Genomic DNA, 56,428 nt, shown 5'->3' with positions numbered 1-56,428 from the left:
CTTGTTGGGCTACCATTAAGTTTCCTGCAGTGAATAGGAACAATGCCAATACAATATGTTGTTTCATATCAAATAGTACGTTTAGGTATATAAAAATGATTAGTGCGGAATTTATGATTGATGTTACGTTAAATATAGAATAAAGTTATCAGAAGATCGGGACTCCCAAAGGCTCTTTTAAAAAGAAATTGTGGGATAAGTCGTCAACATTCAGTAAATTAAGGATCCACCCGAAAATTTGGTAAAATGAAAAATCTCACCCTCCCCATCCGGTTTGGCATCGTAACCAGCGCCTGTTTGATGGCGTATTTTCTCATTTTGGCACTCATGGGAAAGCATACCAATGTATTCTTTAGCCTTTTTAATGGGGTTATTACAGGATTCGGCATCTATGAGACCATCAAATACACCAAAATGCGGGAAGGGAAGGCGTTTACCTATGGTAAAGGATTTACGGCGGGCGTTACAACGGGTTTTATCGCCACCTTGCTGTTTACCATTTTCTTTGCTTTTTATTCCACAGAATTGAGCAGTACTTTTCTAAGTGATCTTTCGGAGGTTTGGTCCAAGGATTACAGCAATTTTGAGGGAATAGTGTTCTTCACTGTGGCTATTATGGGCTTTGCAACAACCTTGGTTCTTACCTTATCGTTTATGCAGTTGTTCAAAACCTCCAACAATCTTAAAAAATAAATGGGGAATTGCCCCAAGATTACTTGTAGATTAAGGATTTAGCAGTATATTTGCACCCGCTAATTTTAGCAACGCGAAAGTAAAATAATCTAATTAACGCATTATGTACGCAATTGTAGAGATGGCAGGGCAGCAATTTAAAGTTGCAAAAGACCAGAAAGTGTACGTTCACCGTTTGCAGACCGAGGAAGGTAAAAAAGTGACTTTTGATAAAGTTCTTCTTTTGGATGACGGAGGTAACGTAACTGTTGGCGCCCCAGTCATAGAAGGTGCGGCTGTTGAAGCCAAAGTAGTTAAGCACCTAAAAGGAGACAAGGTAATAGTCTTTAAAAAGAAAAGACGTAAAGGATACCGTGTTAAAAATGGACACAGACAGTCCTTGACCGAAATTGTGGTGGAAGGTATTGTGGCCAAGGGAGCCAAGAAAGCTGCCCCAGCTAAAGCAAAAGCTGAAAAGCCAGCCGCTGAGCCCAAAAAGGCGGCTGCAAAAGCAGAAGCTCCAAAGAAAGCCGCTCCAAAAAAGGAAACTGCCAAAAAACCAGCTGAGGATTTGAGCTCCAAAACGGTGGCAGAGTTGAAAGAAATGGCCAAGGCAAAAGGAATTGCAGGTATTTCTTCCATGAAAAAAGCGGATTTGATAGAAGCGCTTAACAAATAAGATAAAGAACTAAAATTTATATATCATGGCACATAAGAAAGGTGTAGGTAGTTCAAAAAACGGTAGAGAATCAGAATCGAAACGCCTTGGCGTAAAGATTTTTGGTGGACAGGCCGCTGTTGCCGGTAACATCATTGTTAGACAACGTGGTACCAAGCACAATCCTGGTGAAAACGTATACGCCAGTAAAGACCATACCCTACATGCCAAAGTAGATGGTATTGTTAAGTTTCAGAAAAAAGCAGGTGGAAAATCATTTGTTTCCATAGAGCCTTTTGAAGCATAACACTTTAGGTAATAAAATGTACAAACCCTCACTTTTTAGTGGGGGTTTTTTGTTAGCCCAGTGTTAAGCCAATTTAAAATGCTTCCCTACAAGCGCTAAACATTACGTATTCTTAAAAATTAGCTAACTGCCTTTTCCAGCTATATCCAATTTCTTTGTGGTCTGAATCAACCACTTAGAAAATGAAGAAGTATTTACAGATTTTTACCCTGATTTTTATTCCCCTATCCTTTTATGCCCAAACAGGAAATATCCAAGGAAACATTTCCGATGATAATGGGATTTATGTACCTGGAGCCAATGTACTCATTTCAGACTTGGGCAAGGGAGCCATTACAGATTTTGATGGCAAATTTACCTTGGTAAATGTGCCCGAGGGAACCCACAACTTGCAAATTTCGTATTTGGGTTATGCCCCTATTCAACAAGAAGTGAACGTGGTAGCTGGTGAAACTACCGTAGTAAGCCTGATCATGAACCCGAGCAATGTTGAATTGCAGGAAGTACAAGTGACCGCCTACGGATTAAGCGGCCAAGCCAAGGCATTAAATACCCAAAAAACCAACTTGAACATCACCAATGTGGTCTCCACAGATCAAATTGGAAAGTTCCCGGATGCCAACATTGGAGATGCAGTCAAACGAATTCCTGGAATCACCATGCAGGTGGACCAAGGAGAGGCCAGAAACGTCATCGTCCGCGGATTGGCTCCCCAGTTAAATTCCGTAACATTAAACGGTAGCCGAATTCCATCTGCCGAAGGTGACAACCGAAATGTACAGATGGATCTGATTCCTTCGGATATGATCCAAACCATTGAGGTGAATAAAGCCGTGACTCCTGATATGGATGGTGATGCCCTTGGAGGATCGGTCAATTTGATTACCCGTTCGTCCCCGCAGAGTTTCAGATTGTCTGCAACCTTAGGGTCAGGGGTTAGCCTGATCAATGATGAACCTATATATAATGGTAGTTTTTTGTTGGGTGACCGTTCCAAAAACAAAAAATTTGGTTGGATGGTCGCTGCCTCCTATAACAATGTTGATTTTGGTTCCGACAATGTGGAGGCGGAATGGGTCAATGAGGCCGAAAGCCCCCTGACAGAGGAAGATATTGATGTGAATCCTTTTGTGGAGGAATCGGATATCAGAACCTATTTGGTGCAACGTATCCGCAGAAGTTTTTCCGCCAATGTGGATTATGCATTTGATGCCAACAACACCGTTTTCATCAAAACCATGTACAATTGGAGGGATGATCGCGAAAATAGATTTCGCTTACGTTTTAGAAGCATTGAGCCGGTTTTTGCGGATGGAACCGAAAACATTGTGGGTTATGAAGGTGAAATCCGAAGACAGACCAAAGGGGGAATTCCTGGAGGTAGAATCAAAAACACGCGTTTGGAAGATCAGCGTATGCAGAACTATAGCGTGGGAGGTAACCATTTGTTCGGTAGTCTAAAAATGGATTGGATGGGATCTTTTGCCAAAGCATCCGAAGAACGCCCCAACGAAAGATATGCCGAATATGAAATTGGCGATGCCATTGGAATCAACGCAGATTTGGACAATCCTAGATATCCGTCTTTTAGGCCCTCCAACTCGGCGGACGCTACCTTGGCCAATTTTGAATTGAAAGAATTTACCGAAGAAAACCAGTTTACGGAAGAAGAAGATGTTAACGCATTCTTGAACTTTGAATTGCCCTTGGACATTTTTGGAGCTGGGGATGGAACACTGAAGTTTGGCGGAAGATATAAGTCCAAAAATAAGGTACGGGACAATGATTTTACAGAAGCTGAACCCATCAGTGGGTTTGAAAGCTTGGCCGATGTGGAAACGAGGGACTATTCCAAATCCGATTTCTTGGCAGGAAGCCAATATGCTGCTGGCAATTTCGTTTCCCCGGAATTTTTGGGCGACCTAAATTTTTCGGATAATACACTATTTGACACCACTGCGGTTCAGGACGAGTTTTTGGCCGGAAATTATGATGTGGATGAAAAAGTTTACGCTGGTTATGTGATGACCAACCAAAAATTGTCAGATAAGTTGTCCATGTTAGCAGGTCTTCGTGTGGAAAACACCAAAATCAACAGTTTGGGCAATGAGGTTATTTTTGATGATGAGGGCGATTTTGACAGCTTTAACCAGATTAGGGATGAAAGTTCCTATACCAACTTCTTGCCAGGTGTGCACTTCAAATACAATCCAGGCAACAACACCGTATTGCGTTTTGCGTGGACCAATACCATTGCAAGACCCAACTATGTGGATTTGGTACCCTTCCGTAATGTGATCAACGAGGATGAGGAAGTAGAGACCGGAAATGCCGAGTTGGATCCCACAACCTCCATGAACTTTGATTTGGTGGCTGAACACTACTTTGAGTCAGTGGGGATTATATCTGGAGGGATATTTTACAAAGACATCAAAGATTTTATCTATGTCTCCCTTTCTGAGGATACGGCCACAGGATTTGATCTCTTTCAACCTTTGAATGGGGATAGTGCTTCCATCTTTGGGGCCGAAATCGCTTTCCAGAGACAATTGGATTTCTTGCCAGGTTTTGCCAAAAACTTTAGCATCTATCTTAATTATACCTTGTTGACCTCTTCAACTGATGGTATTCGAAATGGAGATGAGATTCGTGAGGATATTGACCTGCCAGGAACGGCACCCAACATGTTCAACGGATCTTTGGGATATGCCGATAAAAAATTCAGTATTCGTTTGTCCACCAACTTCTCGGATGCTTATATAGATGAACTGGGAGGCAATTCATTTGAGGATAGATACTACGATAAACAGTTCTTTGTGGACTTGAACGCTTCATTTACCATTAACAAAAACCTGCGACTGTATGCAGATTTGAACAATCTTACCAATCAGCCATTGCGATATTATCAAGGTGTTGAAAACCGTACGCAACAGGTGGAGTTTTATGAAAAACGATTGACGTTTGGATTGAAATATGACTTGTTCAAAAAATAACCTACCAAAGTAAATGTCTTTAAGGCCGCCCTTTGGGCGGCTTTTGTCTTAATTTGTTTCTATGAAGTTCAATATTCTTTCAATTCTCTCCATCCTAACTTTTGTGGCCTGTTCCACCAAAAGCACCCTACCACCTCTGAAACCTGATGTGATTACAGAAACCACCATCAATGATACGGATGACCCGGCCATTTGGGTAAATCCCCAAGATGCTTCCAAGAGCATTGTTTTTGGAACAGACAAAGAAACCAATGGAGGTATTTATGCCTTTGATTTGGATGGGAAGATCATCAAGGATAAATCCATTTTGAATATTCAAAGGCCCAATAATGTTGACGTGGAATATGGTTTAAAACTCAACGACTCCACTTTGGTTGACATTTTGGCTTTTACCGAAAGGGAAAAACAGCAGATAAGGGTGTTCTCGGTTCCTGATATGACCCCATTGGATGGAGGAGGTTTTCCCGTTTTCGAGGATGCCAACACTTTTGATGAAAAACTGCCCATGGGCATAAGCCTGTATAAATCTCCAGTGGATTCTACTGTGTATGCCGTGGTGGGAAGAAAAACAGGCCCAAGCGATGGATACCTCTATCAATATGCATTGGAGGCTACCAATGGCAGTGTTAAAGCAAGCTTGGCCCGTAAGTTTGGCAAGTTCAGTGGACAAAAAGAGATTGAGGCCATAGCTGTGGATGATGAGCTTGGATACATTTATTATTCGGACGAAGGGGTTTGTATCAGAAAGTACCATGCGGAACCCAACAAGGGAAATGAGGAATTATCCTGTTTTGGCGGGCAACTTTTCTTGGAGGATATTGAAGGTATTGCGATAGCAAAATATCCGAATGGCCAGGGATACCTGATCGTCTCCAACCAGCAGTTAGGAGAGTTCAATATTTTTTCCAGAAAAGACAATTCGTTTGTAAAGGCAGTCAACTTGACCACCCTGGAAACTGATGGTTGCGATGTGGTTACGGTTCCTTTAAACGAGAACTTTCCCAAAGGATTATTTGTGTCCATGAACGATGAACGCAACTTTTACTATCACGATTTATCCCGATTTTTGGAAATCTCTGAAAAAGATTAAAACTGGAGCTTTCGCTTCCGAGCGCTAATTTCCCAAGAGTCTACTTTTTGTCCACCATCAATAACCGAGACCTCGTCATGAAGGTTGATGGTTGGACAAATGTGGTAGGGCACCCCGTAAAGCACATCCCCTATTTGAAATTGATCCCAATCAGAAACCTTGATCACGCCATGCTCCTCACTTTGTGAAAGCAGTTGATAATCAGACAGATTAAGGAATTTTATACGCTTGTCAATGGGATTTTCAGGAGCTACGGATTTATGTCCCATATCCACCGTGATGATTCCCTCGGTAGGTTTGGAAATAATTCGGGTAACCACAAGAGCAGCATATTTGAACTCCTGTTCTTGAAGTTTTTCAGAATAGCCAAGATCCCACAGTACACAGGTTCCCGGACTGGTAATTCTACTTTTGTCCAGAAGATGGGAGGTGAAGGAGGGAGTGCCTCCGCAAATCATTTTAAGCTTGGGATTTTCTTGCTTCATGGTTTCAAAATAATGGGAAACTTCTTCCAGTCCTGTTTCAATTTTTTGGTTTCGTCGATTAAAATCAACATCTCTTAAATGCCCATCGTACACATGTAAGCCCATAAAATGAAGAGAAGCGCAAGCTGAAATAAACGCAGCCAATTCCAACAAATCTTGACCAGCCTCTATTCCAGAACGATTCATGCCGTTGTTTACATCAATGTATACATGGGCGCTTATCCCTTTTTTGGTGGCTTCCTCGTTCAAGATTTTAGCAGTTTCAATGGAGTCCAGGATAGTGGAGAACCTCGCATTGGGGAAATGGAGACTCAAGTCCAAAAAACGGTTCACTTTGGGTCCCACCAATTGATGTGCGATCAAAACGGACTTCGCCCCGACTTCAGCCGCAATTTCCGCTTCGGAAATGGTGGAGGCCTTAAAATTGGATATGTTGGATGCCAGCAGCATTTTCATCACTTCCGGCATTTTATTCGTTTTGATATGCGGCATAAGCCTGTCCGTTTGGCCATCTACCAAAGAGACCATATGACCAATGTTGAACAGTAAATGTTGTTTGTATAAAGCAATGGAGGGGGAATCCACCGTGTTGACATTTGTTATTTCGAACCAACGTTCATTCATGTGCTTAACTTGTTTTCTTTGAATTTTTAACGATGTCCCTGACAATTTTTAAATGATGTCGGGTATGGATTTTTAGAAACCGAATACTTTGTTTTTTATTGATAACGCTGAAATAGGGATGCTCAAAATGGGCATTTTCATCCAACCCCTGGATGGTTATTAAGCCTGCTTTGGCAGCGTCAATTTGAAGATGGAGATCCTCGGTCAGAATAACATCCGGAGGTCTTACCACCCTAGGGGATTTGGCTACCCCTCTAGGGAAATCGCCCCAAGCGTAGATGACTGTCCTGGTAAAATTAAAATTGGATTTGTATTCCTCGGGCTTTGAAGCCTCCAAAGATTTGCAGATCACAATAACCGTTTTTAGCATATGGTCCAAATGCCAAGCAACATCCACTTTGGATACTTTGGGATTTATGGCATCCCTTTGTGAAATGTAAGATGCTATTTTGGAAAATTCCGGATCTAAAAAAGACAAGTGCGACTTTTTATCTGTAGCCAAAAGGGCAAATTAAACAATGTCATAAAGCTAGGAAATTCCTTCAAGCTAAATGGAAACTGTAATCCTTTTGGAGCAAATCTTTTGTAGATTTAGAAACGTTAACTATAAAATTTTTTATCATGAAGAAAGTCATTAGTTGTTTAATGTTGTCGTGTGCCATTTTGTTTTCTAGTTGTTTGGGCTCTTTCAGGGCCTTCAATAATTTGAAAGATTGGAACCAGGGCCTAACCGATAGCAAGTTTCTGGATAACCTCATTTTCTGGGGGTTGAACATTGTACCTGTGTATGGGTTGTTTTTCTTGGGGGACGCTCTTATTTTCAATGTTATTGAGTTCTGGTCGGGATCCAATCCCATTGCTATGAAAGATGGAGAGTCGGAGACCCAAATGGTGGAACACGATGGAAATACCTTTAAAATGGTAGCCACCAAAAATAGGATTCAGGTTACGGTTGTGGAAGGGCCTAAAAAAGGCAAGAAAATTGATTTGGTGTACAAACCTGATGAAAAATCTTGGAATGCCATTAGACCCAATGGTGAGGTGATTAAATTGTCCTCGTTTGAGGAAGGGTTCTACATTGTGTACATGCCAGATGGCACCCAGGTCAAGATAAATCCGTTGGATTCAAGGGAAGAGGGCTTGGCAATTTTGAAAGAGAACAAGCTCTGTTATTATTCCGAGGGAATGTTGGCAGAAGCCAACTAAGAATGATAAAAGAACCCCATGGTTTACCATGGGGTTTTTCAACACTAAAACTGAAAACGATAACCAAAATCCGGGAAGAAACCTATTTGGTCCTCTCGATCAATATTGTTGGTTAGTCTGTTGTATCTTCTGGAAAAGATGTTGTTTTTGTTGGTGACGTTCTGCATGTCCACATAAAACTGGTGCGACTGCTTTTTACTTTTGCTGTTTATCTTAAGCCCCAGCTTTATATCCCACCTAAAATAGCTGTCGTATTGTTGACTGTAGGCCAAATCATCAAATAATACCTCATAACCCATATTCCTGGAGGCTTCCAGATCTATTGGGGTATAATATCTTCCTCCTGAATAGGTAATTCGGGTATCTGCAAAGAATTTGTTCTTTTTGGATTTACCAACAGCCCATTCCTTACCCCCCAGCAAATTCACAACCTGCCCATTGTTGAAAGGAGAGTTACGTTCTATACCATCACTACCGGTGTATTTACTTTGGTAGAACGAGGAGGTCAGTAGCACATAGTAATCCTGACTAAAGAACTTTTCCAAAGTCAGCTCAACACCCTGGTTGAATGCAGTTCCGTTGTTGACCAGGTCAATTGCATCTGTACTAAATCCAAAATCGGCCCCCTCGGTCAGGGTGGAGTAGCTGGAGGCAAATCGGTCCACAGGAACGTTGTCAATGTCTTGATAATAAGCTTCCAGTTTGGCGCGCCATTTATCCCCTAATTTTACATCATATCCAAAGACGTAATGTGCACTTCTCACAAATTCCAAATCCCTGTTGGATTGTACTGGGGTACCATTGATCTCTTCATTCAAAAACAAAATAGGCGTTGGATTGTTTTGGGAATGCAAGCCATAGCCCAAACTGAATCGGTGCTTGTCATTGGCCTCAAAACTAAGTCCGGCCCTTGGTTCCATTACAAATTGCTTGTTCAGGTCACTGTATAGTCCATGCACGCCAGCATTCAAGGTAAGTTTCTTGGACAGTCGAAATTGACCTTGGGCAAAAGGTTGATATAAGGCCAGGCTTTCATCCATTTCTATCAAGGTTACCAAATCGGAAAAGCCATCTCCATCCAAATCAGCTTGCTCCTCACGATCTTGATTGCTGTAATCCAAAGCAAGGTTTTCGTATTGGAGTCCAGTTCTGAAGGTTATCTTATTATTGATTTTGGAGTTGAAAAGTGTGGAAAATGTAAGCCGATTTTCCTTTTCGTCATCCTTGGTGTACAGTAGAAGGGTTTCTTGTGGGGTGTCCTTCTCAAAATAACGGTCGGCAGTATACTTGCTGGAAGAAGTGGAAAGCCCAGCTACGGTTCTCAAATAGGATTTTTTCCCAAAGGGGATGGTGTGTTTAACTCCGATGACCCCAAAACTTGATTCCACATAGGCATCCTCGTCTTCTGCTGCAAATAGGTCGTCCGCTTCAATATTATCACCCAAAAATTCAATATCCGAAGTTCCTCCAATACCAAACAGGGATAAACTTCCCAATTTGCCTTTTCCAAAGTTCAGATTGAAGGAGAAATCCCCATAATTTGGGTTAGCGGAGGTACCCGCCCCGGCTGATCCGATCAAACCGACAAGCGAATACCTTCCTGCAACCAAAAAAGAACCTTTATCGCCCAAAGGGCCCTCAGCCGTGGCTTCCACCCCGGAAAATGCACCTACCTGGGCCGCAAACTCATAGTCGTCCGTATTCCCGTTTCGCAAGCCAATGTCAAAAACCCCACCTATGGCATTGCCATATTCCGCAGGGAATGCTGAAGTAATAAAATCCGAATTTTTGAGCATATTGGGATTCAAGGCAGATACTGGACCGCCAGTTGTTCCCGCGGAAGAATAGTGATTGGGATTGGGAACTGGAATCCCTTCAATACGCCAAAGGAGTCCAGTTGGGGAATTTCCACGGATAATGATATCGTTTCTACTGTCATCTGGTGCAGAGACCCCGGCAAAATTTGCGGCCAATCTACCAATATCTCCCCGTCCACCAGAAAAACGACCCACCTCCTCAATGCCAAATTGTCTGGCAGATACTGTGGCCATTTTGTTTTTGGGCTTGTCCAAGTTGGAGTTTGAGGTCACCACCACTTCGGTCAGGGTGTTGAAACTCTCAGTTAGGGTAATGTTCAACTGTACATCCTTGCCTGTAGTCACTTCAATATTGGGCACATAGGAATTCTCGTAGCCTAAATAACTTATTCGGATGCTTTGCCTGCCAATGGGAACATCCTTTAGGGTAAATCGACCGTCAAAATCGGTAATTACGCCTGTAGCAACATCCACATTGAGAAGCTCTATGGTGGCCCCTTCCAATGGGTTTTCGGATTGTTTGTCCAAAACAACTCCTTTAATAACTCCTGTTTGGGCAAATGCCAAGGAAGAGATCATCAGCGCTAGGGCCAAAATGGTTTTTTTCATGATGGGTTTATTTTTTTTGTTTCTCCGAAAGTCTTGGAATCCTTTGGATTGTCTGGTGGCAGAATGGGTGAATTGCTTATTTGCTTCCTGAACTGATATTCTGTCCCTTAAGGCTTATTGGAAAGGTTTGGACCCCCATTTGGTCAAATAAGTCTGGTTCCTGACAATTCAATGGGATTATTGACGGTTCAATGGGTTGATTTCGAAGCGAAGCCCCTTGCATGCGTATCTTTACACCAATATGAATTTACATTGAAGAAAAAGGCGATATATAAAATTCTGTTTCGGTTGTTGGTGATCAATGTGGTCTTTTTTCTGGTAAAGACAACCATGGAGCATGATGATGATACAGTTGGGGGATTGTTCAATCCCACGAGTATTTTCTATTATGTAACTGCATTTTTCCTTTTCATGTTTACTTGGGAGACCAATGATTGGCTCCTCAGAAAACAACGCTTGAAAGGCGGGCTTGATTTTAGAAGTAGTTTGATCATCATTGGAAAAAACATGGCATTGTTGGCCCCGGTAACTGCCTTGATTTATTATTTAGGCTTGTTTGTCTTTAGGGAGCGTTGGGGGATTATTTGTGATGACCCTCCGCCAGTAGAGTTTGTTACGGATTTCTTCAGGGCCACTTTACTGGGCTTGACCGTGATTTTCTTTAATATGTTCCATTTTTCCATGACCCAAAGGGAAGAGCTTGCCAAACAGATGGAAGACCTGAAGCGGGAAATGCTGGCCTCAAAATACAGTTCGTTGAAGAACCAGATAAGCCCCCATTTTCTGTTCAACAGCTTAAATACACTTACCTCTTTGATGTATGAAGATCGGGACTTGGCTTCGGACTTTGTAACCCGATTGGCATCTAGCTATCGCTATATTTTGGATAATCGGGAACAAGATCTGGTAAGCTTAAAAAAAGAGTTGGGCTTTTTGGATGCCTTTGTCTTTATGATGAACGTAAGACATCGGGATGCTGTGGTCATTAAATCGGAAATTCAAAAGTCATCTGAGCAATTTCTTATACCCACCTTATCGGTCCAAATGCTGGTGGAAAATGCACTGAAGCATAACTACTATAGTAAGGAGAAACCTTTGGAAATCCAGATTTCAACTATTGGTAATGATGCCTTGACGGTTAGGAATAACCTTAGAAAAAGAAAGCTAAAGGAAGAAACCACCCAATTGGGATTGAAAAACATTAAAAAGCGATATTCTTACTATACCAATAAACAGGTTTTGGTTCGAGAGGAGGTTGATTTCTTTGAAGTGATCATTCCCTTGTTGGATAAGGAAGTTACCGACATGAATTTGATAGCTATATCTTAATATGAAGGCAGTAATCGTAGAAGACGAGGAATTTGCAGCCAAAAGATTGACTAAATTGGTGGGAGAGCTGGCCCCTGAGATTGAAATCTTGGCCAACATCAACTCTGTGGAAACTGGAACCCAATGGTTTAAATCGAACACACTTCCCGACCTGGTCTTTTTGGACATTCAGCTCAACGACGGCTACGGATTTGATATTTTGGATGGTATGGATGACCATCCGCCCGTAATTTTTACTACCGCCTACAATGAGTTTGCCATCCGTGGCTTTAAATACAATGGGGTGGATTATTTGCTTAAGCCCATTGTTAAGTCCGACTTGAAAACGGCCTTGGAGAAGTTCAAAAAAAATGTGACCCAAAATGGTCGAGGCTCCACGGAGAATCTGGAACATCTTAAGCAATTGTTCCACAAGGAGTACAAACATCGGTTTATGGTCAAGGTGGGCAATCAGTTTAGGTCATTCAATGTGGAGGATATTGCCTTTTTCAAATCACATGAAGGGATGATATGTTTGTATACCCACGCAGGACAGAGTTATCCAATTGAATACACCATAGACCAATTGGAAAACATATTGAATCCCATTCATTTTTTTAGGATTAATCGCAAATTTATGGTCTCCGTTAAGGCAGTGGTCGAAATCCATAGTTACTTTAACAGTCGCTTGCTGCTAAAGCTTCTTCCAAAGGAAGAAGAGCAGGTAATTGTATCCAGGGAACGAACCACCAACTTTAAAAAGTGGTTGGATATGTAACGAATCTTGCTTTCTGGTTACCAATCATCATCAGAGCGCTTTTCTAACTATATTCGCTTATCATTAATCTTAAAAACGTAAAAGGATGAAAAGGTTTCTTACACTGATGATTTTGTCAGGACTGGCCATGTCTTGCAAAACTAAGAACATATCAAATGATTTAGCAACCCAAAACCCCATCACGGCCCAATTGGATTTGGTGAACCTAGAGAACGATAAAGTTCAGGTTACCATTGATCCAGGAAGGTTTGTGAGTGATACAGTGGTCTACAGATTGCCAAGAGTGGTTCAAGGAACCTATGCGATCTCCGATTTTGGAAAATATATTGAGGGACTGAAAGGGATGGACTATGATGGCAATGAAGTGGCAGGAACAAAACAAGACACGAATACCTGGGTGTTCCCCAATGCTCAAAATCTTGACAAAATAACTTATTGGGTCAATGACACTTTTGATCAAGAAATTGAAGGAGGCATAGGAGCTGAGGTGCCATTTTCACCTTCTGGAACTAATATTGAGCCGAAACAGGTAATGCTCAACCTTCATGGCTTTGTGGGTTATTTTGATTCCCTTAAAAACAACGCCTACCAAATTGGAATAACCGCTCCCGATACGTTTAACTATACCTCGCCATTACAGGAAATCAGCACCTCCAAAAGTGAGGATGGCAAGACTGCAACCTCTGTTTTTTATGCCAATCGCTATTTTGAGGTGACGGACAATCCCATGATGTATGGTGAAACTGAAGTGGAAGAATTTATGGTGGGAGACATCAAAATTGTACTAAGCGTTTTCTCACCTAATGGAGTGCATACTGCCAAAGAGATAAAGGAAACGGTCCATAAAATGATGTTGGCCCAGAAAGAATATTTGGGAGATTTGGACAGTACCCCCCGTTATGATGTTCTACTGTACCTCTCCGATACTGAAAAAGAAGATTCGCCAAAAGGATTTGGAGCTTTGGAACACCATACCTCAACCGTGGTTGTGCTTCCTGAAAATATGCAACCAGAGGCTTTGGCAGAGTCCATGATAGATGTTGTGGCACACGAGTTTTTCCATATCGTCACTCCTTTGTCTGTACATTCTGAGGATGTGCATTACTTTGATTACAACGAACCTACTTTTAGCAAGCATTTATGGCTTTATGAAGGGGTAACCGAATATTTTGCGCAGCATTTCCAGGTGTATGAAGGTTTAATTGACGAGCCTGAGTACTTTTCCAGAACGACCCAAAAAATAAATGGCTCCCGATCCAATTATGATGATTCCATGAGTTTTACCCAAATGAGTGAGAACATATTGGAAAGCCCGTACAAAGAAAACTATGCCAATGTGTATCTAAAAGGAGCACTTATAGGGATGTGTGTTGATATTTTAATGCGGGAAAACAGCAATGGTCAACGAAGTCTTCGTTCCCTTATGGCAGAACTATCCGCAAAATATGGAAAAAACAGGCCTTTTGTAGACGATAACTTGGTCGCTGAAATTACGGCAATGACATACCCTGCAGTTGGAGAATTCTTGACCACTCATGTGAAGGGGACAACGCCCATTGATTATGATACATTCTTTGAGAAAGTTGGACTACACTTTGGAGAAGCTAAGGTTGAGACCAACTATATTCAAAATGCAGGAAACTTGATTGTTGGTGCCGACCGTGAAAAGGGTGGAATCAAGTTTAATGATTTAGTGACCAACAACAGTTTCTGGACCGAAAATGGGGCACAACCCAATGATTTGTTCAAATCAATCAATGGTACCGAGGTGAATTTGGCCAATGCGAACCAAGTTTTTGGCGAGGTGTTTTCGTGGAAACCCGGTAAAGAAATAGAAGTGGTGCTATTGCGTGAAGGAGAGGAAGTTTTGATCAGTACAACCACCACACCCTCTTATACCAAAGCCAAAACATTGTTGGAAAATCCGGAAGCAACCGCATCCCAAAAAGAATTGAGGAATGCTTGGTTAAAGGGATAGGAACAATTAACAAGATAAAAAAGGCCCCAACATCTGTTGGGGCCTTTTATTTTTTTAACTATAGCTTAAAAAAGGTCTAGTATCTATAATAATCCGGTTTATATGGGCCTTGTACCGTAACACCGATGTACTCAGCTTGATCTTCCCTAAGTTCGGTAAGCTCCGCTCCCAATCTTGAAAGGTGCAGCTTGGCCACTTTTTCATCCAAGTGCTTTGGCAACATATATACCTCATTGCCATATTTGTCACTATGTTTCCACAACTCAATTTGGGCTAGGGTCTGGTTGGTAAACGAATTGCTCATCACAAAACTTGGATGTCCAGTTGCACATCCCAAGTTGACCAATCTTCCCTCTGCCAAAACAATGACATCCTTGCCGTCAATGGTATACTTATCCACTTGGGGCTTGATCTCATCTTTGGTATTGCCGTAGGCACCGTTCAACCAGGCCATATCGATCTCGTTGTCAAAGTGTCCAATGTTGCACACAATGGCCTTATCCTTCAGCGCACGGAAATGCTCTTCACGGATGATGTCCTTGTTTCCTGTGGTGGTAATCACAACATCGGCATTACCTACAACAGTTTCCAATTTCTTCACCTCGTATCCGTCCATACAAGCTTGTAGGGCACAGATGGGGTCAATTTCCGTAACGGTAACAATGGCTCCGGCACCTCTAAAAGAGGCCGCAGTTCCTTTACCTACATCACCATAACCGGCAACAACCACCCGTTTCCCCGCCAACATGGTATCCGTGGCTCTTCGGATAGCATCCACAGCGCTTTCACGGCAACCATATTTATTATCAAATTTTGACTTGGTCACAGAATCGTTCACATTGATAGCTGGCATGGGAAGGGTTCCATTCTTGACCCGGTCGTACAAGCGATGTACTCCAGTTGTAGTTTCTTCAGAAAGACCCTTTACTCCAGCAGCCAATTCCGGATATTGATCCAAAACCATATTGGTCAAATCCCCACCATCATCCAAGATCATGTTCAAGGGTTGTCTGTCCTCACCAAAAAACAAGGTTTGCTCTATACACCAGTCAAACTCTTCTTCGTTCATGCCTTTCCAAGCGTAAACAGGAATTCCGGCAGCTGCAATGGCTGCGGCTGCGTGATCCTGGGTCGAGAAAATATTACAGGAGCTCCAGGTCACATCGGCACCCAATTCAACCAAGGTCTCTATCAAAACAGCAGTTTGGATGGTCATGTGCAGGCATCCTGCTATGCGGGCACCTTTTAATGGTTGCTCATCCTTGTATTCTTCACGCAACGCCATAAGACCGGGCATTTCCGCCTCTGCAAGTTCAATTTCTTTTCGCCCCCAATCCGCAAGCGAAATGTCTTTTACCTTAAAGGGTACATAGGGAATTGTCTTTGTGCTCATCTTTTATTTTAATTAACTTTATGTAGCTTAGCTCTAACAGTCAGCAAAGATACGAATCACCTAACTAATAGTCGTGCCATTATACAAAACCATACCTATTTCGCCAACTACATCTGTATATGTTTGGAAGGTCACCGAACCGGAAGATGAACTTTCCAAAGGCATAGAACTTACCCCACATTGCCAAAAAAGGATAGAAGGGATGAAGTCAGAGCTTCATCGCAAGGCTTTTTGGAGTATCAGGCATTTAATGGCAGAAGCGGGATATGTGGACAACGACATGTTCTACGACGATTTTGGAAAGCCTCACCTACACGATGGAAACCATATTTCCATTACGCATTCCCGTAATTTTACAGGCATTATCCTAAGCAAAACGGATGAGGTGGGTATCGATATTGAAATGCAACGGGAAAAGATTCTTAGGATAGCCCATAAATTTACACCCCTGGAAGAATACCGCACCTTGGCCAATACCGAGGCCATTATTAGAAAACTGACCATTGTTTGGGGTGCCAAGGAATCCCTGTACAAGATTTATGCAGAACAGGGGCTTAGCTTTCTTAGGCATATAGATGTGATGGATTTTGCCTTTGATGACAAACGCACGGTAGCCAAAATTGCTTACAAGGGTAAAAAATCCCACTATGGAATCGAGTTTTTGGAGTTTGAAGGTTTCACTTGTGTATTTGCACACAAAATGATGGGTAACTGATAGGGTCTTTTTACTAGCTTTGCTGCTTAAAATTCTGCATTACCCATGAAGATTTCCGTTGAACTCACCTTGACTCCACTTCAGGACAATTTTGAACCTCCAATCATAGCATTTATCAAAAAGCTAAGGGCATCTGGCCTGCAGGTTCTTGAAAACCCATTGAGCACTCAAGTATATGGGGAATATGACGAAGTGATGGGCTTGCTTCAATCCGAAATAAAGCAAAGTTTTGAGGAATTGGAACATGTGGTACTGACCATGAAGCTTGTAAAATCTGACCGAAGCGGGTATGAGCCACATTTTTGATTGGATTTTTTCGCAATACCAAGGCGTTCCAACGCATATAGTTGTATTGGAACTGATCAGCGTTGTCTTTGCTTTGCTCAGTGTTTGGTATTCCAAACGGGAAAATATCCTGGTCTATCCTACTGGAATTGTTGGAACTGGAATTGCAGCATACATTTTGTTTTTTTATGGTTTGCTGGGTGATATGCTCATTAACACCTACTATTTTATTATGAGTATCGTAGGGTGGTATCTGTGGACTCGAAAAGTAGATGAAACCCATTTTATTCCCGTTTCCAAGACTACAAAAAACGAGAAAAAATGGTCAGTACTGTTGTTTGTGGGAACCTTGATTTTTGTCTCCATTGTTTATACGGCAGCAGACAAGTTCAATGTGTGGACGGCCTATGTTGATACCGTAACAACAGCCATTTTCTTTGTTGGGATGTGGTTAATGGCCAAAAAAAAACTGGAGAACTGGGTATATTGGATTATAGGTGATGTGATTACTGTACCTCTGTATTGGTATAAGGGACTAATTTTTAGTTCCCTGCTTTATTTTTTGCTAACCATAATTGCCATCTATGGCTATAAGGCATGGAAGAAAAACTTGGGCAAGAGCCCTCAGACCTTGTTAAAGTAGTGCTTTTTGGACCCGAGTCCACTGGCAAGACTACACTTTCCCAGCAGCTCGCAAGGCAGTACAATACCGTATGGGTTCCAGAGTATGCCCGCGAATATTTACAGAACAAATGGAACAACGAGCGCAAAACTTGCGAACCAAAAGATTTGTTGCCCATTGCAGAAGGGCAGATAAGACTGGAGAACGAATTGACCAAAAAGGCATCTGATGTCCTTATTTGTGATACGGATTTATTGGAGACCAAGGTGTACTCAGAAGCTTACTATTTGGGCTACTGTGATCCGGTTCTGGAAAAGTATGCCTTGGAAAACACTTATGATCTGTATTTTCTAACCTATATTGACACCCCTTGGGAAGCGGATGATTTGCGGGATAAACCCAATGAGCGGGAGCGAATGTTCGCATATTTCCATGATACCTTGAAAAAATATAATCGGAATTTCGTTATCTTGAAAGGAGATAAGAAAACAAGGCTGAAAGCCGCAGTCCAACACATTGATAAACTTCTCCAAAAAGCATGATCAACCTGAACCAAAAAGACCTGGAACAGCTTCAAAAAAAAGGTGTTTCCCAAGAAAAAGTCAATAACCAAATCGCTACGTTCAAGGCAGGAATCCCATTTGTGAACTTGCTAAAAGCTGCTGTTGTTTCCGATGGGATATTGCAATTTAGCGAAGCGGAGCAAGCTGAGCATATTGCCTATTTTGAAGGCGCAAGGGGAGACCTTGAGCTTTTGAAGTTTGTACCTGCTTCCGGGGCCGCGTCCAGAATGTTCAAGGCCACCTTTAATTTTTTGGATGCCTTTGACCCATCCAAAGAATCCTTAGAGTCCTATCTGGCTAGTACAGGGGATGAGGCCATGAAAAAGTTTGTTGAAGCAATGGAAGCCTTTCCGTTCTATAAGATTATCATGGATAGAATTCAGGGTAAAGCAACATCCAAAGATGAGGAAGCCCATCTGTTTGTCAAGGAAATGTTGATGGCCGATGGCTTAAACTATGGATTTTATCCGAAGGGATTGCTCCCTTTTCACCTATATGGGGGAGTTGGTGCAACTCCTTTTGAAGAACACTTAAAAGAAGCTGCCTTGTATGCCAAAACAGCTGGCAAAGCTAATTTGCACTTTACCATTTCTGAACAACACGATGCGATGTTCAAAGCGGAGCATGCCTCGGCAGGACCAAGGGTGTCCAAAAATACAGATACGGAATTCAATGTTTCGTATTCCAATCAAAAACCTTCTACCGACACCATTGCCGTAGACATGGAGAACATGCCGTTCAAAAACAGCGATGGCTCCATTTTATTTAGGCCTGGGGGTCATGGGGCGTTGATTGAGAATTTAAATGATCAAGATGCCGATATCATCTTTATAAAAAACATTGACAACGTGGTCATAGATCAAAATCTGGAAGCTGTCTCCAATAGCAAAAAGATGCTGGCTGGAGTTTTGAAAAGGGTGCAGGATAAGGCCTTTGGATATGCCAAACAACTTGATGAGGGAAGTGTTTCCGATGCAGAAAAGGAGGAAATAAAGTCCTTTTTGGAGCAAGAGCTCAACGTTCGTTTTGAAGAAAGCTACAATGGCTTGGATTCCCAAGGGCAATTGGAAACGCTTAAAAATAGAATTAACAGACCTATCCGAGTATGTGGAATGGTCAAAAACGAAGGAGAACCCGGTGGGGGTCCGTTTTGGATCAAGGATGACCAGGGCAAAGTATCACTTCAAATCATAGAATCGGCCCAAATAGATATGGCCAATAGTGAACAAGCTTCCATTTTGAAGAATTCAACCCACTTTAACCCCGTTGATTTGGTGTGCGGAGTCCGCAATTATAAGGGAGAAAAGTTCAATCTACTTGAATTTGTGGATGAAAAGCAAGGATTTATTACGGAAAAGACCAAAGAAGGGAAAGACCTAAAAGCCCTGGAACTACCAGGTCTTTGGAATGGCGCCATGGCGTTTTGGAACACGCTTTTCGCTGAGGTGCCCCTAGTGACCTTCAATCCTGTAAAAACGGTGAATGACCTTTTAAAGCCAACGCATCAAGTTTAATACCTTCTGGACTAATAAGATAAAGCCCCTTTTTTGGGGCTTTTTTTGTGACCCGATGTGACCTATCAAAAAAAATAGTGTCTTATAAGTGCAAGGGTATAATGAGAGCATGCTGCTCTCTGGAAAATATAAAGTACCACTAAGCTTGGACGCTTAGTTTTTTGGTTGGTTGATTTGGTTAAAAGGTCGTACTATGTACGACCTTTTTTTGTGACCTATTTGAAAAATAGGTGTCCCATATATCAGAAACACTGAAAATGCTATTTACCATAGTTCTGACATTGAGCATTTTGTCATTTCTCATAGCCCTCATCTTGGTGGTACCTTTTTTGAGAAGGGAATACAGGGCAAAAAAATTAAAAGAAAAAGGATAATGCTATGCAAACACTAACCATGCGTTGTCCATAACGCCAGCGATCATATCTCTTTGTAGTATGGGGCGGTGATACGTTGGCACTTCTAAGGCTGCTTCGGCAGCCTTTTTTTGTGTAAAAAGTAACCAATTTGGGAGTTGGGATATACATAATTACACACTTCTTCTACAAGCTGAAATCCAATAAACAACTGATAATCAGCATTTATGATGAGTAGTGGATTAGAATAAGCGTGATGGCATCAATTTTTCAATGGGTAAAGCACGTATAATTTAAAAAATAGAATACCATGAAAAATTTGATTTTAACCACTGTTTTGTCCTTTGTTGGTCTATCGGCTTTTGCCCAAGATGTAGCTATCAACGAGGTTGAAAGCGTTGCAACGGAGATTGCCCTAACCCAAGACTTTCAAGAAATTGATGTTGCCGACCTCCCGGCCGCGGTTATAACGGCTGTGAAAAAAGATTATCCAACTGCAACCATTAACAAGGCGTATAAAAACGAATCTAATCAGTTCAAATTGGAACTATCCTTAAAGGATGGGGCCTCCGGAACTGTCTATGCAGATGCCGATGGCAATTGGATAGAGCTATAGGCCGGGTTTGATTAACGTGTTAGGTTAGTTTGGTTAGTTAGGGGCCTGCAATTGCAGGTCTCTTTTTTGTGATTTTTTTACCAAAGTTTCAACATCTTAAAGTACTTCGGTATCGTATATCAGATACTGAGATATGCCCAAAATCTTAATCATTGAAGATGACACTGCATTTAGCCAAATGCTACAAAAGTTTTTGGCCAGACATCATTTTGATGTTACCCCAAGCTCCAATTTAAAGAAGGCGAAGACCCTTCTGGATCAAGAAAATTTTGACCTTATCCTTTCCGATGTTAGACTTCCGGAAGGGGACGGGGTTTCCTTTTTGTCCGAAATAAAAGGGAGACATCCACAGACACAGGTAATTTTGATGACCAATTTCGCAGAAGTAAAATCTGCGGTTAAGGCTATTAAAAAAGGGGCGTTCGATTATTTAGCCAAACCATTTACTCCTGATCGGATGTTGGAAGTAGTTCAGAAAGCATTAGCTGCCAATCATGTAAAGGATAAGGCTTCAATTTCATTGAAAAGACATGACGAAGACGTATTGAGGTATGACGCAATGCACCTTATGGGCCAAAGCGAGGCTTCATTGAAATTGCAACAGTACATTTCCTTGGTAGCCCCTACAAATATGTCGGTTTTGCTTATCGGGGAAAGCGGCACGGGCAAGGAAGTAACTGCTAGGACGATTCATAAATCCAGTGCCAGGGAAGGTAAAAATTTTATAGCTGTAGACTGTGGTGCTATACCCAAGGAATTGGCATCCAGTGAGTTTTTCGGACATGTAAAGGGCAGCTTTACAGGGGCCATCGAAGATAAAGTTGGTTTTTTTGAAGCGGCCAATGGAGGAACCCTTTTTTTGGATGAAATTGGCAATTTGTCCTATCAGAGTCAAATTCAATTGCTACGGGCAATTCAGGAGCGCAAAATTAAGCGGGTGGGCAGTACCAAAGAAATTCAAATTGACGTACGGATTCTGGCTGCAACCAACAAGGATTTGACCGAAGCGGTAAGCCAAGGAAGTTTCAGGGAAGATTTGTTGCATAGGTTAAATGAGTTTACGCTGGCCATACCTTCTTTGCATAATCGTGCCGAGGACTTGTTCTTATTTGCCAACTTCTTTTTGAAGCTTGCCAATACGGAACTTGGAAAAAAAATTGAGGGTTTTTCAGAGACGGCGAGGCAAAGGATGATCCAATACCATTGGCCAGGGAATCTTCGGGAACTTAAAAATATGGTCAAGCGTTCGGTGCTGTTCACTCAAGAGGGATTAATCCAGGAAAGTGCTTTGCCACAAACTTTGTTTTCCACTGATTTGCAAAGGAAAGAGGAGAATTTCTCCAAACAAGAATATGAGAAGGATTTGATCCTTCGAGTATTGAAAAAAACCAATTTCAATAAAAGCGAGGCGGCCAAACTTCTTAAAATGACTCGCAAAACATTGTATAATAAAATTAAACGGTATCAGCTGAAAGTGTGACCAAATAGGCTTGCATTTGTTTTTTCACAGGCAAGAAATCCGTTTTCAAAGCGGTTATGACTTCCTGCAATTCCACCACAGAATAACGAGATTCTGCCCGTTCCAGTGCTTCCAATCTTGGAAGCATGGAATAAATTTCCAGTTGATGGAACATGGGAAGCATTTTATGGACAATATTTTCAATGGATTTGAAATCCTTCTTTAAGGAGGCATTATTTAAATGTTCAAGGTTTTTATGGGTCTCTTCCAAAAATGTTGTAAGCACTTCATGCAATGCTTTGGCATCATCAACAAAAGAGTTGATTCCATGTGTACTAAATAGATTCTTAGAGCTGGCCTGGTCTCTTGTAGGTGTACCTAAATCTTGCAAATTGGAGTTGGAAAATTGGAATAGGACTTCCAATAACTGATGATTGGAAAATGGTTTTCGCAATACTTTGTTAAACCCAGCTGTTTTAAATTGTTTGTGGTCCAGATTCCTACGCCCTGTCATGGCGATAATGGGTTGACCGTTATAGCTCTTGATATGGCCATCCATGAGGGCTTTTACTATTGAAAATCCGTCATGCTCGGGCATCTCAATGTCAGTCAAGATATGGGTGTACCCAACTGGAGAAGCCATGCTAAATGCATTAAATGAAGAAAACGTAGTGCATTCAATTTTGTGAATTTTACAGATTTCCGAAATAAGGGACAAAAGCGTTACATCGTCGTCAATTACCACTAATCGAATGGTTTCTTCATTTTGAAGTTTTGGTGCTTTTTTGTTCGGCTTATTTTTTTCATGACTTGGTTTCCAAGGTAGCTTAAGCGTAAAAATGCTGCCTTTGTTTACTTCACTTTTAACTGTTAATGTGCCGCCCATAAGAAGGGCCAATTTCTGGGAGATGGTCAAACCAAGACCATACCCGCCATGATAATGTTCCTGATTGGTATCTGCTTGAACAAATTCCTCAAAAATAGAAATCAGTTGGTCTTTACCAATTCCAATCCCAGTATCGATTACCTGAATTTTCAAATAGCTATTCTCCTTTTCAATGGCTAAAAATGCTTTAACAGACACATGGCCCTCGTGCGTAAATTTAAGGGCATTGGCTATGAGGTTTGTCAGTATTTGACGAATTCGAAAGGAATCCCCAAGCAAGGGTTTTGATGTTGATTCATCCAATTCCAATAACAAAGGCAAATTGTTATAAGTTTCAAGACCTTTAAATCCCTGGATTACTTCCCTCATGAGATCAGCGGGAATAAAAGGTTTGTTTTCAATCTCTACTTTTCCGGCCTCCAGTTTGGAAAAATCCAACAGGTCGTTGGTGAGATGTTCCACATAATCGGAAGCTGATTTTAATTGTTTGATGTAGTCCTGCGGCAATGGGTTTTCCGATTCTTGTTGCAATAGTTCCGTATAGCCTTTAATGGTAGTCAATGGCGATCGTAGATCGTGGCTTACAGTGGAAATAAGTTGTTCCCTGCTCCTTAGCAAGGATTCTGACCATTTTTTTTCTTTTTCCAGTTGTTCACGGTACAATTGGACTTTCCAGTAATCATTGGCAGTCAAGAATGTAAAAAGTAAGATCGTAAACAGACCTAACAGGCCCACAACCCAAGCCCATTGGGTACTTCGTCTTAACATTCGCTGTCTTCCCAGGTTCTCCTTTTGGGCATCCTGGAATATATCCTGTTCAAAGGACGCAATGATCTCTCTAAGTTTTCTAGAAAGTTCTAGATCATTCTTATGGATTTGGAGCTCTTTGTGAAACAATGAACGTTCAATTTTTGAATGTTCCTTCTTGGCGTTGTGCAGTATGGTTTTGGAAAAATCGAGAATGGAATCCACATTGGATTTTTCGGTCGCTTCTAATCTGGTTCGTGGAATGTTTCGGTTGAGAATGGCAACATAGTCCTTAATTGAATTTTGCGTAGCTGAGGGAAGTTGATGAAAATTGGGAACCAACTGTTCTGGGGTAATTCTGCCCAGATCCATTTCCAATCGGCCCAATGCTATAAGCAAGGAGTCAATGGGTGCTTGATCGTTTTCCTGTTGCTTTAGTTTCCGCAGTTCAGCATTGTTGTAGACTTTTTGTTGAAGCAGGTCTTGGACACTGTCCAGTTTTTTAATTTGAAGATCTTTCTGAATCAACCCCTTAAGACCCTCCAAAATCATCAGAATGGAATCTACTTTTTTTGCATAAGTAAGAAATGTGCTCCTTTTCTTGTCCTGGAGAGCCAGTTTGGATAAGTTCTCCGCATCATAAAGAGCGGTTAGCAGTTGATTTGTGTGCAATAATTTATCATCACCGACTTCCTTCGGTTGTGAATCTAAATAGGGTTTAAACTCGGAATAGATAAAAAAGGCACCTAACACGATCAAACTGCCCAGTATAATATAACCAGATAAGAGCTTTAATGTGAATCTATTTTTGGACTTTGGGGACATTCCATGGCATTACCTTATTATATACGGAAAATTGGGTTGCTCCCGTTCTTCAAAAAGTGTTAATTATGTTACTTTTTTGCTATGATAAATTAAATGGGCGCACTACATTTGTGCCATCTCAAAGGGGTGCTTTTTTAAAAGGCTGAGATTATACCCAATGAACCTGGGCGGGTAATGCTGCCAAGGGATTGCGCTAAGCGCATCTTGGAATTTCTATGTTTCCTTAGAAACACAAATCAATTTTTAACCGGAATAATGGCCCCTTTTATTCGTAATATTTTTTACGGATGAAACCATTTTGTTCAAAGCGACAGCCAAAAAAACACATAAGGCGCTACGCTAAAACACTATTTTCAACTTTGGCCCTTTTGGGGCTGGCACTTTCTGTAAGTGCGCAACAAAACCCAACAGATTCCCTGGAAGGGAAAAAAATCGTCCTCGATGAAGTATTGGTACAGGCCGTTAGGGTCACCAAGGAGTTTCCCATTACGTTTTCCAATTTGGATCAGGAGGAGCTTGCTCCGCGAAACTTGGGACAGGACATTCCCATTTTAATGAACTACCTGCCCGCCGTGGTAACCACTTCAGACGCTGGAGCTGGGGTGGGATACACAGGTATTCGTGTGAGGGGAAGTGACGCCACGCGTGTGAACGTAACCATCAACGGAGTGCCCTATAATGATGCCGAATCGCATGGTACCTTTTGGGTGAATATGCCCGATTTCGCCTCTTCTACGGAAAGTTTGCAATTGCAACGCGGAGTGGGAACATCAACCAATGGGTCAGGTGCGTTTGGTGCCAGTTTGAACATTCTTACCGATGCATTTTCGGAAGAAGCTTATGGTAGAATCTCTTCGTCCATTGGAAGTTTCAACACCCTGCGCAACAATGTCAAATTCAGTACGGGACTTATTAATGAGCACATAGAACTTTCCGGGCGATTGTCCAGGATTACTTCAGATGGTTATATAGATAGGGCAAGTTCTGAGCTCGATTCGTACTTTCTTCAAGGAGCATACAAGGATGATAATACCTTGATCAAGGCCTTGCTATTTGGAGGGCACGAGGTCACCTATCAAGCTTGGTTCGGGATAGATGAGGCTACACTTAACTCGAACCGAACTTTCAATCCTGCCGGAATGTATACCGATGAGAATGGGGTGACCCAATTTTATGATCGGGAAGAAGACAATTACAAGCAAGACCATTTTCAACTGCACTGGAACGAAAGATTGAACTCAAGATGGAATGCCAATATTAGTTTACACTATACACGTGGCAGAGGCTACTTTGAACAGTTTAGGGAAGATGACGATTTTGATACCTATGGCTTTGAACCCATTACTGTGGATGGAGAAACGGTAAACACCACCGATTTGATCCGAAGAAGATGGTTGGACAATGATTTTTATGGAACCGTTGTATCGTTGAATCACCAAAACGAAAATCTAAATCTTATCATTGGAGGAGGATACAATGTTTATAAAGGAGACCATTTTGGTGAGGTCATTTGGGCCAGGTTTGTTGGGAATAGCAGCATCAGGGATCGCTATTATGATGACAACTCAACCAAAACGGATGTTAATACCTATGTAAAGGCCAATTATAAGTTGGATTCCCAATGGTCTGTTTTTGGAGATGTCCAATACAGGGGAGTAGGATATGAAGCCAATGGAGAAGATACTGGTTTGGTGGATGATACCTTCAACTTTTTCAACCCAAAAGCTGGGATTACGTTCGATTTAAACCCAAACCACAACTTTTACCTGTCGTATGCCAGGGCAAATCGGGAACCCAACCGGAACGATTATGAAAATGGAAGCCCAAAACCGGAAAAGCTCAACGATTTTGAATTGGGGTGGCGCTATGTTTCGCCCACTTTTCAATTGAACGCCAATGCGTACTATATGCGATACAAAGATCAATTGGTGCTTACGGGCGAATTGAACGATGTGGGAGCACCCTTAAGGGCCAATGTTGGGGACAGCTACCGTTTGGGCTTGGAATTGGATGCCAACATAGCGTTGGGCGATCAATGGGCCCTCAGACCCAACATTGCTTTGAGCGATAACAGAAATGTGGATTTTGTTTTCCAAAGAGATGGGGTGATACAAGATTTGGGGAACACCAAAATAGCCTATTCTCCCAATCTCGTAGCGGGCAACATCCTTGCCTTTATGCCTTCGGAGGAGCTTCAGCTGTCCTTACTGAGCAAATTTGTAGGGAAACAGTATATGGGAAATATCGATTCTGAGACATCGGAGCTGGACAGCTACACCCAAACGGATTTGAATATCCAGTACGTGATCGAGACCAATTCCTTTGTGAAGAGCATAGTGCTTTCTGGATTGGTGAACAATATTTTTGATGCCGATATTGTTTCCAATGGTTTTTTCTTTACCTATGATGACGACTTTTCCAATCCTGGAACCATTACAACTATAGAAGGGGCCGGTTTTTACCCTCAGGCAGGAATCAACTTTTTGTTGGGGGCCACGGTGAATTTCTAAAAAGAACCAAATACAATTGAGAAAGGGATTCTGTACATTTATGATCATGACAGAATCCCTTTCATTTTTCAATAAGACCCCTGTTCGATGGGGTGTGATTGGCTGCGGTGGTGTGGCCGAGAAAAAAAGTGTTCCAGCCTATCAAATGGCCAAAGATTTTGAAGTGGCCATGGTCATGCGTAGGGATGCCGACAAAGTGGAGGACTATGCCCGCAGACATCATGTTCCGCATTATACTACCAATGCCCAAGAGGTGATAGAAAGTTCAGAAGTGGATGCCGTGTATATTGCAACCCCACCAGATTCACATAAGGAATATGCTCTTATGGTCGCCAAGGCGGGGAAACCTTGTTGTATTGAAAAACCTATGGCACCCACCTATGCGGACAGCTTGGCCATTTATAAAGCTTTTGAGGAGAAGAATTTACCTCTTTTTATAGCCTATTACCGCCGATCATTGCCAAGGTTCAATCAGCTAAAGCAATGGTTGGATGAAGAACAGATTGGGGAGGTAAGACATATTCATTGGCAAAAGACCAAACCTCCATCAGAAGTGGATTTAAATGGAACATACAATTGGAGAACAGATAAACTGGTAGCCCCAGGAGGTTATTTTGATGACTTGGCTAGCCATGGGTTGGATTTATTTGTACACCTCTTGGGAAACATTCAAAGTGCACAAGGCTTTACGGCTAATCAACAGAGACTGTATAGCGCTCATGACAGTATAGCAGGCAGTTGGGTTCATGAAAATGGGGTTACAGGTACTGGAGTTTGGAACTTTGCCTCGCATCATAGGGAAGACAGGGTTGAAATTTTTGGTTCCAAAGGAAAAATCACCTTTGCTGTGTTGGATGAGGCCCCATTGGTTCTGGAATGCGGGTCTGAAAAGACAGCTTTGGAAATACCCAACCCAGAGCACGTACAACAATACCACGTCCAAAACATTCAGGATCACCTCATGGGATTGGCTCAGCACCCATCCCAAGGAAATTCTGGCCTTCACACCAGCTGGGTCATGGATAAAATACTGGGGAATTAGTTGGATATGGTCACAACGTTTCCACTTTGCGTGGCCCTATAGAACAAAAGGTCATAATAACGGGTGCCGTCATCAGGTCTATTCAATTGCTGACCTGTGAATAGGCTATAGGTGAAATCTTCGCAGGAGCAGGTCACATTCTGACCATCAATGGTCATGGTGGAGCAACTGTTTGGGGTATGGTTGGGACAACTGGCTTCAAAAGCAAAAAAAGTGTCCAATCCAGTACGCATTACAAAAGCACCCCGTGTTCCTACGCCATTATTTCCTACATAAACAGGGTTGCCAATAGTATTCAGGTTGTTGTATAAGGGTAGATTAAGGTTTAGATCAAACCGAAAATTGACCTCCTGTAAATAAGGATTTCGGTTTGTTGGATCAGATTCACAGGAGATTAGGAAAAATAACAAAAGACAGCCCCAGATGTACTTCATAGCGTGGATTTCATGGTATTACAGCGGCAAAATTGGGCAAAAATTGCCTATATTTGCGTTAAATCCTCGCAAAAACTATGCTTGACATAGTTCCAGTTGAGGATTTTTTGTATTTGTACCGAAAAAGCGCATTGGGAAAATAAACACATTTTCCTCAATGTTCTTTTGCATTAAAAAATGACGATATGAGTAAAATATCTTACTATACAGCTGAGGGATTAAAAAAACTTAGGGAAGAACTAAACCACCTTAAAGATGTGGAGCGCCCCAAGGCATCGCAGGCAATTGCCGAAGCTAGGGATAAAGGAGATTTGTCTGAAAACGCTGAGTATGATGCAGCCAAGGAAGCTCAAGGACTTTTGGAGATGAAAATTTCCAAAATGGAAGAAACCTTGTCCAACGCCCGCTTGATAGATGAATCCCAATTGGATACCTCCAAGGTTTTGGTTTTGTCCACGGTAAAACTCAAGAATCAGACCAACGGAATGGAGATGAAGTATACCTTGGTTGCTGAAAGTGAGGCCGATTTGAAAGCAGGTAAGATTTCGGTAACCTCGCCCATAGGGAAAGGATTGCTGGGGAAATCTGTTGGGGAAGTGGCGGAAATCCAAGTGCCCAACGGAACGTTAAAGTTTGATATTTTGGAAATCACCCGAGAATAAAACACATTTAATTGTATAATTTTAATCCCGTCCTTTGACGGGATTTTTTATTTCAAACCAAACAAAACCAAACCTAATGCCCAGTATTTTCACCAAAATCATCAATGGGGAGATTCCCTGCTATAAAATTGCCGAGGATGCAGACAATTTTGCGTTTTTGGACATTAACCCCAATGCCAAGGGCCATACCTTGTGCGTACCTAAAAAAGAAGTGGATAGATTGTTGGATTTAGATGAGGATGCCTACCTAAAACTCATGGCTTTTTCCAGAAAGGTGGGCCAAGCCATTGAGGCAGTGGTTCCCTGCGAAAGGGTAGGTATGAGTGTTATTGGGTTGGAAGTGCCCCACGTGCACGTACATCTAATTCCATTGCAAAGCATGAAAAATGCAACCTTCCAATATAAGGAATCCTTGACTGCTGAAGAGTTTGAAAAGGTTGCCGAACAAATTAGCGGAGCTCTTAAATAAGTCCTTCCATTCTTAAATAAAATCCACCAGCCACTAAAGCCAAGACTAGAATGAGCAAGATAAAGAACAAGGTGGTGAATCGTACCTGGGGTCTGTCCGGTTGAACCAGTTTGTTGTAATAGTCAAACACCCGCTCAATATCCTCGGTCCAGTTTACGGGATAGATAATGGAGTAACATTTCTTACATTTTATTTCATGGGTAACCACATCCGTGGTCCTATGAAAAAATGGATTGAACGTATGCTTCTGATAGAAGGTAAGCTTAAGCTGCTGGTTAAAACATTCGGGGCAGTTGTTGGTAATTTCAGCTTCCTTTATCGCAATTTGTTTTTCTTTTGCCATGGCATCTAAACATTTGCCTTGAGGGAAATTTGCATTATTGTTCCTTCTTTACTTGACGAAAATACTTTAATTTTTCCTTTGTGGTATTCTTCCACAATTCTTTTTACCAAAGAAAGCCCTAGGCCCCAGCCTCTCTTTTTGGAAGTTACACCCGGATTAAAAATATTCTGGAAATCGCTTTTTGGAATCCCATGTCCGGTATCCGAGACCAAAACGTGTACGTGTTGACCCTTCTGTTCAATTTGAATACTGATGCTCCCTTTACCCTTCATGGCATCTATTCCGTTTTTCACCAAATTTTCAATACTCCAGTTGTATAGTGGAGGATTCAGCATCACGGGAAGCTTCTCAATATCAGAAGTAAAGTCAAAATGAACCAACTTGGAACTTCTTCGTTTAAGATATTGGTAAGCTTTTTCAGTTTCTGATACAATATCGTGTTCTTTTAATTCCGGGGTAGATCCAATTTTGGAAAACCGTTCCGTAATGGTTTGCAAACGGATAATGTCCTTTTCAATTTCCTTGGTAATGTCGGGATTGATATCCTCGGATTTCAATAGTTCATTCCACCCCAAAAGCGAGGTAAGAGGAGTTCCGATCTGATGGGCTGTTTCCTTGGCCATTCCTGCCCACAATTTGTTCTGTTCCGAGGCCTTGTTGGTCTTGAAAAAGAAGAAAATGACCGCTCCAAAAAGGAAAATAATCAGTAATAGGGCCAAGGGATAGTACTTCAGCTTGTTCAACACCTCCGAATTTCCATAGTATAAAGTTTCCAAAAGCTCCCCTTCCTGCACAATGTGGATAGGTTCGTTTTCACTGGCAAACTGCCTGATTTTTCGTTGGATGTAGGCGCTGTCCGAAGCTCGTTCAGGTGCAATGTTATGTGTTTTGATAGACCCTTCCTCATTCACCAAGATCATTGGGGTGGAGGTGTTGTTTCCCATAACCTTTAAGGTAAGATTGCCCAATTCTTGGTCTACGGAAGATTGAATGAGCTCCAATTGGGCAGTGGCCCAAATCTCCATTTTGAGTCGCTCTTCCTCTTTAAATTTTTTGAAAAAACTATTGGTGTTCCACAGGATGAGACTTACAATGACAAAAGCGGAAATCAAGAGGGTGATGTTGGACGCTTTGTTTTTGGGGCTGAAGTTCATGCTTTGGTGGAATTCTGATTAAAGATAGGAGAAAAGTGAGAATTTGTTGATAGTTCGGTATGCTTGGTCGTTTTTATTGGAAGGCATTTTATGTATTTTTGGGGCTTATTGAAAATAGCATATATGGAAGTTCAGGGTAGAATAAAAATGATTGATGAAACCAAAACCTACGGTAATAACGGTTTTAGGAAAAGAGAAATTGTAATAACCACGGAAGAACAATATCCGCAGCATATTTTGGTGGAATTTGTTCAGGATAAATGCGATTTACTGAACAACTATAGTGTTGGACAGCAAGTGAAGATCAGTATCAATCTAAGAGGAAGGGAATGGGTAAATCCCCAGGGAGAGACCAAATATTTCAATTCCATTCAAGGATGGCGTATAGAAAACTTGGAAGCTGCCCAACCTTCTGCCGATATGCCACCTGTACCGCCCATGGAGGCTTTTGAACCCGCTGATGACCTAAACGAGGAAGATCACGACGATTTGCCATTCTAAACCGTTTTGGCACTTACCCAGGTAATAGAACGTATGTTTAGACGGTATTTACCGTCGCCGTTCACCATTGCCATTTTATTGACCATGCTTACCATGGTCTTGGCCTTTTGTTTCACGGAAAACCGCTCTGAGGGGAGCCATATAGCGGCTATTCTATCCTATTGGGAAGACGGTGTTTGGAACAATGGGCTTTTGGTGTTTGCATACCAAATGATGCTCATTTTGGTTTTGGGCCATGTATTGGTGCTGAGCAAACCTATGGAGCGACTCATCCTTCGGATTACAAAACTTGTAACTTCTACTTCCAATGCCGCAGTTCTGGTAGCCCTTCCTACTATGTTGGTTGCTTTTTTTAACTGGGGGCTTGGGCTCATTTTTGGGGCCATTTTGGCAAGAAAAGTGGGTGAGTGCGCCCAGGCCAACAATATTCCTATCAATTATCCTTTGGTTGGGGCTGCAGGCTATGGTGGATTAATGATTTGGCATGGGGGCATTAGCGGATCTGCCCCTATAAAAGTATCTGAAGCTGGCCATCTGAGGGAACTGATGCAAAATGTTTCGGACAATGCGCTTTTTGACCAGTTGCCAGAACTGATTTCAACCTCAAGTACCGTTTTTAATCCTTGGAACTTAGCCCTGTTCGTCTTGGTAGTGACTGCCATAACCTTGACTGTTCATTATCTTGGGAAAAAAGCCAAACCTACCGTAATGAACCTGAAGGAGTATAAGTTTCAGTCCATTCAAAAGGAGAATTTGGAAGGGGCAGAAAAGTTGGACTATTCCAAAATAGCAGCTTCTGTTTTTGGGGTTTTGATTTTACTTACCTTTTTGATTCAATACTTTCCGGCCCTGAGAAAATTGAACATTACCCCTAATATGCTCAACTTTTTCATGCTGGGCTTGGCCATAATTTTGCATGGAAGCTTCAAGAGCTTTTTAAATGCGATTGAAGAAGCCATCGGAGATACTGCTGGAATTCTGATACAGTTTCCCTTGTATTTTGGAATTATGGGTATTATGGCCAATAGTGGAATGATCAATGGGATTTCCGACTTTTTTGTATCCATTAGTACAGAAACAACACTCCCCATATTTACCTTTCTAAGTGCTGGCCTTGTCAATATTTTTGTGCCAAGTGGAGGGGGTCAATGGGCCGTGCAGGGGCCATTGGTTTTGGAGTCTGCACTGCAATTGGGTGTGCCCTTGCCCAAAGCCATAATGGCTCTGGCCTATGGAGATCAGGTGACCAATATGCTGCAACCCTTTTGGGCGTTACCCCTGTTGGGAATTACCAAGTTGAAGGCCAAGGAGATTCTTCCCTATACCCTAATTTTCATGTTGGTAGGGTCCCTTATCTACATTACAGGGCTTTTGATCTGGTAAACTTTTCATTAAATTTATAGAAAACTGCTTTGGAAAATGGAAAAGGATGGAATCAACATCCCATTACACTTTTTGGGTGATCAATTGGAATTTCCGCCTGTGGAGATGGCCAGTTCTGATGGTCTTTTGGCCGTAGGGGGAGACTTGTCCCCGGAACGTCTTTTATTAGCCTATAAAAATGGCATCTTTCCTTGGTTCAATGAGGATGCGCTGATTCTCTGGTGGAGCCCTGACCCAAGAATGGTACTCTTCCCCCAAAAGGTAAAAGTGTCCAAGAGTATGCGGAAGGTCATGCGAAGCCAGCAATTTTCCTTAACACAAAACCAATGTTTTGAACAGGTCTTGGATTATTGCGCACAAGTGGAACGAAAAGATCAGGAGGGAACCTGGATTACCCCAAATATGAAGTCGGCATACATGGAACTATTTCAAAGGGGGATTGCCCGTTCTTTGGAAGTCTGGCAGGAAAATACCCTTGTAGGCGGACTATACGGCGTGGATTTGGGTCATGTGTTTTGTGGCGAAAGCATGTTCAGCCTAACCTCCAACGCTTCCAAATTTGCCTTTGTAAAATTGGCAGAGGAATGTCTGGTAAAAAACTACAAACTTATAGATTGCCAAGTGCATACACCCCATTTGGAAAGCCTTGGAGCAGAACTCATTTCCAGATCGGATTTTATGACCCACCTAAAGGGATAATTGAACACCGGTGAGCAGGAATAAGATATGATCCGGTTGTGTGGCCGTATAGTTTTCAGCTCGATATTGTGTGCCCACAAGAAGTTTAATGCCTTTATCAAACTTCCAGCCCAATTGACTTGTGACACGGGCATCATATTCCGGGGAAGAACTTTTGGCAAAACTGGCCAGACCTTCTAAACTGACAACTAGAAAAGGCTCTCCTAGATTCAATTTTTCTCCCTTTAAAGGAAAGTCAACAGCAAATCGATAACGGAAACGATGAATGGTCATTAATTTGGTGATTCGCTGTTCTGATCGGAAACGATGTCCAAAACGAACCACTAAAGGCTTTTGGGTAAAATTATATTGTTGGACTAGTCTAAGTTCGTTGGGATTTTGTTCGAATAGGTCTCGGTAACGATACTGAGTACCAAGGGCAATACTCTGATTATCACTGAGCTCCAATTTGGAAAAATGTACCAAATCCAAATGTCGGCCCCTAAACCCAGATTCGCCTTCGTCCACAAAATAAATACGGTGTGCCAAGGAGAGATTATGGGAATAAGTTCCTGAAACCTTATAATTGACAGCCATTTGGGGTTGCCAGAATCCAGTGAACTCCCCTTGCCCCCAAGATAGCAAGGGCAACAGACAAAACACCAATCCAATAGGCCATTTAATAGAGGATATGGTCATAGTTGGATGTGAATGATTGACGTAACTTTAGCAGTGTTCCTTCTGAATTGAACAAAGCTTCATAAGTCTTGAATTGTTGTTTGTCCTTGGCTGCAAAAACCAACTCGTAGTTGATGTAGGATAAAATCAAATTCTGAAATGCCTGTTGCATTACTTCTTTGGAATCCCGATCCTTGCAAGGATACTGTTGCTGTATTTTTTTGATTCTGAATTTTTTGAACTTGGAAGTCAACTTATTGGTCATATTGTTCCAACTGTCCTCCGGGATATCCCCTTTTTGGATGATAAACTCAACATCTTCCAGAAGTCCTTGTTCATTGAATTCTATGCTGTAGTGGAGTTTTCGGTTTTTAAATTTTACCTCATAACTTCTTTTGGTGCTATCCTGCTCGTGATAAAACCGTACTCTTTTTGCATCTTCTAGATAAGGGGAAACCAATTCAAGTGCATTGGACGGAAATTGTGCTTTCGGAATCCTGGTTTCTTGCTCATATTTACCCTGGGCCGACAGCTTTAAGGTCGCGACCAAGAAAATAGCGAGCAAAACAAATCTAGACTTCCTCATATCTAAAACAACCCATCTCGTGATCGTTGACCATTCCAGTGGCCTGCATAAAAGCATAAATTACCGTGCTTCCCACAAACTTGAATCCCCGCTTTTTCAAATCCTTGCTTATGGCGTCGGAAAGTGAGGTTGTAGCAGGGCAATCTTTGTAGTTGTTCCATTTGTTTTTGATGGCTTTCCCATCAACAAATCCCCAAATGTAGGCGCTAAAGCTTCCAAATTCCTTCTGAACGTCCATAAAGGCTTTTGCGTTGGACACCGTTGCGTGGACTTTCAACTTGTTTCTGATGATTCCGGAATCGGCCAAGAGTTCATCAATTTTATCTTGGTTGTACTGGACAATTTGTTCGTAATCAAATTGGTCAAAAGCTTTTCTGAAGTTTTCCCGTTTTCGTAAAACGGTAATCCAGCTAAGCCCTGCCTGAAAGGTCTCCAATACCAAAAACTCAAAAAGTGTAGGATCATCCCATACAGGGACTCCCCATTCTTCATCGTGGTAGGCTTCGTACAGCGGATCCCCTTCGCACCAACCACATCGATGTTTAGCCATAAATAGGTTTTTGTTTAAAGATAGGGGAAATTGAATTTTTTATGGAAAGTAAAGCTGGGGTAAAACAAGATTTATTTCGCCAGTGGATTTTAAAACAATTGGATAACGAAAAGATACAGGGGCATGCCTAATGTGATATTCATTGGCCAAGAAACCAATGGCCAAACTGTCCGTCAATCAGCAGATGGGACGTATTTGCCTTGTCCTCAATCCCCTCTGAACTGGATTTGGACCACAATTTCTGCCACTTTTTCATCATAGGATAACCCTTTATCGTACAATAGCCGCTTTGCCCTTTTCAGGAATCATCTTTAATTCTCCTGAAGCTACAGCCTTGTCAAAGTCAGCAGTCATAGTTTTGTAAACTCTAAAAAACTTCTTGCCGTCTTTGCGCTTGAAAGTGACTTTGGGCTCCTTGCCATTAAAAATTTCGGTAATGGTAACGGTGGTTTTGTTTAAGGTTGACAAATCTGCAATACCCCCTCTTTTGATGATAAAATTCTTACGGGGAACATCCACAAATTTGTAGTGGCTGCCCGAAGGATTTCCCAAAATTATCTCATCGCCAATTTCAATTTGATCCACATACCGTTCTTGAGCTTGCATGCCCACACAAATAAATGTGAAGGCCAAAGTGTAAATAAATTGTTTCATATCAGTCAGATTTACAATTAGTTCTTAGCCGTGCTATCGTACCAAAATGGCTTTGATGGTAGGTTTAAAACCATAAAAATTTCTACCGTCTTCCCGCCGCAAAACCACTTGAACACTCCCGTCAGCCATGGTTTCCATTTGATCCACAGTTACTCGATGTCCGTGGAAATTGAGCTGTAGGCCAAATCCCGACGAAGAATTCAAGGAATTCTCCACAAGCACCATTTTGGAGTATGGGATTTCCAACAGCTTCCCATGTTCAAAGTCTCCACGACTTTCAGTAAAGTGCATTACCTGCATACTAAATTGGTTTTGCTGTGCACTGCCAGCATAACCAAAAAGAAGCAGGCTTATTAAAGGTAATAATCTTTTCATAGCAATTTATTTCCCATTTTTTTCAAGTTAAAGATAGAATTAATCGCCATAAAAACATAAACACTATTGTTAAAGAGTGTTAAACTATTATAATTTAATAGTATTACTTTTATTTTTGAAATCAATATCAAATAATGCAAAGCTTATGGAGCGGTTAATGCAATCAATCAAAATTGGAATAAATGAGAAAATCTATCTAAAAGACCCTGAATCTTCAGATTTGGGAAAAAGAATCGTGGAGCAGAGTATTTTAATGATTCATGAAATGGGATTTGAAAGTTTCACCTTTCGAAAACTTGGGGAGCAAATTCAATCCAATGAAAGCTCGGTATATCGGTATTTTGAGAACAAACACAAATTACTGCTCTATTTGGCTTCTTGGTATTGGGGTTGGTTGGAATATAAAATGGTCTTTGCCACCAATGGCATTCCAAATCCTACAGAGAAATTAAGAAGGGCTATTGAAATCCTTACCCAAACCGTAAAAGAGGACGTCACCTTTTCACATGTCAATGAGGTACTGCTCAATAAGATTGTTATCAATGAGTACTCCAAATCCTATTTGACCAAGGAGGTGGACCAGGAAAACAAGGAGGGCTACTTTGTTATTTATAAAAGATTGGTGCAACGTTTACATGAAATGATTAGCACAGTGGACAAGGATTATCCCTACCCTTCAAGTTTGGCCAGTACCATTTTAGAAGGGTCATTGCACCAGTATTTCTTAAAGGAGCATTTTCCCAATCTTACAGATTGTGATGACAATGTTACCCCTACCCAATATTTTACCGATCTAGTTTTTCGCACTTTAACGCCTAAAGCATGACAGAAAAAGTTCTAACGGCTTGGCAACGCCTAATGGGGTTGCTGGCATTGGATAAAAAGGACATACTCCAAGTTTTTTATTACGCCATTTTTGCCGGGGTGGTCAACCTATCACTTCCGTTGGGGATTCAGGCCATAATCAATTTGATCCAGGGAGCTCAGGTGAGCACCTCGTGGATTGTCCTGGTGATCTTGGTTACCTTGGGAGTGGCCTTTGCAGGTACTTTACAGCTAATGCAGATGCGCATCATAGAGAACGTACAACAAAAGATTTTTACCCGTTCCTCTTTTGAATTTGCCTACAGATTCCCCAAAATTAAAATGAACGAACTCAGGAATTACTATCCGCCGGAGTTGGCCAACCGTTTTTTTGACACTCTAACCGTTCAAAAGGGATTGTCCAAAATACTTATTGATTTTCCAGCGGCCTTACTGCAGATTGTATTTGGTTTGTTGCTGCTTTCGTTCTACCACCCTTTTTTCATTCTCTATGGTCTGCTTTTGGTATTGCTGATCTATGTGGTCTTCAAATTTACGGCACAACGGGGCTTGGATACCAGTTTGGACGAATCAAAAAACAAGTACAAAGTAGCCCACTGGATTCAGGAAATTGCGCGATCCTTGGTCAGTTTTAAACTTTCAGGGAAAACCAGCCATGCCGTTGACAAGAACGACACTTTGGTGGCTGATTACTTGGATGCCAGGGAAGGACATTTTAGAGTATTGGTCCTACAGTTTATCCAAATGATAGGATTTAAGGTGCTGGTAACCGCAGGATTACTGTTGATAGGAGGATTACTGGTACTGAACCAAGAAATGAATATAGGTCAATTTGTTGCCGCGGAGATCATCATCATTTTGGTGATCAGTTCTGTGGAAAAAATGATCTTGGGTCTTGAGACCTTTTACGATTTACTGACCTCCTTGGAAAAATTGGGGCAAGTTGTGGACAAAGAACTTGAGCCACAAACCGGGGAGAAACCTTTTGGCGAAGATGAGGGCTTTGTTTTGGAATTGGATGAAGTGTCCTATAATGTTCCAGAAAGGGACAAAAAAATTGTGGACAATGTTTCCATGACCATAACCCCGTCCTGCACCATTTTACTTCAGGGATCCAGTGGGTCTGGAAAGTCAACATTGCTCCGCCTGATTGCCGGTATTTTGGAACCTGATGAGGGAAAGGTTTTTGTGAACAATGTGGCCTTGCAGGGAATGAACCTCAATTACTATCGATCAAATTTGGGGCAATCCCTCAGTGAAGAGAGCCCATTTGAGGGCACTTTATTGAACAACATCACTTTTGGGAATTCATCCATCAGTAGGGATGATGTGTATTGGGCCCTTGAAAATACAGGTTTGACCGAGTTTGTCAAGGAACAGCCCCAAGGATTGAATACCATCATTTACCCGGAAGGGCGACAGATTCCCTATGCCGTTTCCAAAAAGATAGTCTTGGCCCGAAGCATAGTTAGAAAACCAAAATTATTGGTTCTCAAAGACCCTCTGGACCAATTTGGGGAAGCGGAGGCAGAAAAAATCATGGATTTCTTAACGGATCCAGCCAATGGATGGGCCTTGGTCATCGTAAGTGAAAATCCAAAATGGACACAGCGATGTGGCAGAATCATCACCATGGAAAAAGGAAAATTGATCAACGAAAGATAGAAGCATGCTAAATATATCACCCAACAAGTTGAACGAAAAGGTAGATTTGAGTGGTTACAAGGCTGCCCAAAAAGTCTTTGGAAGAAAGCACAACAAGCATTTCAACCGCTTGCTCGCCGTATTCTCCATTATAACCTTGATCGTAATGTTCCTGCCCTGGACACAGACCATATCAGGGAAGGGGTATTTGACTACTTTAAAGCCAGATCAACGTCCCCAAACCATTCAATCGCCCATACCAGGTCGTATTGAGAAGTGGTATGTACAGGAAGGGGACTTTGTGAAAAAGGGAGACACAATTCTTCATATTTCCGAAGTCAAGAGCGAGTATTTTGATCCCAATTTGGTCGCCAGAACAGGTAAGCAGATCAAGGCAAAATCCATGGCCGTGACTTCCTATCAGGAAAAAGTAAAGGCCCTTAACCAACAAATTGCTGCCCTAAGCACGGAGCGTCAACTAAAATTGAAACAGGCTCAAAATAAATTGGTGCAATCCCGACTAAAGGTTCAGAGCGATAGCATAGATCTTGAGGCGGCCAAAACCAATATTGCCATAGCCGAACGCCAGTACAACCGAATAGCCGAGCTGGAAAAGGAGGGCCTAAAAGCCCTGACCGATGTGGAGGAAAAAAGATTGAAGTTACAGGAGACCCAGGCGAAGCTGATCTCTCAAGAAAACAAGCTTTTGACCAGTAAGAACGAGGTCATCAACACCCAAGTTGAAATCAACAGGGTGCAAGCGGAATACACGGATAAAATCTCCAAGGCAAGAAGCGATATGCTCACAGCCCAATCCAATCAGTTTGATTCCGAAGCGCAGGTGACCAAGCTCGAGAACCAGTATACCAATTATGAAATCCGTAATAGCATGATGTATATCAGGGCGCCGCAAAGCGGATTCATCAATAAGGCTTTGCAATCAGGAATTGGAGAGACCTTTAAGGAAGGGGACCGACTGGTGGGCATTATGCCCGCACAATATGACATGGCCGTGGAGACCTTTGTGGAACCCATAGATCTTCCTTTGATCCATATTGGGGAAAAGGTAAGAATACAGTTCGATGGCTGGCCTGCCATTGTGTTCAACGGTTGGCCCAATGTTTCTTTCGGGACCTTTGGAGGTAAGGTGGTGGCCATTGAAACTTTTATCAGTGACAATGGCAAATACAGGGTACTTCTGGCACCGGACAATGAGGACGGGGAATGGCCAGAGGCTTTACGCGTAGGCTCTGGGGCCAACACCATTGCCCTTTTGAACGATGTGCCCATCTGGTTCGAATTGTGGAGGCAGCTCAACGGATTCCCACCCAATTATTATCAACCGCAAAACAAAGTGGCCGATGCTGGTAAAAAATAGTCCTAAATTTTATTTGTGGATGTGCCTGTTTTTCACTCTTGGGGTCCAAGCCCAAGATTATAATCCCGTGCTCGATTTTGGGGAGTATCTGGGGTATGTGAAAAAGTACCATCCCATAGCCAAGCAGGCGCAGTTGAATATTGCCATAGGTGAGGCCAATTTAATGCGTGCAAGAGGTGGTTTTGATCCTAAAATTGAAGTGGATTACGATAAAAAGGAATTCAAGGGCACGGAATATTGGGATCGTTTAAATACCACCTTCAAGATTCCAACCTGGTTTGGAATTGAGCTTAAAGGAAATTTCGAGCAAAACGAAGGTATCTTTATAAATCGCGATGAAAGCGTTCCCATGGACGGACTGTACAGTGCTGGGGTATCCATGTCTTTGGGTCAGGGATTTTGGATCAATGATCGTATGGCCACCCTACGCAAGGCCAAGTTCTTCAGGGAGCAATCCAAGGCTGACCAAGATCTTCAGGTGAATGGGATTTTATACAAGGCTTCCTTGGCATATTTCGATTGGTTAAGGGCTTATTTGGACTATAATGTCTATGATGATTTTGTAAGAAATGCCGATGTGAGGTTAGATGGTATTAAACGTCGGGCTATGGCCGGAGATATGGCCATAATTGACACCGTTGAAGCCAAAATTGGGCTTCAAAATCGGGTTTTGGGTCGGGAGCAGGCCAAGGTGAAGCTGATGAAAGCTTCCCTGGCATTATCCAATTTTCTGTGGATCAATGATGTTCCTGTTGAACTGCAACCCGAAGTTATTCCTGACGTTCAGGTAGCCTCAAAAATTGATGCCACTTTACAAATTGCCGGTCAGGGATTGGATAGTTTGATCTTGGAAAACCATCCCAAGCTACGTTCACTTGAATTCAAGATTGATGGAATGGAAGTGGATAAGCGTTTGAAGGCTAACAAATTGTTGCCTAAATTGGATGTGGAATACAATTTTTTGACCGAATCACCGGAACAGATCAATTCGTTTATCACGGATGATTTTAAAGGAGGTGTAACCTTTAGATTCCCACTCTTTCTAAGAAAGGAAAGAGGAGAATTGAAGCTTGCAAAATTCAAGCTGAGGGACGTACAATTTGAGCGGGACAATGCCCAAGTGGAGCTATTGAACAAGATTACCGCATTATATCAGGAGTTGGACTCTTACGTTTTGCAGAATCAACTTATAGTGGACATAGTTACCAACTATGTGAGTCTGCTGAATGCCGAGGAAAGAAAGTTCTCGGTTGGGGAAAGTTCCGTATTCTTGATCAATTCAAGGGAAAGCAAACTGATTGACGCACAACTAAAGCAAAATGAACTACAGAATAAGTTCTTTTATGTTAAAGCAAAGCTCTTTAAAAGTTTGGCTATCAACCCCATTGAATTATAAATTTTAGTCATGGCACCTAAAAAAAGCATATTGGCCGCACAGGGAGGCAAAGGAGACTCCAAAAGACTATTGAAGGATGCATTTTTCATTTTGATAGGGATTTTTGCCGCAGCTTTTGGCTTGGAAAGTTTCCTTTTGCCCAATGTTTTTATAGATGGGGGAGTAACAGGGATTTCTCTATTGGTTTCTGAAGTGACGGCTGCACCCTTGTGGATACTGATTGTCCTTATTAACCTGCCTTTTATTTTTATGGGGTACAAGGTCATTGGCAAACAATTTGCCTTGAAGACGGCGGTGGCCATTTTGGGGTTGGCACTTACCTTGGTCTTAATCCAATTTCCAGAGGTTACACAGGATAAATTATTGGTGGCTGTTTTCGGTGGATTCTTCCTTGGGGCAGGAATTGGACTGTCTATCAGAGGGGGGAGTGTTTTGGATGGCACAGAGGTCCTGGCCATTTTTTTGAGTAGAAAATGGGGTGTCAAAATTGGGGATATCATCATTCTGGTCAACGTCATCATCTTTCTTGCTGCTGCGTATTTACTTTCCATTGAATCTGCACTTTATTCCATGCTCACCTACTTGGCTGCCTCCAAAACCTTGGATTTTGTAGTGGAAGGAATTGAAGAGTATACTGGGGTAACCATTATTTCAAAAAGAAGTGAGGAGATTCGTAAAATGATTGTGGAGAAAATGGGTCGTGGTCTTACCATTTATGAAGCTAAGGGTGGATATGGAAGCCAGGGCGAGCAGAATGAGTACAACGTAATTTATACAGTGATCACCCGTTTGGAGATTCGAAAATTACACAGCGAGATAGATAAAATTGACAATTCGGCCTTTGTGGTGATGAGTAGCATCAACGATACCCGTGGTGGTATGGTGAAAAAGAGATTCCTCGATTCTTAGTAACACCAAAATTGTTGCCTTTCTTTCGGATTGAAACAAGCTTGTAAGTTTTTGGTCCATTTTCCAACCAATGACAAATATCAGATTTTTAGTCTCTTATGGGGACTATTTTTGAAGTATAAAAAAAGAGAATGGAAGTAGCGGAAGCAAAAATACAGAGGAACCCGTGGGAACTTATCCAAGAAGGGATTTCAAAGGGCATGGAATATGGGGAGTACCGTAGTATGGTGGAGCAATTGGCCAAAAATGGACAGACCACAGGCCCGGAGCAGTTGGAATCCCTGATCAATTATACGGAACTCAACGACCGCCGAATGAAACGGTGGGACAAGACCATCAAAATATCAGAAGAAGCGCAGCAGCGGATTGCAAAAGTGAAGTCCAAACTTGTTTTTCTGGTTTTAAGTGAAAGCTGGTGTGGGGATGCCGCACCGAGTCTACCCGTAATGAACAAGATTACGGAGCTAAATCCGAATATCGAATTTAAAGTCGTGCTTCGGGATGAGAACCTGGATTTAATGAATCAATTCCTGACCAACGGCTCACAATCCATTCCAAAGCTTATTGTTTTGGATAAGGACGCAGATGCAATAGTTGGGGAATGGGGTCCTAGACCCAGCATTGCAACCCAAATGGTGGAAGACTTCAAAAAAGAACACGGAACATTAACGTCCGAGTTCAAGCAAGATCTTCAGGTTTGGTACAACAAGGACAAAGGGCAAAACACCTTAAGGGATTTGCTCGATTTACTTCCCTTGGAATAGATAAGTAATCGTTCCAATCTGTGAATTCTTGGAATCTGGGCTAAACCGCGCCTTTAGCGCATAGGTAATGGCATTTTCAATGAGGCAGTAGTTTGTAGTACCGGAACTGCTATCATTAAAATCAGCTTCGGTAACGTAGCCGTTACTATCCACTTTTATATTGATGACCACCTTTCCTCCTTCAATACAGGTGTAAATGGGGGGAGGTAGGGAATATGCATTTCTATCAACCAATGAAAATGAAATGGAAGTACGTCTATCCTTTAAGTAATTGGTGAATTCTTCCTTTTGAGCCTCTCTTTCTCCCAGCAGCTCCTTTTTTTCCTCCCGTTTTGCAGCCAATTCCTTCAACTGGTTGGCAAAATCGCTGTCCGCGTCCGAAAATTCGCCCTCCTCACTGTTCAAGGCACGCTCTTCCATGAGTTCTTCCAGGGTTTTTAGAGGCTCAGGATTGCCTATGGTGGGTTTGGCCGTTTCATTAAAGGCCATATGGCTTTTTATGGGTTCGTTGTTGGCCAATTCTTCCAAACGTTCCTCTTCTTCTTTCAACAACTCCTCGATATCTTCATCATCCAAACTCATTTCAATAACATATTCTTCCTCTTGCATCCCGCCCAAATGAATGTTGAAAAGCAACAAAACGATAATGGACATGGAGAAAAAAGTTATTAAAAATGATAACTGGTTTCTGTTCAGATTCATGGTCTTATTATAACCGCTTTTTTTCAAAATTATTTTACACCAAAGGTTGCCGAAACTACTGGAATCAGGAAAGAGAATTACCCTTCCATTCCAAGATTTGTCTTGAAAACCATTGGTGTGACGGAATTATCTACGTTAAAATCACCTATTTTGGTTCTTCTCAATGCAGAGAGATAGGCCCCAGAATGTACGGATTTACCATAATCATGGGCAATGGATCGGATATAGGTACCCTTGCTACAAACAATTCTGAAATCCACATGTGGCATGTCGATTTCGGTAATTTCGAAGGCGTGGATTTCAACTTTTCGGGATTTAATTTCCACTTCCTTTCCTTCCCGAGCAAATTCGTATAGCCGTTTCCCATCCTTTTTTAAGGCTGAGAATACAGGAGGTACTTGGTCAATTTCACCTAGAAAGCCAGTTGTTGCATCATAAAGTAGCTCATCCGTAATATGATCCATGGGAAAGGTTTGGTTTACTTCAGTTTCCATATCATAGGAAGGGGTGGTGGCACCCAAAGTAAAAGTCCCGGTATATTCTTTGATCTGTCCCTGGAGCTCAGGAATTTTTTTTGTGAACTTTCCAGTGCAGATAATCAATAGGCCTGTCGCCAAAGGATCCAAGGTGCCTGCGTGGCCAATCTTTATTTTTTTTAAATCGAATTTCTTCCGAATGGCCCACTTCAAGGCATTCACCGCTTGGAACGAACTCCATTCCAATGGCTTGTCAATGAGCAATATCTGCCCGTTTAAGAAATCTTCTTTGGTTTTCAATTCCCTATAATTTTTTGGGACTAAAGGTAAGAATCGTTATGGAAAGGCTATCCCCAAATGCTCCAAGCTATGGCAATAAGACCTATGATCAAGCAATAAATGGCAAAATAGGTAAGCTTACTTTGCCGAACCAATTTGATCATCCAGGTACAGGCAGCCAAACCAGCGATAAATGCGGCAATAAAACCTGCTCCCATGGCAACGGCTTGATCCCCAACAAAATCTATCTCACCACTTAAGATGTCTTTGGCCATTTTCCCCAAAATCAAGGGTACTACCATCAAGAAAGAAAATCGGGCTGACTTGGACTTATCCACGCCCAATAGAACGGCTGCGGAGATGGTGGCGCCACTTCTGGAAATACCTGGTAAAATGGCAACGGCCTGCGCCATGCCAATTACAAAAGCACTGCGGTAAGACACTCCCTTATCCGTGGTCTTGGCTAAATCGGCCAAATAGAGTAGGATGGCGGTAATCAGCAACATAATGCCCACAATGATGATGGCACCATCAAAAAAGACCTCTAGAAAATCCTCCAAGAAAAAGCCAACAAGCGCTGCAGGAATCATGGAAATGATGATTTTCAGGGAAAACTGGGTTTCTTCATTCCATTTGAACTGAAAAAGCCCCCGAATAATTTCCCATACATCTTTCCGAAAAACCACGATGGTGCTCAGTGCGGTGGCAAAATGAAGCACCACGGTAAACAACAAGCTCTCCTCTGGAAGAGATTCCGCGCCTAAAATGGCTTTGCCCAATTCTAAATGTCCACTTGAAGATACAGGTAAAAACTCGGTAAGTCCTTGAATAATACCAAGGATAATCGCATCGATTAACTCCAAACTATTTTTTGTTTTTGTTAGGGTTCAACAAAATGGCATAGACCTGTATTCCAAGACCTATGAGCACCAAAGTGGGTGCCAAGCGTATTCTTCTAAAGCTGTAGATATCGGGATTGAAAACATTGGGGTCGTCGCTGCCACCACCGCTCATCAAGATAAACCCAAGGGCAATAAAAGCCAGACCTATAAAGAGAAACACATAGTTTTTCTTTTGGAAGATAAAAGGTCTGTTTGCGTTTGTTGCTTTCTTACTTTTCTTACTCATATTGTAAAGTTAATAATAAAGATCGTCCGTTCTCAGATTTAAGAACCGTTGGGTGGCAATATGGGTGCTGCCCCAAGAAATGATGACCCCGAGACCGAAGACACCTCCAAATAAAAGAACCAGAACCAGTACGTCCTGGAAGATATTCAACTCTGGGAAATTTGTGTTCACATAATACAGGACCACTCCCAAGGCAATCAACGCCAAGGTGGCACCCAACATGCCCAGTCTAATGTTTTGCCAGATAAAGGGCTTTCTAATAAACTTTTTGGTAGCCCCAACCATTTGCATGGTTTTAATGATAAATCGTTTGGAGTAAATGGAAAGCCGGATGGAACTGTTGATCAATAAGACCGCAATAGCGGTAAAAACGGCACTGGCCACCAAAATCCAGATACTGATTTTACGCGCATTATCATTGAGCAATGAAATCAACGGTTTGTCATAGCTCACCTCTTCCACATACGTTTTGGTATTGATATCCGATGCAATTTCCTCTATCTGGTTGGGAGATACAAAATCTGCCTTAAGGTTGACGTCTATCGAATTTTTTAGCGGATTATAGCCCAAAAATTCCACAAAATTCTCCCCAATGTCCTCGCTATACTGTTCTGCGGCATCTTCTTTGGAAACATAATGAGCAGATTTTGTATAGTCTGCCAGGGCCAAGCTTTTTTGCAATTGCTCAATTTCCACAGCTTTGGCATTGTCCTTTAAGAATACGGAAATGGTGATCTGTTCCTTAAAATGATCCCCGAGTTTTTTGGTGTTCAAGACCAATAGTCCTAAAACCCCTACTAAAAATAGCACCAAGGCAATGCTTAAAACCACGGAAAAGTATGAGGAAATTAGCCTTCTGCGCTGATATCGTTCAATATATTGGCTCATATGGGAAAATCAGTATGTAAAAATAGAAAAGTAAATCGTAATTAGGGGATTAAAGCTATTTTTGCAATTCGAAAATGACGCGAAGACCATGGATTACAATTTCAGGGAGATAGAAGCCAAATGGCAAAAATACTGGGCCGAGAACCAAACGTTCAAAGCTTCCAACAATTCTGACAAGCCCAAATACTATGTTTTGGATATGTTTCCTTATCCATCCGGGGCCGGATTGCATGTTGGACACCCCCTGGGATATATTGCCAGTGATATCTATGCCCGCTACAAAAGGCACAATGGGTTTAATGTGCTGCATCCCATGGGCTATGATTCCTTTGGTCTTCCTGCGGAGCAATATGCCATACAAACAGGTCAGCATCCTGCCATTACCACGGAAGCCAACATCAAAAGGTATAGGGAGCAGTTGGACCAACTTGGGTTTTCGTTTGATTGGAGTCGGGAAGTGCGAACATCGGATCCTAAATATTACAAGTGGACCCAATGGGTTTTTATCCAGTTGTTTAATTCTTGGTACAACAAAACATCCGATAAGGCCGAAGATATTTCCACTTTGGTTTCCATTTTTGAGAAAGAAGGTAACACCAAAGTCCAGGCCGTTTGTGATGATGACGTACAAGAATTTGGATCTAAGGATTGGGCTGGATTTTCGGATAGGACCAAACAGGAAATACTTTTGCAGTATAGATTGACGTATCTGGCGGATACCGAGGTGAATTGGTGTCCCGCATTGGGTACGGTTTTGGCCAATGATGAAATTGTGAATGGGGTTTCGGAACGGGGAGGACACCCTGTGATCCGTAAAAAAATGACCCAGTGGAGCATGCGGATTACCGCTTATGCCCAACGTTTGCTGGATGGATTGGACAGCATTGATTGGCCCCAACCGCTAAAAGATTCGCAAACCAACTGGATCGGTCGCTCTGAGGGCGCACATGTCGAATTCAACGTACAAAACGAGGATTACAAAATTGCGGTATTCACCACACGCCCGGACACCATATTTGGAACCAGTTTTATGACCCTGGCCCCAGAGCATGAACTGGTAGCTAAGATTACCACAGCAGAACAAAAAGCAGAAGTGGAGGCCTATGTGGAAGCCACGGCAAAACGTTCTGAAAGAGATCGGATGGCCGATGTAAAGTCCATTTCGGGGGTATTTACCGGGGCTTATGCAGAGCATCCGTTTACCAAAGAGCCGATTCCTATCTGGATTGGGGATTATGTGTTGGCCAGCTATGGTACGGGAGCCGTTATGGCCGTTCCTTGCGGAGATCAACGGGATTACGATTTTGCCAAACATTTTGATATTCCCATTCCCAATATTTTTGAAGGAGTGGATATTTCCGAAGAGGCTTTTGCCGATAAGGCCAATACCATTATTGGCAACTCTGACTTTTTGAACGGACTGAATTTTAAGGAAGCCACAAGAAAGGTCATTGACGAATTGGAAAAAATTGGACAGGGAGAGGGAAAAATAAACTATCGACTTCGGGATGCTGTTTTTAGCAGACAACGCTATTGGGGAGAACCTTTTCCGGTCTACTATGTGGATGGAATGCCCCAGATGATTGCTGATGAGCACCTGCCCTTGGAACTTCCAGAAGTGGAAAAGTACCTGCCCACAGAAACAGGGGAACCACCTTTGGGCAATGCTACGCATTGGGCATGGAATACCGAATCCAATACTGTGGTGGCCAACGAATTGATTGATGACAAAACGGTTTTCCCATTGGAATTGAACACCATGCCTGGTTGGGCAGGGAGTTCCCAGTATTTTAACCGCTACATGGATTCACAGAATGATGAGGCTATTTACTCAAATGAGGCTATTGCATATTGGCAGGATGTGGATCTGTATATAGGAGGAAGTGAGCATGCTACGGGACACCTTTTGTATTCCCGTTTTTGGCAGAAGTTCCTGTTTGATAAAGGGATTGCTCCCAAAAAGGAATATGCCAAAAAGCTGATCAACCAAGGGATGATTACAGGAACCAGTGCCTTTGTTTACAAGGATATGAACTCCAATGCACTTTATTCCAAAGGATTGACCAATGGGAAAAATGTGATTCCAATCCATGCTGATGTTTCGTTGGTGAATGCTTCGGATGAATTGGATATTGAAGCTTTCAAAAAATGGCAACCCGATTATCAGGAAGCGGAATTTATCTTGGAGGATGGGAAGTATATCGTAGGTAGGGAGATCGAAAAAATGTCCAAATCCAAATACAATGTGGTCAACCCAGATAATATCTGTGAAGAATATGGAGCAGATTCGCTGCGGCTGTATGAAATGTTCTTAGGGCCTTTGGAGCAATCCAAACCCTGGAATACCGCTGGAATAACTGGAGTGCATTCGTTCCTAAAAAAACTCTGGAAGTTGTACACAACTATGGAGGAAGCTGTGCAACCCACAGCTGACAACTTAAAAACCCTGCACAAGACCATTAAAAAGGTAGAAGAAGATATAGAGAACTTCTCTTTCAACACTTCGGTGTCTACTTTTATGATCTGTGTGAATGAGTTGACTGCACAAAAGTGTAAAAGCAAAGCCATATTGGAGCCTTTGGCAGTTTTGGTATCACCTTATGCCCCGCACATTGCAGAGGAGCTTTGGGAAAAATTGGGACACCAAGAATCCATTTCAACAGCTGCATTCCCCAAATTTGATGAAAAGCATTTGGTGGAAAACAGCAAGGAGTATCCCATTTCCTTTAATGGCAAGATGAGATTTAAGCTGGAGTTGCCATTGGACATGGGAAAGGATGAAATAGAGGCGGTGGTGATGGCTCATGAAAAAACCCAGGCCCAATTGAATGGACGTGAGCCCAAGAAGGTGATTGTTGTGCCGGGCAAGATTGTAAATATTGTGGGTTAAACATAGTTCTGGATAGCCCATATCCTAATAACCAATAATGGATACCATTGAAATCATTGGGTTGGTCGCCGCCAGCCTGACCACCAGTGCCTTTGTACCGCAGGTGTACAAAACTTGGAAGACCAGATCTACCAGGGACATCTCATTTACCATGTATAGTGCGTTCCTTATTGGAACCATACTTTGGTTGTATTATGGGATTTACCATAGCAGTTTGGCCATTATTTTAGCCAATGCCGTTACCGGTATTTTGGTGGTGTGCATGCTGGTTCTCAAACTACGGCACAAATAATTTCCTTTTAAGCCTACGTACATTTTGTCAGTAAATTGACAGCTTTTTGGATTGGCTGGATTTTTGCTTTAGAGTTGATATCTTTATAAGACTAAAACAGGAAACTATGATGACATACTATATATTAATCGGTGGAATAGCTTTGATCAGTTGGATTGTAAGCAGCCGATTAAAAAGCAAGTTTAAGCAGTACTCCAAGGTGCATCTTCGAAATGGAATGAGCGGAGCGGAGATAGCACAAAAGATGTTGGATGATCACGGCATCCGAGATGTGAAGGTTATTTCCACGGCAGGAATGTTGACGGATCACTATAATCCCAAAAACAAGACTGTAAACCTAAGTGAGGGGGTGTATAGCCAAAGAAACGCTGCCGCTGCGGCTGTAGCAGCCCATGAAGTAGGCCATGCGGTGCAGCATGCACAAGCTTACGAATGGTTGACCATGCGCTCCAAATTGGTTCCCGTGGTGAGTGTTACCTCAGGGATGTCCACATGGATTGTGTTTGGAGGTATAGCCCTTATGGCAGCTACTGGTGCAGCTGGTGGAATAGGATTTTATATTGCGGTTGCGGGCTTGGTAATGATGGGAATGGCCACCATTTTCAGTTTTATCACCCTTCCAGTGGAATATGATGCCAGCAACAGGGCTTTGGCCTGGTTGAAACAAAAAAACATGGTGAGCCAACAGGAATATGCTGGGGCTGAGGACGCCTTGAAATGGGCGGCAAGAACCTATTTGGTAGCAGCTTTGGGAGCCTTGGCTTCCTTGGTGTACTGGGCTTTCCAAGTGTTTGGCGGAAGGGACTAACCTTTTATATAAGCATAAAATAAAAAACGGAGCCATTTGGCTCCGTTTCCTTTTTGGTAGATTATTTAGTTAATTGATCCAATTCCCCACATGATCATCAATGACTTGTAATCCTACACCTTCGGTGCCGGTCACTGCAATCATATCAAGAATATCACGGATCGTGTTTTCTTCTTCTACCTGTTCCATAACGAACCAGTCCAAAAATCTTTCGGTAGTGAGGTCACCTAGTTCTCTGGCTTTCATCACAATATTGTGAATGGATTTGGTCACAGCTATTTCATGATCCAATGTGTGCTCAAAAACATCCACAATGGAGGAGTAGTCGTGATTGATATTGGTCACCTCAGGAGAGTAAGGGCTACCACCTGCATCAATCAAAAAATTGAATATTTTCATCATATGCTCGCGTTCTTCCTCGGCCTGTTTGAAAAAGAACTTGGCGCTGGTAAAAAAACCATTTTGTTCGCACCATGAAGCCATGGCCAAATAGGTGGCCGAGGCATGTGCTTCCATCTTGATTTGGCTGTTGAGCAAATCCATGGATTCTACCTTTATGCTCATTGCTTGTCTAGCTATATCTTTCATCTAAATAGATTTATCGTCAATAATTCATTATCCAACTATAAAAGTATGGAAATTAACCTAGCTAATGGGCCAAGTACTTTATTTATAAGGAGTTTTAGATTGAATAAAAATAAGCAGCACTAATCTACATGGAGAGCGCTTCCGAATTGGCGGATACCCCAAGCAAAACAAATCCCTGGTCAACAAGTGATTTTAAATCCAACACCTCCAAGGTATTGAGAATAAAGAGGTGTTCTTTGTTGCAGAGTTGCAAAAGTTCAAAGCCGTGTTTGTTCAGGTCACTGTCAAAGTGGTCTTCAATGGGGATGGATAATACTTTATGTCGAAGAGCCAATAGTTGACAAAAGGACATCTTTACAGTCTTTTGCACAAAATCAACATAAAAGCAGCGCTCGCTTTCAGATTGGTACAATGTATAATATGTGGATTGGTACACTACCCTCATGGAAGAGCAAAAATAATCTTTATTTAGATTGAATACAAATACCTTTGGTAAAAGTATGGTTTCTTGTTACCAGCTACGGCTATAGGCAAGCACAATATAGGCATGGGATTTGGAACTGGGGGTTTCCGCCGTATTATATCGAATCCCAACGCGGTAATCATGAACATCAAAGCGATGGTTGAAATCAAACCCGATACGGAAGAGGCTGTTTTTTGGAATGCCCAATACAGGCGAGTTGTCACCAAACAAATTACCTTCTATCAGACCATTGTAAAATACCTGCCTGTACATGAACCTAAGGGCAAAGTAGATTTCCCTGGCATTACTGCCCAAGCGGTTGAATGCAATGCTCTTGCTTATCGGATTACGTCTGCCAAAATGAAAAATGGCCTCACTACTGGCATAAATATCCCTAGATCCAACTGCCAATTGTGGCTGTGCGGCCAACCTGATGCCAAAAGGGTTGGGAGCAAGTTCCCATTCCTTGGTATAGGTCACATATAGATTGGTGTGAAAACTATTATGTAGTTCCTCCACCCAAATGGGCGAATCCGAAATGGCAATGGCCCTGTGGTACCAGCGTTGCAATCCTCCCGCTCCAGAATCAGGCCCCACAAAACCTAAAAGGGACTCCACCTCAAACAGCTGATTTTGCTTGCTTAGCGACCAGTTGGTCCAAATTCCCGTAAATCCTGCATAAGGCCTATCGAATACGTTTGTATTGGTGCTTTGGGTTTGCGACGGCGTATAGACCTCTTGTCCAAGTTTGAAACCAAGTTGTTCATTCTCGCCAAAAATCCCTTTTGATAACAACTTTCGATACGAGATAAACAGCCCGGAAGAGTAGTAGCGGTCTGTCAATGCCAGGAAGTCATTATCATGCTGCACCTGTATTTGGCGCGAATAAATCATGGGATCATAGCTACGCTGGGCATATGAACAGAACATGGAGAGTCCCAATAAAAAAGCAAACAAAAATTGTTTCATGAATGACCTAAATGGAAATCTGTCTGTCGATTTGCTGGTGGAGTGAAATAAAAGTTTCTGTTCGGGACACTCCTTCAATTTGTTGGATTTTTTTATTGAGTACAGTCATCAAATGCTCATTATCCTTACACAAAACTTTAATGAGGATGGACCAATTTCCAGTTGTGTAGTGGCATTCCAGTACTTCAGGGATTTTTTCAAGCTCTTTTACAGCTTGCGGATTGGACATGGCTTTATCCAGGAAAATTCCGATGTAGGCCATGGTAGTGTACCCCAATACCTTTGGATTGATAATGAATTTGGAACCAGACAAAAGTCCCGAACTTTCCAGTTTGCGAAGACGCTGGTGAATTGCTGCCCCGGAAATGCCAATACTTCTTGCAATTTCCAAAATAGGCTTGCGCGCATCCTCCATCAAAAACCTTAGGATTTTTTTATCTATACCGTCAATCTTAAAGGATTTGTTTGTGTTTCTCATCAAAAGCTTCTTATTCGAAACTAAAGATACCTAAAAACAACAAAAACCTAATTTCCTATGGAATCTGGATTATATCCTAAATAGGGCACTTGGTATTCGTTAAAATGAATGCCATAGGACTTGAGTTCTTCAAGTATGGGACCATATACTTCCTTGGCAATAGGAATTTGAACCCCGGGAGTGACAATTTTTTTGTTTAGTATTTGCAGTGCGGCCATGGCAACGGGCAAACCCACCGTCTTGGCCATAGCGGTGAAGGTCTGATTCTCGCCAAGCACTACCATATTGGCATCCAGTTGCTTCTTTTTGCCGTCCAACTCGTATCCAAATTTGTGATACATCACGATCATGTCCTTTTCGTCTGGATTTAAGGTCCAGCTATCTTCCAAAATGTACTGCAGCATTTGGGCCGGAGTGGCATTTTTCAACGGGATTTTCTTGGAATCGTCAAACAGATTGAGTTCAAGTAATTTTCCCCATCGGATGTCATCTTGATCTATTTTGAGATAATGACGCAACTTCAGTTCCACCGAATCTGTGGGCGAATAAGGAAGGAACAGGTTCACAAATTCGCGGTAGGACATCCCTTCGGAATTTTCTACCACGTACGTATCGTCCGTCATGCCCAGCATTACAAAGATGTGCCATGCCTTGGAGAAACCAACGCGCCGCATGGTACCTCTAAAAAGAGTCAAGGCATCCTCTAAACCATAGGCCTCCCGATATTTGAGGGAATCCCTATTAGGGTATACCTCAAAATCGCCATAACCCTCAATTTCAACCAACTCTGTTCTTCTAAAAATTTTCTGATAGGGGATGTATTTATAGGATCCCTCTTGGATAAATTTAGCAGCACCACCTTGGGCCGCCACCACCACATTACGCGGGTTCCAGGTGAACTTGTAGCTCCAAAGGTTGGAGTCGTTTTCCGGAGCGACCAGACCTCCGGTAAAAGATTCGAACAACAACATTTTTCCGCCCTTGTCCCTAATACGGTCTATCACCTCCATGGCACTCATATGATCAATGCCGGGATCTAAGCCTATTTCGTTCATGAAGACCAGCCCATTTTTCTTGGCTTCGGCATCCAGGGCCTCAATTTCCTTGCTGACATAAGACGCAGTGACTAAATGTTTTTTGTAAAGGATACAATCCTGGGCAATTTTGATATGCATACGGGGAGGAAGCATGGAAATCACCAAAGAAGAGACTTCTATGGCTTTTTTTCTGGCATCATCATTAAGGATATCCAGTTGGATAACATCGCAATTGGGATGGGATGCAATCTCAGCTGGGATATTTTCTGGACGTAGATCACCTATAATCAACCTAAGTTGCTCCTCTGTTGATTTTTTAAGCAGATAATCCAGCAAATACGACGTAGACTTGCCGGCTCCAACGACCAAAATAGTTCGGACCATGTGATTTGGTTACTTTTGATTAAAACGGCTACTAAGGTATCAAATTGTTATATTTCTAAAAAAACATAGTTATAAAGTTATGAACAGAACAATATTGTTGAGTGGAATTGTAATGGGTTTATTGGCCATAGTATTGGGTGCTTTTGGCGCCCACGGCCTAGAAAAATTGGTGCCAGCGGATGCGGTGGATAGTTTTGAAACCGGGGTACGCTATCAAATGTACCATGCCCTTTTGCTTCTTTTCTTAGGGATATGGAACGCACTGGATCTTAAAAAGCAAAAAACGGTTTTCAGGCTGGTGTTGATAGGGGTCATCCTGTTTTCTGGTTCCATCTATTTATTGTCCATTAATAGTTTGGTGGCTTTTGACTTCAAAACCATCGCGTTATTGACTCCTCTAGGGGGCACTGTTCTCATTTTTGCATGGGGCATTTTGGCTTACTTCGTTTTGGCTAAAAAATAAGGGAATTAATCACAAAATTGGTTTGGTAGCAGTTAGATTTTTCTAGCTTTGTACCAATTTTAAAACATCAAAATGGATACCTATACACCAGTTACGAAATCGATTTCGTTAAAGCAGTATGGAATAGCGCACAACAATGTGCATTATCAGTTGTCTCCCAAGGAGTTACACGGGCTGACGATAGAAAAGAAAATGGGAAAGGAAGCTTCTTCAGGAGCCTTGGCGGTCAATACGGGAGAGTTTACCGGTAGGTCACCTATGGACCGATTTATCGTTAAGGACAACATCACCGAGGAAAAAATCTGGTGGGGAAACATCAACATCCCATTTGAACCGGAGAAATTTGACAAATTGTATGACAAGGTCATTAATTATCTGAACGAAAAGGAGCTTTTTGTTCGGGATTGTTATGCCTGCGCGGAAGATGATTACAAGCTCAACATACGGGTAATAAACGAGTATCCTTGGTCCAACATGTTTGCGTACAACATGTTTATAAGACCAACTGCGGAGGAATTGGAATCCTTTGATCCCGAATGGACCGTGGTAAACGCGCCGGGATTTATGGCTGATGCCGAGATTGATGGAACAAGACAACACAATTTTGCGATTCTCAACTTCTCAAGAAAAATTGCCCTTATTGGCGGAACTGGATACACCGGAGAGATCAAAAAGGGGATTTTTTCCGCGTTGAACTTCATTCTGCCGGTCTTTAAAAATACCTTACCCATGCATTGCTCTGCCAATGTTGGGGAAGATGGGGATACCGCTTTATTTTTTGGCTTGTCTGGGACAGGCAAGACTACACTTTCCACGGATCCCAACCGTAAACTGATCGGAGATGACGAGCATGGGTGGACGGCCCGGAATTCCGTATTTAATTTTGAAGGCGGATGTTATGCCAAGGTCATTGATCTTTCTGCGGAAAAGGAACCTGAAATCTATGGTGCCATTAAGCAAGGTGCCATTTTGGAAAATGTGATTTTGGATGACCAAGGAGTTGTTGATTTTACCGACACTTCCATCACACAGAATACCAGGGTTAGCTATCCTATTTATCATATTGAGAATATCCAGCAACCTTCCATCGGAAAGAATGTTAAGAACATTTTCTTTTTAACGGCCGATGCTTTTGGGGTTTTGCC

Annotated in this window: 58 protein-coding genes and 1 riboswitch (2 of these 59 running past the window's edge); of the genes, 34 read left to right on the top strand and 24 right to left on the bottom strand. The window is 42.1% G+C overall.

What is annotated here, in order from left to right; all coding sequences use genetic code 11:
* A protein-coding gene (locus tag ACOOE0_RS03635; RefSeq protein ID WP_420401115.1) for a M16 family metallopeptidase crosses the window boundary here: on the bottom strand, positions 1-67 show its 5' portion. 1,256 nt of this gene lie to the left of the window's left edge; 67 of the gene's 1,323 nt are visible here — the first part of the coding sequence; it begins with the start codon at positions 65-67; its stop codon lies off the left edge, out of view.
* Positions 68-246: 179 nt separating this feature from the next.
* Between ACOOE0_RS03635 and ACOOE0_RS03630 the strand changes: the two genes are divergently transcribed.
* From ACOOE0_RS03630 to ACOOE0_RS03610, 5 genes are all read left to right on the top strand, one after another.
* Positions 247-693 carry a DUF4199 domain-containing protein gene (locus ACOOE0_RS03630; RefSeq protein ID WP_420401114.1) on the top strand — a complete coding sequence of 149 codons (447 nt, stop codon included), beginning with the start codon at positions 247-249 and terminating at the stop codon, positions 691-693.
* A 103-nt stretch (positions 694-796) separates the two neighbouring features.
* Positions 797-1,351, top strand: a complete 555-nt coding sequence (gene rplU / locus ACOOE0_RS03625; RefSeq protein WP_420401113.1) for a 50S ribosomal protein L21 — start codon at positions 797-799, stop codon at positions 1,349-1,351.
* 25 nt (positions 1,352-1,376) lie between these two features.
* Positions 1,377-1,637, top strand: coding sequence for a 50S ribosomal protein L27 (gene rpmA / locus ACOOE0_RS03620; RefSeq protein WP_138837476.1), 261 nt, complete (start codon positions 1,377-1,379; stop codon positions 1,635-1,637).
* A 182-nt stretch (positions 1,638-1,819) separates the two neighbouring features.
* A complete protein-coding gene (locus ACOOE0_RS03615; protein WP_420401112.1) occupies positions 1,820-4,630 on the top strand; it encodes a TonB-dependent receptor in 2,811 nt (936 codons plus the stop codon).
* 61 nt (positions 4,631-4,691) lie between these two features.
* Positions 4,692-5,720, top strand: coding sequence for a phytase (locus ACOOE0_RS03610; protein WP_420401111.1), 1,029 nt, complete (start codon positions 4,692-4,694; stop codon positions 5,718-5,720).
* Here ACOOE0_RS03610 and ACOOE0_RS03605 read toward each other — a convergent pair.
* Both ACOOE0_RS03605 and ACOOE0_RS03600 read right to left on the bottom strand, forming a co-directional pair.
* A complete protein-coding gene (locus ACOOE0_RS03605) occupies positions 5,717-6,829 on the bottom strand; it encodes a D-TA family PLP-dependent enzyme (protein WP_420401110.1) in 1,113 nt (370 codons plus the stop codon). The two genes, ACOOE0_RS03610 and ACOOE0_RS03605, sit on opposite strands and share 4 nt — an antisense overlap.
* Positions 6,830-6,833: 4 nt before the next feature.
* Positions 6,834-7,331, bottom strand: a complete 498-nt coding sequence (locus ACOOE0_RS03600) for a DUF1569 domain-containing protein (RefSeq protein ID WP_420401109.1) — start codon at positions 7,329-7,331, stop codon at positions 6,834-6,836.
* A gap of 119 nt (positions 7,332-7,450) precedes the next feature.
* Between ACOOE0_RS03600 and ACOOE0_RS03595 the strand changes: the two genes are divergently transcribed.
* Positions 7,451-8,035 carry a DUF3332 domain-containing protein gene (locus tag ACOOE0_RS03595; RefSeq protein ID WP_420401108.1) on the top strand — a complete coding sequence of 195 codons (585 nt, stop codon included), beginning with the start codon at positions 7,451-7,453 and terminating at the stop codon, positions 8,033-8,035.
* A gap of 44 nt (positions 8,036-8,079) precedes the next feature.
* On the opposite strand, the gene ACOOE0_RS03590 is transcribed toward ACOOE0_RS03595, so the two are convergent.
* Complete coding sequence (locus tag ACOOE0_RS03590) at positions 8,080-10,461, bottom strand: TonB-dependent receptor (protein WP_420401107.1); 2,382 nt, start codon at positions 10,459-10,461, stop codon at positions 8,080-8,082.
* 252 nt (positions 10,462-10,713) lie between these two features.
* Between ACOOE0_RS03590 and ACOOE0_RS03585 the strand changes: the two genes are divergently transcribed.
* The 3 genes from ACOOE0_RS03585 (at position 10,714) to ACOOE0_RS03575 (ending at position 14,525) form a co-directional block, all read left to right on the top strand.
* A complete protein-coding gene (locus ACOOE0_RS03585; protein ID WP_420401106.1) occupies positions 10,714-11,790 on the top strand; it encodes a sensor histidine kinase in 1,077 nt (358 codons plus the stop codon).
* Position 11,791: 1 nt separating this feature from the next.
* Positions 11,792-12,547: a LytR/AlgR family response regulator transcription factor gene (locus ACOOE0_RS03580; RefSeq protein ID WP_420401105.1), complete on the top strand. Its 756-nt coding sequence runs from the start codon at positions 11,792-11,794 to the stop codon at positions 12,545-12,547.
* A gap of 85 nt (positions 12,548-12,632) precedes the next feature.
* Complete coding sequence (locus ACOOE0_RS03575) at positions 12,633-14,525, top strand: peptidase M61 (RefSeq protein ID WP_420401104.1); 1,893 nt, start codon at positions 12,633-12,635, stop codon at positions 14,523-14,525.
* A gap of 76 nt (positions 14,526-14,601) precedes the next feature.
* Here the strand turns inward: ACOOE0_RS03575 and ahcY are convergent, their stop codons facing one another.
* Positions 14,602-15,918 (bottom strand): adenosylhomocysteinase, encoded by a 1,317-nt coding sequence (gene ahcY, locus ACOOE0_RS03570; protein ID WP_420401103.1) that lies wholly within the window; start codon positions 15,916-15,918, stop codon positions 14,602-14,604.
* A gap of 73 nt (positions 15,919-15,991) precedes the next feature.
* On the opposite strand from ahcY, the gene ACOOE0_RS03565 reads away from it, so the two are divergent.
* The 7 genes from ACOOE0_RS03565 to ACOOE0_RS03535 all read left to right on the top strand — a co-directional run bounded on the left by ACOOE0_RS03565 (position 15,992) and on the right by ACOOE0_RS03535 (position 22,066).
* Positions 15,992-16,633 (top strand): 4'-phosphopantetheinyl transferase family protein, encoded by a 642-nt coding sequence (locus ACOOE0_RS03565; protein WP_420401102.1) that lies wholly within the window; start codon positions 15,992-15,994, stop codon positions 16,631-16,633.
* 45 nt (positions 16,634-16,678) lie between these two features.
* Positions 16,679-16,939, top strand: coding sequence for a YkoF family thiamine/hydroxymethylpyrimidine-binding protein (locus ACOOE0_RS03560; protein ID WP_420401101.1), 261 nt, complete (start codon positions 16,679-16,681; stop codon positions 16,937-16,939).
* On the top strand, positions 16,923-17,561 hold the full coding sequence (gene pnuC / locus ACOOE0_RS03555) for a nicotinamide riboside transporter PnuC (protein WP_420401100.1): 639 nt from the start codon (positions 16,923-16,925) through the stop codon (positions 17,559-17,561). The genes ACOOE0_RS03560 and pnuC overlap by 17 nt, the downstream gene beginning before the upstream one ends.
* Complete coding sequence (locus ACOOE0_RS03550) at positions 17,516-18,082, top strand: AAA family ATPase (RefSeq protein ID WP_420401099.1); 567 nt, start codon at positions 17,516-17,518, stop codon at positions 18,080-18,082. The genes pnuC and ACOOE0_RS03550 overlap by 46 nt, the downstream gene beginning before the upstream one ends.
* Positions 18,079-19,617 carry a DUF4301 family protein gene (locus ACOOE0_RS03545; protein WP_420401098.1) on the top strand — a complete coding sequence of 513 codons (1,539 nt, stop codon included), beginning with the start codon at positions 18,079-18,081 and terminating at the stop codon, positions 19,615-19,617. Before ACOOE0_RS03550 ends, ACOOE0_RS03545 begins: the two co-directional genes overlap by 4 nt.
* A 663-nt stretch (positions 19,618-20,280) precedes the next feature.
* Positions 20,281-20,586 carry a hypothetical protein gene (locus tag ACOOE0_RS03540; RefSeq protein ID WP_420401097.1) on the top strand — a complete coding sequence of 102 codons (306 nt, stop codon included), beginning with the start codon at positions 20,281-20,283 and terminating at the stop codon, positions 20,584-20,586.
* Positions 20,587-20,719: 133 nt separating this feature from the next.
* Positions 20,720-22,066 (top strand): sigma-54-dependent transcriptional regulator, encoded by a 1,347-nt coding sequence (locus ACOOE0_RS03535; RefSeq protein ID WP_420401096.1) that lies wholly within the window; start codon positions 20,720-20,722, stop codon positions 22,064-22,066.
* Here ACOOE0_RS03535 and ACOOE0_RS03530 read toward each other — a convergent pair.
* Positions 22,041-24,503, bottom strand: a complete 2,463-nt coding sequence (locus ACOOE0_RS03530; protein ID WP_420401095.1) for an ATP-binding protein — start codon at positions 24,501-24,503, stop codon at positions 22,041-22,043. The genes ACOOE0_RS03535 and ACOOE0_RS03530 overlap by 26 nt on opposite strands.
* Positions 24,504-24,615: 112 nt before the next feature.
* Positions 24,616-24,708, top strand: a riboswitch (TPP riboswitch).
* A gap of 82 nt (positions 24,709-24,790) precedes the next feature.
* Between ACOOE0_RS03530 and ACOOE0_RS03525 the strand changes: the two genes are divergently transcribed.
* The gene (locus ACOOE0_RS03525) at positions 24,791-27,013 is read left to right on the top strand and encodes a TonB-dependent receptor (RefSeq protein WP_420401094.1); all 2,223 of its coding nucleotides are present in this window, start codon (positions 24,791-24,793) and stop codon (positions 27,011-27,013) included.
* Positions 27,014-27,059: 46 nt separating this feature from the next.
* Positions 27,060-28,055 (top strand): Gfo/Idh/MocA family protein, encoded by a 996-nt coding sequence (locus ACOOE0_RS03520; protein WP_420401093.1) that lies wholly within the window; start codon positions 27,060-27,062, stop codon positions 28,053-28,055.
* Here ACOOE0_RS03520 and ACOOE0_RS03515 read toward each other — a convergent pair.
* Positions 28,052-28,489, bottom strand: a complete 438-nt coding sequence (locus ACOOE0_RS03515) for a Rieske (2Fe-2S) protein (RefSeq protein ID WP_420401092.1) — start codon at positions 28,487-28,489, stop codon at positions 28,052-28,054. The two genes, ACOOE0_RS03520 and ACOOE0_RS03515, sit on opposite strands and share 4 nt — an antisense overlap.
* 185 nt (positions 28,490-28,674) lie before the next feature.
* Between ACOOE0_RS03515 and greA the strand changes: the two genes are divergently transcribed.
* Entirely contained in the window at positions 28,675-29,151 is a 477-nt protein-coding gene (greA, locus tag ACOOE0_RS03510; protein ID WP_420401091.1) for a transcription elongation factor GreA, read from the top strand.
* Positions 29,152-29,227: 76 nt separating this feature from the next.
* Positions 29,228-29,620 carry an HIT family protein gene (locus tag ACOOE0_RS03505; RefSeq protein WP_420401090.1) on the top strand — a complete coding sequence of 131 codons (393 nt, stop codon included), beginning with the start codon at positions 29,228-29,230 and terminating at the stop codon, positions 29,618-29,620.
* Here ACOOE0_RS03505 and ACOOE0_RS03500 read toward each other — a convergent pair.
* The gene (locus tag ACOOE0_RS03500) at positions 29,613-29,963 is read right to left on the bottom strand and encodes a hypothetical protein (RefSeq protein WP_420401089.1); all 351 of its coding nucleotides are present in this window, start codon (positions 29,961-29,963) and stop codon (positions 29,613-29,615) included. The genes ACOOE0_RS03505 and ACOOE0_RS03500 overlap by 8 nt on opposite strands.
* A gap of 5 nt (positions 29,964-29,968) precedes the next feature.
* On the bottom strand, positions 29,969-31,117 hold the full coding sequence (locus tag ACOOE0_RS03495; protein WP_420401088.1) for a sensor histidine kinase: 1,149 nt from the start codon (positions 31,115-31,117) through the stop codon (positions 29,969-29,971).
* 123 nt (positions 31,118-31,240) lie between these two features.
* On the opposite strand from ACOOE0_RS03495, the gene ACOOE0_RS03490 reads away from it, so the two are divergent.
* The 3 genes from ACOOE0_RS03490 to aat are packed head-to-tail and all read left to right on the top strand — an operon-like array spanning position 31,241 to position 33,700.
* A complete protein-coding gene (locus tag ACOOE0_RS03490; RefSeq protein ID WP_420401087.1) occupies positions 31,241-31,618 on the top strand; it encodes a DUF3127 domain-containing protein in 378 nt (125 codons plus the stop codon).
* 33 nt (positions 31,619-31,651) lie between these two features.
* Entirely contained in the window at positions 31,652-33,001 is a 1,350-nt protein-coding gene (locus tag ACOOE0_RS03485) for a short-chain fatty acid transporter (protein ID WP_420401086.1), read from the top strand.
* Between the two features lie 36 nt (positions 33,002-33,037).
* Entirely contained in the window at positions 33,038-33,700 is a 663-nt protein-coding gene (aat, locus tag ACOOE0_RS03480; RefSeq protein WP_420401085.1) for a leucyl/phenylalanyl-tRNA--protein transferase, read from the top strand.
* Here the strand turns inward: aat and ACOOE0_RS03475 are convergent.
* From ACOOE0_RS03475 to ACOOE0_RS03455, 5 genes are all read right to left on the bottom strand, one after another.
* Positions 33,689-34,378, bottom strand: a complete 690-nt coding sequence (locus tag ACOOE0_RS03475; protein ID WP_420401084.1) for a DUF2490 domain-containing protein — start codon at positions 34,376-34,378, stop codon at positions 33,689-33,691. The two genes, aat and ACOOE0_RS03475, sit on opposite strands and share 12 nt — an antisense overlap.
* Entirely contained in the window at positions 34,359-34,943 is a 585-nt protein-coding gene (locus ACOOE0_RS03470; RefSeq protein WP_420401083.1) for a hypothetical protein, read from the bottom strand. Before ACOOE0_RS03470 ends, ACOOE0_RS03475 begins: the two co-directional genes overlap by 20 nt.
* Entirely contained in the window at positions 34,930-35,493 is a 564-nt protein-coding gene (locus ACOOE0_RS03465) for a DNA-3-methyladenine glycosylase I (RefSeq protein WP_420401082.1), read from the bottom strand. The genes ACOOE0_RS03470 and ACOOE0_RS03465 overlap by 14 nt, the downstream gene beginning before the upstream one ends.
* A 270-nt stretch (positions 35,494-35,763) precedes the next feature.
* Positions 35,764-36,147, bottom strand: coding sequence for a hypothetical protein (locus ACOOE0_RS03460; protein WP_420401081.1), 384 nt, complete (start codon positions 36,145-36,147; stop codon positions 35,764-35,766).
* 33 nt (positions 36,148-36,180) lie between these two features.
* The gene (locus tag ACOOE0_RS03455; protein ID WP_420401080.1) at positions 36,181-36,522 is read right to left on the bottom strand and encodes a hypothetical protein; all 342 of its coding nucleotides are present in this window, start codon (positions 36,520-36,522) and stop codon (positions 36,181-36,183) included.
* A gap of 145 nt (positions 36,523-36,667) precedes the next feature.
* On the opposite strand from ACOOE0_RS03455, the gene ACOOE0_RS03450 reads away from it, so the two are divergent.
* The 6 genes from ACOOE0_RS03450 (at position 36,668) to ACOOE0_RS03425 (ending at position 43,438) form a co-directional block, all read left to right on the top strand.
* Positions 36,668-37,348: a TetR/AcrR family transcriptional regulator gene (locus ACOOE0_RS03450; protein ID WP_420401079.1), complete on the top strand. Its 681-nt coding sequence runs from the start codon at positions 36,668-36,670 to the stop codon at positions 37,346-37,348.
* Positions 37,345-39,012, top strand: a complete 1,668-nt coding sequence (locus tag ACOOE0_RS03445; RefSeq protein WP_420401078.1) for a peptidase domain-containing ABC transporter — start codon at positions 37,345-37,347, stop codon at positions 39,010-39,012. The genes ACOOE0_RS03450 and ACOOE0_RS03445 overlap by 4 nt, the downstream gene beginning before the upstream one ends.
* Positions 39,013-39,016: 4 nt before the next feature.
* Positions 39,017-40,369, top strand: coding sequence for an HlyD family secretion protein (locus tag ACOOE0_RS03440; RefSeq protein WP_420401077.1), 1,353 nt, complete (start codon positions 39,017-39,019; stop codon positions 40,367-40,369).
* Positions 40,353-41,765 carry a TolC family protein gene (locus tag ACOOE0_RS03435; protein ID WP_420401076.1) on the top strand — a complete coding sequence of 471 codons (1,413 nt, stop codon included), beginning with the start codon at positions 40,353-40,355 and terminating at the stop codon, positions 41,763-41,765. Before ACOOE0_RS03440 ends, ACOOE0_RS03435 begins: the two co-directional genes overlap by 17 nt.
* Before the next feature lie 9 nt (positions 41,766-41,774).
* Entirely contained in the window at positions 41,775-42,674 is a 900-nt protein-coding gene (locus tag ACOOE0_RS03430; protein WP_420401075.1) for a YitT family protein, read from the top strand.
* Positions 42,675-42,805: 131 nt separating this feature from the next.
* The gene (locus ACOOE0_RS03425; protein WP_420401074.1) at positions 42,806-43,438 is read left to right on the top strand and encodes a thioredoxin family protein; all 633 of its coding nucleotides are present in this window, start codon (positions 42,806-42,808) and stop codon (positions 43,436-43,438) included.
* Here the strand turns inward: ACOOE0_RS03425 and ACOOE0_RS03420 are convergent.
* From ACOOE0_RS03420 to ACOOE0_RS03400, 5 genes are all read right to left on the bottom strand, one after another.
* Positions 43,421-44,140, bottom strand: coding sequence for a hypothetical protein (locus ACOOE0_RS03420; protein WP_420401073.1), 720 nt, complete (start codon positions 44,138-44,140; stop codon positions 43,421-43,423). The two genes, ACOOE0_RS03425 and ACOOE0_RS03420, sit on opposite strands and share 18 nt — an antisense overlap.
* A 77-nt stretch (positions 44,141-44,217) precedes the next feature.
* Positions 44,218-44,916: a tRNA pseudouridine(55) synthase TruB gene (truB, locus tag ACOOE0_RS03415; protein ID WP_420401072.1), complete on the bottom strand. Its 699-nt coding sequence runs from the start codon at positions 44,914-44,916 to the stop codon at positions 44,218-44,220.
* 47 nt (positions 44,917-44,963) lie between these two features.
* Positions 44,964-45,758, bottom strand: a complete 795-nt coding sequence (locus tag ACOOE0_RS03410; protein ID WP_420401071.1) for an undecaprenyl-diphosphate phosphatase — start codon at positions 45,756-45,758, stop codon at positions 44,964-44,966.
* Position 45,759: 1 nt separating this feature from the next.
* A complete protein-coding gene (locus ACOOE0_RS03405; protein WP_420401070.1) occupies positions 45,760-46,023 on the bottom strand; it encodes a DUF3098 domain-containing protein in 264 nt (87 codons plus the stop codon).
* A 9-nt stretch (positions 46,024-46,032) separates the two neighbouring features.
* On the bottom strand, positions 46,033-46,911 hold the full coding sequence (locus ACOOE0_RS03400; RefSeq protein ID WP_420401069.1) for a cell division protein FtsX: 879 nt from the start codon (positions 46,909-46,911) through the stop codon (positions 46,033-46,035).
* 88 nt (positions 46,912-46,999) lie between these two features.
* On the opposite strand from ACOOE0_RS03400, the gene leuS reads away from it, so the two are divergent.
* The 3 genes from leuS to ACOOE0_RS03385 all read left to right on the top strand — a co-directional run bounded on the left by leuS (position 47,000) and on the right by ACOOE0_RS03385 (position 50,901).
* The gene (leuS, locus tag ACOOE0_RS03395) at positions 47,000-49,801 is read left to right on the top strand and encodes a leucine--tRNA ligase (RefSeq protein WP_420401068.1); all 2,802 of its coding nucleotides are present in this window, start codon (positions 47,000-47,002) and stop codon (positions 49,799-49,801) included.
* Positions 49,802-49,838: 37 nt separating this feature from the next.
* On the top strand, positions 49,839-50,093 hold the full coding sequence (locus ACOOE0_RS03390; RefSeq protein ID WP_420401067.1) for a SemiSWEET family sugar transporter: 255 nt from the start codon (positions 49,839-49,841) through the stop codon (positions 50,091-50,093).
* A gap of 106 nt (positions 50,094-50,199) precedes the next feature.
* The gene (locus tag ACOOE0_RS03385) at positions 50,200-50,901 is read left to right on the top strand and encodes a zinc metallopeptidase (protein WP_420401066.1); all 702 of its coding nucleotides are present in this window, start codon (positions 50,200-50,202) and stop codon (positions 50,899-50,901) included.
* A 69-nt stretch (positions 50,902-50,970) separates the two neighbouring features.
* Here ACOOE0_RS03385 and ACOOE0_RS03380 read toward each other — a convergent pair whose 3' ends face one another.
* The 5 genes from ACOOE0_RS03380 to ACOOE0_RS03360 all read right to left on the bottom strand — a co-directional run bounded on the left by ACOOE0_RS03380 (position 50,971) and on the right by ACOOE0_RS03360 (position 54,820).
* Positions 50,971-51,489, bottom strand: coding sequence for a ferritin (locus tag ACOOE0_RS03380; RefSeq protein ID WP_138837569.1), 519 nt, complete (start codon positions 51,487-51,489; stop codon positions 50,971-50,973).
* A 124-nt stretch (positions 51,490-51,613) separates the two neighbouring features.
* Complete coding sequence (locus ACOOE0_RS03375) at positions 51,614-51,934, bottom strand: hypothetical protein (protein ID WP_420401065.1); 321 nt, start codon at positions 51,932-51,934, stop codon at positions 51,614-51,616.
* A gap of 66 nt (positions 51,935-52,000) precedes the next feature.
* Complete coding sequence (locus ACOOE0_RS03370) at positions 52,001-52,921, bottom strand: lipid A-modifier LpxR family protein (RefSeq protein WP_420401064.1); 921 nt, start codon at positions 52,919-52,921, stop codon at positions 52,001-52,003.
* Between the two features lie 7 nt (positions 52,922-52,928).
* Positions 52,929-53,399, bottom strand: a complete 471-nt coding sequence (locus ACOOE0_RS03365) for an Lrp/AsnC ligand binding domain-containing protein (protein ID WP_420401063.1) — start codon at positions 53,397-53,399, stop codon at positions 52,929-52,931.
* Positions 53,400-53,446: 47 nt separating this feature from the next.
* Positions 53,447-54,820, bottom strand: coding sequence for a saccharopine dehydrogenase family protein (locus ACOOE0_RS03360; RefSeq protein WP_420401062.1), 1,374 nt, complete (start codon positions 54,818-54,820; stop codon positions 53,447-53,449).
* A gap of 79 nt (positions 54,821-54,899) precedes the next feature.
* Between ACOOE0_RS03360 and ACOOE0_RS03355 the strand changes: the two genes are divergently transcribed.
* Together ACOOE0_RS03355 and pckA are read left to right on the top strand one after the other, a co-directional pair.
* The gene (locus ACOOE0_RS03355; RefSeq protein ID WP_420401061.1) at positions 54,900-55,283 is read left to right on the top strand and encodes a DUF423 domain-containing protein; all 384 of its coding nucleotides are present in this window, start codon (positions 54,900-54,902) and stop codon (positions 55,281-55,283) included.
* A gap of 72 nt (positions 55,284-55,355) precedes the next feature.
* A protein-coding gene (gene pckA / locus ACOOE0_RS03350; RefSeq protein WP_420401060.1) for a phosphoenolpyruvate carboxykinase (ATP) crosses the window boundary here: on the top strand, positions 55,356-56,428 show its 5' portion. The gene runs 544 nt beyond the window's last position; 1,073 of the gene's 1,617 nt are visible here — the first part of the coding sequence; it begins with the start codon at positions 55,356-55,358; its stop codon lies off the right edge, out of view.

It is taken from the genome of Flagellimonas sp., assembly GCF_965215805.1.
Lineage (GTDB): Bacteria > Bacteroidota > Bacteroidia > Flavobacteriales > Flavobacteriaceae > Flagellimonas.
The sequence above is the reverse complement of the archived record's forward strand: the minus strand, read 5'-3'. Positions and strand labels throughout refer to the sequence as shown.

What these genes read in the sequence shown, in the direction of transcription:
- leuS (WP_420401068.1), top strand. Translation starts at nt 47,000, where the DNA reads ATGGATTACAATTTCAGGGAGATAGAAGCCAAATGGCAAAAATACTGG.
- ACOOE0_RS03445 (WP_420401078.1), top strand. Translation starts at nt 37,345, where the DNA reads ATGACAGAAAAAGTTCTAACGGCTTGGCAACGCCTAATGGGGTTGCTG.
- ACOOE0_RS03495 (WP_420401088.1), bottom strand. Translation starts at nt 31,117, where the DNA reads ATGAACTTCAGCCCCAAAAACAAAGCGTCCAACATCACCCTCTTGATT.
- ACOOE0_RS03615 (WP_420401112.1), top strand. Translation starts at nt 1,820, where the DNA reads ATGAAGAAGTATTTACAGATTTTTACCCTGATTTTTATTCCCCTATCC.
- ACOOE0_RS03540 (WP_420401097.1), top strand. Translation starts at nt 20,281, where the DNA reads ATGAAAAATTTGATTTTAACCACTGTTTTGTCCTTTGTTGGTCTATCG.
- ACOOE0_RS03385 (WP_420401066.1), top strand. Translation starts at nt 50,200, where the DNA reads ATGATGACATACTATATATTAATCGGTGGAATAGCTTTGATCAGTTGG.
- ACOOE0_RS03465 (WP_420401082.1), bottom strand. Translation starts at nt 35,493, where the DNA reads ATGGCTAAACATCGATGTGGTTGGTGCGAAGGGGATCCGCTGTACGAA.
- ACOOE0_RS03505 (WP_420401090.1), top strand. Translation starts at nt 29,228, where the DNA reads ATGCCCAGTATTTTCACCAAAATCATCAATGGGGAGATTCCCTGCTAT.
- ACOOE0_RS03400 (WP_420401069.1), bottom strand. Translation starts at nt 46,911, where the DNA reads ATGAGCCAATATATTGAACGATATCAGCGCAGAAGGCTAATTTCCTCA.
- ACOOE0_RS03520 (WP_420401093.1), top strand. Translation starts at nt 27,060, where the DNA reads ATGACAGAATCCCTTTCATTTTTCAATAAGACCCCTGTTCGATGGGGT.
- ACOOE0_RS03355 (WP_420401061.1), top strand. Translation starts at nt 54,900, where the DNA reads ATGAACAGAACAATATTGTTGAGTGGAATTGTAATGGGTTTATTGGCC.
- ACOOE0_RS03610 (WP_420401111.1), top strand. Translation starts at nt 4,692, where the DNA reads ATGAAGTTCAATATTCTTTCAATTCTCTCCATCCTAACTTTTGTGGCC.
- ACOOE0_RS03460 (WP_420401081.1), bottom strand. Translation starts at nt 36,147, where the DNA reads ATGAAACAATTTATTTACACTTTGGCCTTCACATTTATTTGTGTGGGC.
- rpmA (WP_138837476.1), top strand. Translation starts at nt 1,377, where the DNA reads ATGGCACATAAGAAAGGTGTAGGTAGTTCAAAAAACGGTAGAGAATCA.
- ACOOE0_RS03420 (WP_420401073.1), bottom strand. Translation starts at nt 44,140, where the DNA reads ATGAATCTGAACAGAAACCAGTTATCATTTTTAATAACTTTTTTCTCC.
- ACOOE0_RS03550 (WP_420401099.1), top strand. Translation starts at nt 17,516, where the DNA reads ATGGAAGAAAAACTTGGGCAAGAGCCCTCAGACCTTGTTAAAGTAGTG.
- ACOOE0_RS03450 (WP_420401079.1), top strand. Translation starts at nt 36,668, where the DNA reads ATGGAGCGGTTAATGCAATCAATCAAAATTGGAATAAATGAGAAAATC.
- ACOOE0_RS03605 (WP_420401110.1), bottom strand. Translation starts at nt 6,829, where the DNA reads ATGAATGAACGTTGGTTCGAAATAACAAATGTCAACACGGTGGATTCC.
- rplU (WP_420401113.1), top strand. Translation starts at nt 797, where the DNA reads ATGTACGCAATTGTAGAGATGGCAGGGCAGCAATTTAAAGTTGCAAAA.
- ACOOE0_RS03500 (WP_420401089.1), bottom strand. Translation starts at nt 29,963, where the DNA reads ATGGCAAAAGAAAAACAAATTGCGATAAAGGAAGCTGAAATTACCAAC.
- greA (WP_420401091.1), top strand. Translation starts at nt 28,675, where the DNA reads ATGAGTAAAATATCTTACTATACAGCTGAGGGATTAAAAAAACTTAGG.
- pnuC (WP_420401100.1), top strand. Translation starts at nt 16,923, where the DNA reads ATGAGCCACATTTTTGATTGGATTTTTTCGCAATACCAAGGCGTTCCA.
- ACOOE0_RS03365 (WP_420401063.1), bottom strand. Translation starts at nt 53,399, where the DNA reads ATGAGAAACACAAACAAATCCTTTAAGATTGACGGTATAGATAAAAAA.
- ACOOE0_RS03435 (WP_420401076.1), top strand. Translation starts at nt 40,353, where the DNA reads ATGCTGGTAAAAAATAGTCCTAAATTTTATTTGTGGATGTGCCTGTTT.
- ACOOE0_RS03470 (WP_420401083.1), bottom strand. Translation starts at nt 34,943, where the DNA reads ATGAGGAAGTCTAGATTTGTTTTGCTCGCTATTTTCTTGGTCGCGACC.
- ACOOE0_RS03380 (WP_138837569.1), bottom strand. Translation starts at nt 51,489, where the DNA reads ATGAAAGATATAGCTAGACAAGCAATGAGCATAAAGGTAGAATCCATG.
- ACOOE0_RS03370 (WP_420401064.1), bottom strand. Translation starts at nt 52,921, where the DNA reads ATGAAACAATTTTTGTTTGCTTTTTTATTGGGACTCTCCATGTTCTGT.
- ACOOE0_RS03630 (WP_420401114.1), top strand. Translation starts at nt 247, where the DNA reads ATGAAAAATCTCACCCTCCCCATCCGGTTTGGCATCGTAACCAGCGCC.
- ACOOE0_RS03530 (WP_420401095.1), bottom strand. Translation starts at nt 24,503, where the DNA reads ATGTCCCCAAAGTCCAAAAATAGATTCACATTAAAGCTCTTATCTGGT.
- ACOOE0_RS03475 (WP_420401084.1), bottom strand. Translation starts at nt 34,378, where the DNA reads ATGACCATATCCTCTATTAAATGGCCTATTGGATTGGTGTTTTGTCTG.
- ACOOE0_RS03560 (WP_420401101.1), top strand. Translation starts at nt 16,679, where the DNA reads ATGAAGATTTCCGTTGAACTCACCTTGACTCCACTTCAGGACAATTTT.
- ACOOE0_RS03575 (WP_420401104.1), top strand. Translation starts at nt 12,633, where the DNA reads ATGAAAAGGTTTCTTACACTGATGATTTTGTCAGGACTGGCCATGTCT.
- ACOOE0_RS03580 (WP_420401105.1), top strand. Translation starts at nt 11,792, where the DNA reads ATGAAGGCAGTAATCGTAGAAGACGAGGAATTTGCAGCCAAAAGATTG.
- ACOOE0_RS03485 (WP_420401086.1), top strand. Translation starts at nt 31,652, where the DNA reads ATGTTTAGACGGTATTTACCGTCGCCGTTCACCATTGCCATTTTATTG.
- ACOOE0_RS03545 (WP_420401098.1), top strand. Translation starts at nt 18,079, where the DNA reads ATGATCAACCTGAACCAAAAAGACCTGGAACAGCTTCAAAAAAAAGGT.
- ACOOE0_RS03375 (WP_420401065.1), bottom strand. Translation starts at nt 51,934, where the DNA reads ATGAGGGTAGTGTACCAATCCACATATTATACATTGTACCAATCTGAA.
- ACOOE0_RS03390 (WP_420401067.1), top strand. Translation starts at nt 49,839, where the DNA reads ATGGATACCATTGAAATCATTGGGTTGGTCGCCGCCAGCCTGACCACC.
- ACOOE0_RS03595 (WP_420401108.1), top strand. Translation starts at nt 7,451, where the DNA reads ATGAAGAAAGTCATTAGTTGTTTAATGTTGTCGTGTGCCATTTTGTTT.
- ACOOE0_RS03515 (WP_420401092.1), bottom strand. Translation starts at nt 28,489, where the DNA reads ATGAAGTACATCTGGGGCTGTCTTTTGTTATTTTTCCTAATCTCCTGT.
- ACOOE0_RS03430 (WP_420401075.1), top strand. Translation starts at nt 41,775, where the DNA reads ATGGCACCTAAAAAAAGCATATTGGCCGCACAGGGAGGCAAAGGAGAC.
- ACOOE0_RS03535 (WP_420401096.1), top strand. Translation starts at nt 20,720, where the DNA reads ATGCCCAAAATCTTAATCATTGAAGATGACACTGCATTTAGCCAAATG.
- ACOOE0_RS03490 (WP_420401087.1), top strand. Translation starts at nt 31,241, where the DNA reads ATGGAAGTTCAGGGTAGAATAAAAATGATTGATGAAACCAAAACCTAC.
- ACOOE0_RS03440 (WP_420401077.1), top strand. Translation starts at nt 39,017, where the DNA reads ATGCTAAATATATCACCCAACAAGTTGAACGAAAAGGTAGATTTGAGT.
- ACOOE0_RS03455 (WP_420401080.1), bottom strand. Translation starts at nt 36,522, where the DNA reads ATGAAAAGATTATTACCTTTAATAAGCCTGCTTCTTTTTGGTTATGCT.
- aat (WP_420401085.1), top strand. Translation starts at nt 33,038, where the DNA reads ATGGAAAAGGATGGAATCAACATCCCATTACACTTTTTGGGTGATCAA.
- ACOOE0_RS03360 (WP_420401062.1), bottom strand. Translation starts at nt 54,820, where the DNA reads ATGGTCCGAACTATTTTGGTCGTTGGAGCCGGCAAGTCTACGTCGTAT.
- ahcY (WP_420401103.1), bottom strand. Translation starts at nt 15,918, where the DNA reads ATGAGCACAAAGACAATTCCCTATGTACCCTTTAAGGTAAAAGACATT.
- ACOOE0_RS03425 (WP_420401074.1), top strand. Translation starts at nt 42,806, where the DNA reads ATGGAAGTAGCGGAAGCAAAAATACAGAGGAACCCGTGGGAACTTATC.
- ACOOE0_RS03590 (WP_420401107.1), bottom strand. Translation starts at nt 10,461, where the DNA reads ATGAAAAAAACCATTTTGGCCCTAGCGCTGATGATCTCTTCCTTGGCA.
- ACOOE0_RS03525 (WP_420401094.1), top strand. Translation starts at nt 24,791, where the DNA reads ATGAAACCATTTTGTTCAAAGCGACAGCCAAAAAAACACATAAGGCGC.
- ACOOE0_RS03405 (WP_420401070.1), bottom strand. Translation starts at nt 46,023, where the DNA reads ATGAGTAAGAAAAGTAAGAAAGCAACAAACGCAAACAGACCTTTTATC.